At 71.2% G+C, this 55,941-nt stretch carries 53 protein-coding genes (1 of these 53 running past the window's edge); 29 read left to right on the top strand and 24 right to left on the bottom strand.

Annotation, left to right across the window (positions count from 1 at the left end):
* The 5 genes from ACH4SP_RS23305 to ACH4SP_RS23285 all read left to right on the top strand — a co-directional run.
* A protein-coding gene (locus ACH4SP_RS23305) for an aldehyde dehydrogenase family protein (protein ID WP_398417767.1) crosses the window boundary here: on the top strand, positions 1–1,049 show its 3' portion. The gene continues 403 nt to the left of window position 1, outside the view; 1,049 of the gene's 1,452 nt are visible here — the last part of the coding sequence; its start codon lies beyond the left edge, outside the window; the stop codon is at positions 1,047–1,049.
* A 242-nt stretch (positions 1,050–1,291) separates the two neighbouring features.
* The gene (locus ACH4SP_RS23300; RefSeq protein WP_398417464.1) at positions 1,292–2,839 is read left to right on the top strand and encodes a GMC family oxidoreductase; all 1,548 of its coding nucleotides are present in this window, start codon (positions 1,292–1,294) and stop codon (positions 2,837–2,839) included.
* Positions 2,839–3,927 (top strand): glycine betaine/L-proline ABC transporter ATP-binding protein, encoded by a 1,089-nt coding sequence (locus ACH4SP_RS23295; RefSeq protein WP_398417463.1) that lies wholly within the window; start codon positions 2,839–2,841, stop codon positions 3,925–3,927. The genes ACH4SP_RS23300 and ACH4SP_RS23295 overlap by 1 nt, the downstream gene beginning before the upstream one ends.
* 160 nt (positions 3,928–4,087) lie before the next feature.
* Positions 4,088–5,989, top strand: a complete 1,902-nt coding sequence (locus ACH4SP_RS23290) for an ABC transporter permease (protein WP_398417462.1) — start codon at positions 4,088–4,090, stop codon at positions 5,987–5,989.
* Positions 5,986–6,966, top strand: coding sequence for an ABC transporter substrate-binding protein (locus ACH4SP_RS23285; protein WP_398417461.1), 981 nt, complete (start codon positions 5,986–5,988; stop codon positions 6,964–6,966). The genes ACH4SP_RS23290 and ACH4SP_RS23285 overlap by 4 nt, the downstream gene beginning before the upstream one ends.
* A 267-nt stretch (positions 6,967–7,233) precedes the next feature.
* Here the strand turns inward: ACH4SP_RS23285 and ACH4SP_RS23280 are convergent, their stop codons facing one another.
* Both ACH4SP_RS23280 and ACH4SP_RS23275 read right to left on the bottom strand, forming a co-directional pair.
* On the bottom strand, positions 7,234–10,437 hold the full coding sequence (locus ACH4SP_RS23280; protein WP_398417460.1) for a hypothetical protein: 3,204 nt from the start codon (positions 10,435–10,437) through the stop codon (positions 7,234–7,236).
* A 124-nt stretch (positions 10,438–10,561) separates the two neighbouring features.
* The gene (locus ACH4SP_RS23275; RefSeq protein ID WP_398417459.1) at positions 10,562–10,957 is read right to left on the bottom strand and encodes a cupin domain-containing protein; all 396 of its coding nucleotides are present in this window, start codon (positions 10,955–10,957) and stop codon (positions 10,562–10,564) included.
* Between the two features lie 52 nt (positions 10,958–11,009).
* On the opposite strand from ACH4SP_RS23275, the gene ACH4SP_RS23270 reads away from it, so the two are divergent.
* Entirely contained in the window at positions 11,010–12,002 is a 993-nt protein-coding gene (locus tag ACH4SP_RS23270; protein WP_398417458.1) for a GlxA family transcriptional regulator, read from the top strand.
* A 135-nt stretch (positions 12,003–12,137) separates the two neighbouring features.
* Here ACH4SP_RS23270 and ACH4SP_RS23265 read toward each other — a convergent pair whose 3' ends face one another.
* Positions 12,138–13,475, bottom strand: coding sequence for a serine hydrolase domain-containing protein (locus tag ACH4SP_RS23265; RefSeq protein WP_398417457.1), 1,338 nt, complete (start codon positions 13,473–13,475; stop codon positions 12,138–12,140).
* 143 nt (positions 13,476–13,618) lie between these two features.
* Positions 13,619–14,122, bottom strand: coding sequence for a carboxymuconolactone decarboxylase family protein (locus tag ACH4SP_RS23260; RefSeq protein WP_398417456.1), 504 nt, complete (start codon positions 14,120–14,122; stop codon positions 13,619–13,621).
* A 47-nt stretch (positions 14,123–14,169) separates the two neighbouring features.
* Here ACH4SP_RS23260 and ACH4SP_RS23255 point away from each other — a divergent pair, with 47 nt between their 5' ends.
* Entirely contained in the window at positions 14,170–15,645 is a 1,476-nt protein-coding gene (locus ACH4SP_RS23255) for a PLP-dependent aminotransferase family protein (RefSeq protein WP_398417455.1), read from the top strand.
* Positions 15,646–15,765: 120 nt separating this feature from the next.
* Here the strand turns inward: ACH4SP_RS23255 and ACH4SP_RS23250 are convergent, their stop codons facing one another.
* On the bottom strand, positions 15,766–16,158 hold the full coding sequence (locus tag ACH4SP_RS23250; protein ID WP_398417454.1) for an STAS domain-containing protein: 393 nt from the start codon (positions 16,156–16,158) through the stop codon (positions 15,766–15,768).
* A 328-nt stretch (positions 16,159–16,486) separates the two neighbouring features.
* Between ACH4SP_RS23250 and ACH4SP_RS23245 the strand changes: the two genes are divergently transcribed.
* Both ACH4SP_RS23245 and ACH4SP_RS23240 read left to right on the top strand, forming a co-directional pair.
* On the top strand, positions 16,487–16,801 hold the full coding sequence (locus ACH4SP_RS23245; protein ID WP_398417453.1) for a hypothetical protein: 315 nt from the start codon (positions 16,487–16,489) through the stop codon (positions 16,799–16,801).
* 335 nt (positions 16,802–17,136) lie between these two features.
* Positions 17,137–18,339, top strand: coding sequence for a glutathionylspermidine synthase family protein (locus tag ACH4SP_RS23240; protein WP_398417452.1), 1,203 nt, complete (start codon positions 17,137–17,139; stop codon positions 18,337–18,339).
* A 28-nt stretch (positions 18,340–18,367) separates the two neighbouring features.
* On the opposite strand, the gene rocD is transcribed toward ACH4SP_RS23240, so the two are convergent.
* The gene (rocD, locus tag ACH4SP_RS23235) at positions 18,368–19,603 is read right to left on the bottom strand and encodes an ornithine--oxo-acid transaminase (protein WP_398417451.1); all 1,236 of its coding nucleotides are present in this window, start codon (positions 19,601–19,603) and stop codon (positions 18,368–18,370) included.
* 125 nt (positions 19,604–19,728) lie between these two features.
* On the bottom strand, positions 19,729–20,466 hold the full coding sequence (locus tag ACH4SP_RS23230; RefSeq protein WP_398417450.1) for a hypothetical protein: 738 nt from the start codon (positions 20,464–20,466) through the stop codon (positions 19,729–19,731).
* A gap of 96 nt (positions 20,467–20,562) precedes the next feature.
* On the opposite strand from ACH4SP_RS23230, the gene trpS reads away from it, so the two are divergent.
* On the top strand, positions 20,563–21,573 hold the full coding sequence (trpS, locus tag ACH4SP_RS23225) for a tryptophan--tRNA ligase (protein WP_398417449.1): 1,011 nt from the start codon (positions 20,563–20,565) through the stop codon (positions 21,571–21,573).
* A 133-nt stretch (positions 21,574–21,706) separates the two neighbouring features.
* On the top strand, positions 21,707–22,288 hold the full coding sequence (locus ACH4SP_RS23220; protein ID WP_398417448.1) for a 2'-5' RNA ligase family protein: 582 nt from the start codon (positions 21,707–21,709) through the stop codon (positions 22,286–22,288).
* Between the two features lie 56 nt (positions 22,289–22,344).
* Here ACH4SP_RS23220 and ACH4SP_RS23215 read toward each other — a convergent pair whose 3' ends face one another.
* Both ACH4SP_RS23215 and ACH4SP_RS23210 read right to left on the bottom strand, forming a co-directional pair.
* Entirely contained in the window at positions 22,345–23,100 is a 756-nt protein-coding gene (locus ACH4SP_RS23215) for a decaprenylphospho-beta-D-erythro-pentofuranosid-2-ulose 2-reductase (protein WP_398417447.1), read from the bottom strand.
* A gap of 29 nt (positions 23,101–23,129) precedes the next feature.
* Positions 23,130–24,419, bottom strand: coding sequence for an FAD-binding oxidoreductase (locus tag ACH4SP_RS23210; protein ID WP_398417766.1), 1,290 nt, complete (start codon positions 24,417–24,419; stop codon positions 23,130–23,132).
* A gap of 294 nt (positions 24,420–24,713) precedes the next feature.
* Between ACH4SP_RS23210 and ACH4SP_RS23205 the strand changes: the two genes are divergently transcribed.
* The 4 genes from ACH4SP_RS23205 to ACH4SP_RS23190 are packed head-to-tail and all read left to right on the top strand — an operon-like array spanning position 24,714 to position 27,652.
* The gene (locus ACH4SP_RS23205; RefSeq protein ID WP_398417446.1) at positions 24,714–25,268 is read left to right on the top strand and encodes a phosphatase PAP2 family protein; all 555 of its coding nucleotides are present in this window, start codon (positions 24,714–24,716) and stop codon (positions 25,266–25,268) included.
* On the top strand, positions 25,261–26,262 hold the full coding sequence (locus tag ACH4SP_RS23200; protein ID WP_398417445.1) for a decaprenyl-phosphate phosphoribosyltransferase: 1,002 nt from the start codon (positions 25,261–25,263) through the stop codon (positions 26,260–26,262). The genes ACH4SP_RS23205 and ACH4SP_RS23200 overlap by 8 nt, the downstream gene beginning before the upstream one ends.
* Complete coding sequence (locus ACH4SP_RS23195; protein WP_398417444.1) at positions 26,259–26,726, top strand: GtrA family protein; 468 nt, start codon at positions 26,259–26,261, stop codon at positions 26,724–26,726. The genes ACH4SP_RS23200 and ACH4SP_RS23195 overlap by 4 nt, the downstream gene beginning before the upstream one ends.
* Positions 26,714–27,652: a YihY/virulence factor BrkB family protein gene (locus tag ACH4SP_RS23190; RefSeq protein ID WP_398417443.1), complete on the top strand. Its 939-nt coding sequence runs from the start codon at positions 26,714–26,716 to the stop codon at positions 27,650–27,652. The genes ACH4SP_RS23195 and ACH4SP_RS23190 overlap by 13 nt, the downstream gene beginning before the upstream one ends.
* On the opposite strand, the gene ACH4SP_RS23185 is transcribed toward ACH4SP_RS23190, so the two are convergent.
* Positions 27,600–28,850, bottom strand: coding sequence for a D-alanyl-D-alanine carboxypeptidase family protein (locus ACH4SP_RS23185; RefSeq protein ID WP_398417442.1), 1,251 nt, complete (start codon positions 28,848–28,850; stop codon positions 27,600–27,602). The genes ACH4SP_RS23190 and ACH4SP_RS23185 overlap by 53 nt on opposite strands.
* Positions 28,851–29,004: 154 nt before the next feature.
* Here ACH4SP_RS23185 and ACH4SP_RS23180 point away from each other — a divergent pair, with 154 nt between their 5' ends.
* Complete coding sequence (locus ACH4SP_RS23180) at positions 29,005–29,250, top strand: SCO4848 family membrane protein (RefSeq protein ID WP_398417441.1); 246 nt, start codon at positions 29,005–29,007, stop codon at positions 29,248–29,250.
* Between the two features lie 15 nt (positions 29,251–29,265).
* Positions 29,266–30,609, top strand: a complete 1,344-nt coding sequence (locus ACH4SP_RS23175; RefSeq protein WP_398417765.1) for a metallophosphoesterase — start codon at positions 29,266–29,268, stop codon at positions 30,607–30,609.
* A 45-nt stretch (positions 30,610–30,654) separates the two neighbouring features.
* On the opposite strand, the gene ACH4SP_RS23170 is transcribed toward ACH4SP_RS23175, so the two are convergent.
* From ACH4SP_RS23170 to ACH4SP_RS23150, 5 genes are all read right to left on the bottom strand, one after another.
* The gene (locus ACH4SP_RS23170; RefSeq protein WP_398417440.1) at positions 30,655–32,190 is read right to left on the bottom strand and encodes a SulP family inorganic anion transporter; all 1,536 of its coding nucleotides are present in this window, start codon (positions 32,188–32,190) and stop codon (positions 30,655–30,657) included.
* Positions 32,191–32,268: 78 nt separating this feature from the next.
* Positions 32,269–32,871 (bottom strand): carbonic anhydrase, encoded by a 603-nt coding sequence (locus ACH4SP_RS23165; RefSeq protein WP_398417439.1) that lies wholly within the window; start codon positions 32,869–32,871, stop codon positions 32,269–32,271.
* Between the two features lie 459 nt (positions 32,872–33,330).
* On the bottom strand, positions 33,331–33,990 hold the full coding sequence (locus ACH4SP_RS23160) for a response regulator transcription factor (protein WP_398417764.1): 660 nt from the start codon (positions 33,988–33,990) through the stop codon (positions 33,331–33,333).
* A complete protein-coding gene (locus ACH4SP_RS23155; RefSeq protein WP_398417438.1) occupies positions 33,920–35,476 on the bottom strand; it encodes a sensor histidine kinase in 1,557 nt (518 codons plus the stop codon). Before ACH4SP_RS23155 ends, ACH4SP_RS23160 begins: the two co-directional genes overlap by 71 nt.
* Entirely contained in the window at positions 35,476–35,895 is a 420-nt protein-coding gene (locus ACH4SP_RS23150) for a hypothetical protein (protein WP_398417437.1), read from the bottom strand. The genes ACH4SP_RS23155 and ACH4SP_RS23150 overlap by 1 nt, the downstream gene beginning before the upstream one ends.
* A gap of 312 nt (positions 35,896–36,207) precedes the next feature.
* Here ACH4SP_RS23150 and ACH4SP_RS23145 point away from each other — a divergent pair, with 312 nt between their 5' ends.
* From ACH4SP_RS23145 to ACH4SP_RS23130, 4 genes are all read left to right on the top strand, one after another.
* Positions 36,208–36,363, top strand: coding sequence for a hypothetical protein (locus ACH4SP_RS23145; RefSeq protein ID WP_398417436.1), 156 nt, complete (start codon positions 36,208–36,210; stop codon positions 36,361–36,363).
* Positions 36,364–36,506: 143 nt separating this feature from the next.
* Entirely contained in the window at positions 36,507–37,748 is a 1,242-nt protein-coding gene (locus tag ACH4SP_RS23140; RefSeq protein WP_398417435.1) for a hypothetical protein, read from the top strand.
* 30 nt (positions 37,749–37,778) lie between these two features.
* On the top strand, positions 37,779–38,294 hold the full coding sequence (locus ACH4SP_RS23135) for a hypothetical protein (protein ID WP_398417434.1): 516 nt from the start codon (positions 37,779–37,781) through the stop codon (positions 38,292–38,294).
* Between the two features lie 123 nt (positions 38,295–38,417).
* Positions 38,418–38,843, top strand: coding sequence for a hypothetical protein (locus ACH4SP_RS23130; RefSeq protein WP_398417433.1), 426 nt, complete (start codon positions 38,418–38,420; stop codon positions 38,841–38,843).
* A 29-nt stretch (positions 38,844–38,872) separates the two neighbouring features.
* Here ACH4SP_RS23130 and ACH4SP_RS23125 read toward each other — a convergent pair whose 3' ends face one another.
* A complete protein-coding gene (locus tag ACH4SP_RS23125; RefSeq protein ID WP_398417432.1) occupies positions 38,873–40,057 on the bottom strand; it encodes a helix-turn-helix domain-containing protein in 1,185 nt (394 codons plus the stop codon).
* Positions 40,058–40,365: 308 nt separating this feature from the next.
* On the opposite strand from ACH4SP_RS23125, the gene ACH4SP_RS23120 reads away from it, so the two are divergent.
* From ACH4SP_RS23120 to ACH4SP_RS23110, 3 genes are read left to right on the top strand one after another with little or no spacing between them, the layout of a single operon-like run.
* Positions 40,366–40,590: a hypothetical protein gene (locus ACH4SP_RS23120; RefSeq protein WP_398417431.1), complete on the top strand. Its 225-nt coding sequence runs from the start codon at positions 40,366–40,368 to the stop codon at positions 40,588–40,590.
* Positions 40,587–41,066 (top strand): ATP-binding protein, encoded by a 480-nt coding sequence (locus ACH4SP_RS23115; RefSeq protein WP_398417430.1) that lies wholly within the window; start codon positions 40,587–40,589, stop codon positions 41,064–41,066. Before ACH4SP_RS23120 ends, ACH4SP_RS23115 begins: the two co-directional genes overlap by 4 nt.
* Complete coding sequence (locus tag ACH4SP_RS23110) at positions 41,066–41,389, top strand: hypothetical protein (protein ID WP_398417429.1); 324 nt, start codon at positions 41,066–41,068, stop codon at positions 41,387–41,389. Before ACH4SP_RS23115 ends, ACH4SP_RS23110 begins: the two co-directional genes overlap by 1 nt.
* Here the strand turns inward: ACH4SP_RS23110 and ACH4SP_RS23105 are convergent.
* From ACH4SP_RS23105 to ACH4SP_RS23095, 3 genes are all read right to left on the bottom strand, one after another.
* Positions 41,381–41,569, bottom strand: coding sequence for a hypothetical protein (locus ACH4SP_RS23105; protein ID WP_398417428.1), 189 nt, complete (start codon positions 41,567–41,569; stop codon positions 41,381–41,383). The genes ACH4SP_RS23110 and ACH4SP_RS23105 overlap by 9 nt on opposite strands.
* A 171-nt stretch (positions 41,570–41,740) precedes the next feature.
* Positions 41,741–43,555, bottom strand: coding sequence for a hypothetical protein (locus ACH4SP_RS23100; protein WP_398417427.1), 1,815 nt, complete (start codon positions 43,553–43,555; stop codon positions 41,741–41,743).
* 280 nt (positions 43,556–43,835) lie between these two features.
* Positions 43,836–44,684 (bottom strand): class I SAM-dependent methyltransferase, encoded by an 849-nt coding sequence (locus ACH4SP_RS23095; protein WP_398417426.1) that lies wholly within the window; start codon positions 44,682–44,684, stop codon positions 43,836–43,838.
* A gap of 28 nt (positions 44,685–44,712) precedes the next feature.
* On the opposite strand from ACH4SP_RS23095, the gene ACH4SP_RS23090 reads away from it, so the two are divergent.
* Together ACH4SP_RS23090 and ACH4SP_RS23085 are read left to right on the top strand one after the other, a co-directional pair.
* The gene (locus ACH4SP_RS23090; protein WP_398417425.1) at positions 44,713–46,221 is read left to right on the top strand and encodes a PLP-dependent aminotransferase family protein; all 1,509 of its coding nucleotides are present in this window, start codon (positions 44,713–44,715) and stop codon (positions 46,219–46,221) included.
* Positions 46,222–46,406: 185 nt separating this feature from the next.
* Positions 46,407–47,963, top strand: coding sequence for an ABC transporter substrate-binding protein (locus ACH4SP_RS23085; protein ID WP_398417424.1), 1,557 nt, complete (start codon positions 46,407–46,409; stop codon positions 47,961–47,963).
* Positions 47,964–48,104: 141 nt separating this feature from the next.
* On the opposite strand, the gene ACH4SP_RS23080 is transcribed toward ACH4SP_RS23085, so the two are convergent.
* The 5 genes from ACH4SP_RS23080 to ACH4SP_RS23060 form a co-directional block, all read right to left on the bottom strand.
* On the bottom strand, positions 48,105–48,887 hold the full coding sequence (locus ACH4SP_RS23080; protein WP_398417423.1) for a succinate dehydrogenase iron-sulfur subunit: 783 nt from the start codon (positions 48,885–48,887) through the stop codon (positions 48,105–48,107).
* Positions 48,887–50,641, bottom strand: a complete 1,755-nt coding sequence (gene sdhA / locus ACH4SP_RS23075; protein WP_398417422.1) for a succinate dehydrogenase flavoprotein subunit — start codon at positions 50,639–50,641, stop codon at positions 48,887–48,889. The genes ACH4SP_RS23080 and sdhA overlap by 1 nt, the downstream gene beginning before the upstream one ends.
* Before the next feature lie 22 nt (positions 50,642–50,663).
* Complete coding sequence (locus tag ACH4SP_RS23070; protein WP_398417421.1) at positions 50,664–51,140, bottom strand: succinate dehydrogenase hydrophobic membrane anchor subunit; 477 nt, start codon at positions 51,138–51,140, stop codon at positions 50,664–50,666.
* A gap of 8 nt (positions 51,141–51,148) precedes the next feature.
* Positions 51,149–51,529 (bottom strand): succinate dehydrogenase, cytochrome b556 subunit, encoded by a 381-nt coding sequence (gene sdhC / locus ACH4SP_RS23065; protein WP_389243531.1) that lies wholly within the window; start codon positions 51,527–51,529, stop codon positions 51,149–51,151.
* A 161-nt stretch (positions 51,530–51,690) separates the two neighbouring features.
* A complete protein-coding gene (locus tag ACH4SP_RS23060) occupies positions 51,691–52,215 on the bottom strand; it encodes a 2-oxo-4-hydroxy-4-carboxy-5-ureidoimidazoline decarboxylase (protein ID WP_398417763.1) in 525 nt (174 codons plus the stop codon).
* A 327-nt stretch (positions 52,216–52,542) separates the two neighbouring features.
* Here ACH4SP_RS23060 and ACH4SP_RS23055 point away from each other — a divergent pair, with 327 nt between their 5' ends.
* The 3 genes from ACH4SP_RS23055 to ACH4SP_RS23045 all read left to right on the top strand — a co-directional run bounded on the left by ACH4SP_RS23055 (position 52,543) and on the right by ACH4SP_RS23045 (position 55,748).
* Positions 52,543–54,246 carry a glycoside hydrolase family 20 protein gene (locus tag ACH4SP_RS23055; protein WP_398417420.1) on the top strand — a complete coding sequence of 568 codons (1,704 nt, stop codon included), beginning with the start codon at positions 52,543–52,545 and terminating at the stop codon, positions 54,244–54,246.
* 259 nt (positions 54,247–54,505) lie between these two features.
* Positions 54,506–55,018, top strand: coding sequence for a hypothetical protein (locus ACH4SP_RS23050; protein ID WP_398417419.1), 513 nt, complete (start codon positions 54,506–54,508; stop codon positions 55,016–55,018).
* Between the two features lie 166 nt (positions 55,019–55,184).
* Positions 55,185–55,748 carry a hypothetical protein gene (locus ACH4SP_RS23045; RefSeq protein ID WP_398417418.1) on the top strand — a complete coding sequence of 188 codons (564 nt, stop codon included), beginning with the start codon at positions 55,185–55,187 and terminating at the stop codon, positions 55,746–55,748.
* The last annotated feature ends 193 nt before the right edge of the window (positions 55,749–55,941 follow it).

The raw sequence follows: 55,941 nt of genomic DNA, 5'->3' as shown, positions 1-55,941 counted from the left end.
TGATCACACCGTGGAACTACCCGCTGCTGCAGGCCAGTTGGAAGATCGCCCCGGCGCTCGCCGCGGGCAACACCTTCGTGATCAAGCCCAGCGAGATCACCCCCATGACGACCGTCGCGCTGATCGCGCTGCTCGTCGAGGCGGGCCTGCCGGCCGGAGTGGCGAACATCGTCACGGGACCGGGGGCCTCCGTCGGCGCCCGGATGTCCGAGCACCCCGACGTCGACCTGGTCTCCTTCACCGGTGGTCTGCTCAGCGGTACGAAGGTGATGCAGGCGGCCGCCGAGAGCGTCAAGAAGGTCGCGCTGGAACTCGGCGGCAAGAACCCCAATGTGGTCTTCGCCGACGCCTGCGCCACCGAAGAGGGCTTCGACACCGCCGTCGACCAGGCGCTGAACGCCGCGTTCATCCACAGCGGCCAGGTCTGCTCCGCCGGATCGCGCCTCATCGTCGAGGAGTCCGTCAGCGAGCGCTTCGTCGCCGAACTCGCCCGCCGCGCCGAGAAGATCCGGATCGGCCGCGGTACGGAGAAGGGCGTGGAGTGCGGACCGCTGGTCTCCGCACAGCAGCTGGAGAAGACCGAGTACTACGTCGCGGCCGCCCTCGAAGAGGGTGCGGTCCTGCGCTCCGGCGGCAAGCGCCCCGAGGGCCCCGGCTACGAGGGCTACTTCTACCGCCCGACCGTCCTCGACGGCTGCCACCGCGAGATGCGCGTCGTCCGTGAGGAGACCTTCGGGCCGATCCTCACCGTCGAGACGTTCACGACGGAGGCCGAGGCGATCGCCCTCGCCAACGACACCGAGTACGGCCTCGCGGGCGGCGTCTGGTCCGCGGACACCGGGCGCGCGCGCCGGGTGGCGGCGAAGCTGCGGCACGGGACGGTCTGGATCAACGACTTCCACCCGTACCTGCCGCAGGCGGAGTGGGGCGGCTTCGGCAAGTCCGGCATCGGCCGGGAACTGGGGCCTGCGGGACTGGCCGAGTACCGGGAGTCGAAGCACGTCTACGAGAACCTGGCCCCCCAACCCGTCCGCTGGTTCGCCGGCTGACCGCTTGGGCGCGGGGCGGCGGGTGGTCATCCTGCAGGTGCGTCGTGGCGGGCCGCCGGGCCGGTGGTCGTCGTGCGGGTGCGTCGTGGCTGGTCGCGCAGTTCCCCGCGCCCCTAAATGCCTGCCCCCTTAGCCCCTAGCCCTCTTGGGCAGCGGGGCCGCCCCCCGACACCGCCCCACCCCGAGACCGCCACGCAAACCCATTACGCGCAGCACCTTCCGCAAGAAGAGGAGCAGCTTCCATGCCCGAGACCATCCACGAGTACGACTACGTCGTCATCGGCGGCGGCACCGCCGGCTCGGTGATCGCCTCCCGTCTCACCGAGGACCCCAGCGTCCGCGTCGCCGTCATCGAGGGCGGCCCCACCGACGTCGACCGCCCCGACGTCCTCACCCTCCGCCGCTGGATGGGCCTCCTCGGTGGCGACCTCGACTACGACTACCCCACGGTCGAGCAGCCGCGCGGCAACTCGCACATCCGGCACAGCAGGGCCCGCGTACTGGGCGGCTGCTCCTCGCACAACACCCTCATCGCGTTCAAGCCGCTGCCGTCCGACTGGGACGAGTGGGAGGCCAACGGGGCCGAAGGCTGGGGCGCCGCGGCCATGGACCCGTACTTCGGAAAGCTGCGCAACAACGTCGTCCCGGTCGGGGAGTTGGACCGGAACGCCATCGCCCGCGACTTCGTCGACGCCGCGCAGAGCGCACTCGGCGTCCCGCGCGTCGAAGGCTTCAACAAGAAGCCCTTCGAGGACGGCGTCGGCTTCTTCGACCTCGCCTACCACCCCGAGAACAACAAGCGGTCGTCCGCCTCCGTGGCGTACCTGCACCCGTTCCTGGACCGCCCCAACCTCCACATCATGCTGGAGACCTGGGCGCACAAGCTGGAGCTGGACGGCACCCGCGCCCGCGGCGTCCACGTCCGCACCAAGGACGGCACGGAGGTCCTCGTACGGGCCGCCCGCGAAGTCCTCGTCTGCGCGGGCGCGGTGGACACCCCCCGCCTGCTCATGCACTCCGGCATAGGCCCGGCCGCCGACCTCGAAGCGCTCGGCATACCCGTGGCCGTCGACCTCCCCGGCGTCGGCGAGAACCTCCTCGACCACCCCGAGTCGGTCATCGTCTGGGAGACCGAAGGGCCGATCCCCGAGAACTCGGCGATGGACTCCGACGCGGGGCTGTTCGTGAAGCGCGACCCCCAGCACGCGGGCCCGGACCTGATGTTCCACTTCTACCAGATCCCGTTCACCGACAACCCGGAGCGGCTGGGCTACGAACGCCCGGCCCACGGCGTGTCGATGACCCCGAACATCCCCAAGCCGCGCAGCCGCGGCCGGCTCTACCTCACCAGCGCCGACCCGGCCGTGAAGCCCGCCCTCGACTTCCGGTACTTCACCGACGAGGACGACTACGACGGCCGCACCCTGGTCGACGGCATCAAGATCGCCCGCGAGATCGCGAAGGCCGCTCCGCTTTCCGGCTGGCTGAAGCGCGAGGTGTGCCCCGGCCCCGAGGTCACGTCCGACGAGGACATCAGCGAGTACGCGCGCAAGGTCGCGCACACGGTGTACCACCCGGCGGGTACCTGCAAGATGGGTGCCGCCGACGACCGACTGGCCGTCGTCACACCGGACTTGAGGATCAAGGGGCTCGACGGCATCCGCATCGCCGACGCGTCCGTCTTCCCGACGATGCCCGCCGTCAACCCGATGATCGGGGTCCTGATGGTCGGCGAGAAGTGCGCAGAGCTGCTCCAGAAGCAACAGACCATCTCCGGAGGTGCCGCGTAATGAGTACGACGACCACTGAGACCGCTGTGAGCGCCGAGAGCACCGAGCCCGTCTTCTCCGTACGGAACCTCTGGAAGGTCTTCGGCCCCAAGGCCGACAGGATCCCGGGCGACAAGGACCTCGCCGGTCTCTCCGTCGCCGAACTGCGGGCCCGCACCGGCTGCACGGCCGCCGTCCGCGACGTGTCCTTCGACGTCCGCAAGGGCGAGGTCTTCGTCGTGATGGGCCTCTCGGGCTCCGGCAAGTCCACGCTCGTACGCTGCCTGACCCGGCTCATCGAGCCGACCTCGGGCAGCCTCGCCATCGACGGCGAGGACGTCCTCTCGATGGACAAGGCGCGCCTGCGCGAACTGCGCCGGCACCGCGCCGCCATGGTCTTCCAGCACTTCGGCCTGCTCCCGCACCGCACCGTCCTCGACAACGTCGCGTACGGCCTGGAGGTCCAGGGCATGGGCAAGGCCGAACGCCGCGCCAAGGCTGCCGAGGTCATCACCAAGGTCGGTCTCGACGGCCTTGAGGACCGCCGCCCCGGCCAGCTCTCCGGCGGCCAGCAGCAGCGCGTCGGCCTGGCCCGCGCGCTCGCGGTGGACCCCGAAGTCCTGCTCTTCGACGAGCCGTTCAGCGCACTGGACCCGCTCATCCGGCGCGACATGCAGGAAGAGGTCATCCGCCTCCACGAGGAGGAGGGCCGCACGATGGTCTTCATCACCCACGACCTCAACGAGGCGCTGCGCCTCGGCGACCGCATCGCGCTGATGCGCGACGGCGAGGTCGTCCAGCTCGGCACCCCGGAGGAGATCGTCGGCTCCCCGGCCAACGACTACGTACGGGACTTCGTCCGCGACGTGCCGCGCGAGCAGGTCCTCACGGTGGCCTCCGCGATGCGGGCCCCTGAGCCGGGGGACGCGGAGTCCGGTGGTCCGGCGATCGCGCCCGGAGCGCCTGTCTCCGAAGCGATCGAGGCCCTGGTCCGCACCGGGGAGCCCACCGCCCGCGTGATGACCGACGGTCGCCTGCTGGGCATGGTCGACCGGGCGTGCCTGCTGGGCGTGGTGGCGGGAGCTCCGGCCGTGGCGGTGACGGCCTGATGAGGTACGTGAGTACAGCCTTCCGACATCCTGCGGGTGCGTCGTGGCTGGTCGCGCAGTTCCCCGCGCCCCTGAAGGGGCGCCCGGACGGCGAGGTGACCGCGTGACCGCAGCGACCGCAACCCCCAACTCCCTTAGGCAGAGCGGTGGTTGGCGAGCCATGCTCACCCGCCGCCCCGCCCTCTTCAAGATCCTCGCGCTCCTCGTGGCCGCCGCGATCCTGATCCCCCTCGCGCACGCCCGCTGGGCCTCCGGCAGCTGGCCGGCCGCGCTGACCGTCGACGTGACCGAGCCCCTCGGCAAGGTCAGCGACTGGATCATCGACAACCGCGACGGCCACCCCCTCTTCCTGTACTTCTTCGGCCACATCTCCCATGCGGTCGTCCTCTCCGTACGCGCCGTCTACCTGGTCCTCCTCGCCCTCGGCTGGGCCGGCACCACCGCCCTCGCCGCGCTGATCGCCTGGCGCGCGGCAGGCGTGAAGCTCGCCGTCGGGACCCTCGCCGCGCTCGCCACCTGCGGGCTGCTCGGCATGTGGGTGCCGACCATGCAGACGCTCGCGCTGATGGCCGTCGCGGTCCTCGCGTCCGTCGTGCTCGGCGGGCTGCTCGGCCTCGCCGCTGGCCTCTCGGACCGTACGTTCCGGGCCCTGCGCCCCGTCCTGGACACCATGCAGGTGCTCCCGGCCTTCGCGTACCTGCTCCCCGTCGTGCTGATCTTCGGCATCGGCGTCCCGGCCGCCGTCCTGGCGACCGTCGTGTACGCCGCCCCGCCGATGGCCCGCCTCACCGCACTCGGTCTGCGCGGCGCCGACAAGGGCGTGCTCGAAGCGGTCGAGTCCCTGGGTGCCACCGCCCGCCAGCGGCTCCTGACGGCCCGGCTCCCGCTGGCCCGCAAGGAGATCCTGCTCGGCCTCAACCAGACGATCATGATGGCGCTCTCCATGGCCGTCATCGCGTCCGTCATCGGCGCCGCAGGACTCGGCGACCGCGTCTACCAGGCGCTCGCCTCGGTGGACGTCGGCCAGGCACTGGCCGCTGGACTCCCCATCGTCCTGATGGCGATCGTCCTCGACCGGGTGACCGCGGCGGCGGGCTCGGGCGACCGTGAACACGGCCGCTCCTGGACCCCCGCACTCATCGGCCTGGCCGTCGTCGCGGCGGTCGCCGTCGGGGCCCGCCTCGCCGGCGCCCTCCTCTGGCCCGCCTCGTGGTCGGTCGAGATCGCCCCGACCGTCAACAAGGCCGTCGGCTGGATGACCGACCACCTCTACTCCGGTGTGCCCGTCATCGGCGGCACCGCCGACTGGGCCGGCCACTTCACCTCGTGGATCCTCGACCCGGTACGCGCCGGACTCCAGGGCCTGCCCTGGTACGCCGTACTCCTCCTGGTCGCCGCCCTGGCCTGGCTGATCGGCACCTGGAAGTCGGCGCTCACCGCCGCACTCGCCATGGCCGCGATCGGCGTCCTGGGCATCTGGAAGCCGTCCATGGACACGCTCTCCCAGGTCCTCGCGGCCGTCGCCGTCACCCTCGTCATCGGCTTCGCGGTCGGCATCGCCGCCTCCCGCAGCAGCCGTCTGGAACGCGTACTGCGCCCGGTCCTCGACGTGATGCAGACGATGCCGCAGTTCGTCTACCTCATCCCCGTCGTCGCCCTCTTCGGCGTCGGCCGCGCCCCGGCGGCAGCGGCAGCGGTCGTGTACGCGCTCCCGGCCGTCGTACGCATCACCACCCAGGGCCTCCAGCAGGTCAGCCCGGCCGCCATGGAATCGGCGCGCTCGCTCGGCGCCACCAGCGGCCAGCAGCTCCGTCAGGTCCAACTCCCGCTCGCCAGGCCCTCGTTGCTCCTCGCCGTCAACCAGGGCGTCGTCCTGGTGCTCGCCGTCGTCATCATCGGCGGTCTGGTCGGCGGTGGCGCACTCGGTTACGACGTCGTCTTCGGCCTCGCCCAGGGCGACCTGGCCACCGGCCTCAAGGCGGGCGCCGCGATCGTCTGCCTGGGTCTGATGCTCGACCGGGTCACGCAGCCCTCGCGCGCGGCCCGCAAGGAGGACGCGTGAACATCTCCCGCCGTACGACATTCAGGGCGACCGCCCTGGGCGTGGCCGCCCTCACCCTCGCGGGACTCACCGGCTGCGGCGCGGCCGACATGACGCAGCAGGCGTCCCCGTACGCGAACGCGGCGGGTGCGAAGACGGTCACGCTCTCCGTGCAGTCCTGGGTCGGCGCCCAGGCCGACGTCGCCGTCGCCAAGCTCATCCTGGAACGCGAACTCGGCTACCGCGTCGACACCGTCCAGGTCGACGAGGTCCCCGCCTGGGACGCCCTCAGCCAGGGCCGCGTCGACATGATCATGGAGGACTGGGGCCACCCGGAGCAGGAGGCCCGCTACGTCAAGGACAAGAAGACCATCGTCCCGGCCGGCGAGGTCGGCGTCATCGGCCACATCGGCTGGTGGGTCCCGAAGTACTTCGCCGACAAGCACCCGGACGTCACGGACTGGCGCAACCTCAACAAGTACGCCGACCAGTTCAAGACGGCGGAGAGCGGCGGCAAGGGCCAGCTCCTCGACGGCTCGCCCTCCTACGTCACCAACGACAAGGCCCTCGTCGACAACCTCAAGCTCAACTACCAGGTCGTCTTCTCGGGCTCCGAGGCCGCGCAGATCACCCAGATCCAGCGCTTCGCCAAGGAGAAGAAGCCCTTCCTGACCTACTGGTACAAGCCGCAGTGGCTGTTCGAGCAGGTCCCGATGGTCGAGGTCAAGCTCCCCAAGTACAGCGAGGAGTGCGCGGCGAAGGCCCCCGAGGCCATCGACTGCGAGTACCCGACCACCCCGCTCATGAAGTTCATGAACGCCAAGTTCGCCAAGAAGGGCGGCGAGGCGGCGGAGTTCCTGAAGAACTTCAAGTGGGACGCGAAGCAGCAGAACGCGGTGTCGCTGATGATCGCGGACCAGAAGCTGTCGCCTGAGGCGGCGGCGGAGAAGTGGGTCGCGGACAACGAGTCGACGTGGAAGGCGTGGCTGCCGAAGTAGCGTCGGCCGCGATACCTCCCACCGCGCGCCGGGCGCGACGGACCATCCGTCGCGCCCGGCGCACGCGCATTCCCGGGCCTACGCGGCCGCCGCCAGCTCGCACCACACGTACTTGCCGCCGTCGCCGCTGCTGGTCAGCGGATGCCAGCCCCACCCGTCCGCGCAGCTCCGGACGAGTGCGAGCCCTCGCCTTCCGCCCGGCGCGTATCAGTCACCCGCTCTCTCCGGCCCGTTCTCCCACCGGCCCGCTCTCTCACCGACCCGCTGTCAGGGCGTACTCCAGACCCGTACTTCGCCGCCGTCCGCGTACGCGGCGATGCGTGAGCCGTCGGCGTTGAACGCCAGTGCGGTGATCTCCCGGCGGTGGCCGGTCAGCGAACCGATGGAGGCGAGGGTGGCGGTGTCGATGAGGTGGAGAGCACCGGAAACCTCACCCACCGCCAGACGGGCCCCGTCGGGGCTGAGCGCGGCGGAGGTGATACTGCCCTCGCCCCACGGGCCCTCCCGAAGGGTTCTCGCCCGGGGCTCTCCGACCCTCCGGACCTGTACGAAGGAACGGTCGAAGGAGCCGGCGCCGGCGACCGTGCGGAGGTCGTCGCTGAGGACCGAGATCTCGTGGCAGTCGGTGTCCACCGGTGACGACGGCTCCCGGTACACCCGTTTGCCGGGCAGGATCTCCCAGACCTCAAGAGGGCCGGAGCACGCCTTCAGAGCCAGCCGGGGCCTGCCCCCGATCCAGGTCACCGACACGGACGGCAGGCCACGGCCGCTGTCGGTGGTGAGGGGAATCTCCCGGAACCCCCCGACGGGGAGCACGTCGGTCCGCTCGTACGCACCCGGCCCGTCGACGCCCTTCGGCAGCAGGTCCTTCAGCAGCCGACCGCTCACCCCTGCACGGTGCGAGGCGAGGGAGGCCGTCACCGGGAGGGGCTTTCCACTGGTGCCGTCCCACGCCTCGGTGTGCAGGCCGTCCCCCGTGACCAAGGTCGAACCCATGAACTTCATGACGGTGACCGGGTGTTGAGGCGTGAGCCTCAGACGGGAGGTGTCCTCCGGGTACGCCCAGCGCACGGCGAGACCCACCGCGCAGACGAGTGCGAGGGCGCCCAGGAGGTGGTGTCGCTTGATCCTCCGCCCGATTCTCCGCCCGGCGCCCGGGACCCCGGCCGGCCCTGAGGCCGCCGGACCTTCGGGCGACAGGTCCTGGGCCAGTGCGTCCTGGAGCCGGATGTGCCGGAACTGGTAGTGGCCGCCCGCGTACCGCAGGATGCCCCCGCGATGGGCCTCCTCCAGGAAACCCATCAGCCGCCAGGGCAGCCTGCGGGTGGTGGCCGAGGCGATCCGGAAGACCAGGAACCGGGTCCACGCACGGGGCAGCAGCGCCAGCAGCCCGATGCATCCACACGTCAGTACGCCGAGACGGACGAACGGGGGCCAGTGCCACTGCCCGTCCGCGTAGCCCTCGAAGACAGCGGCCACACTCCGCATGTGAAGCAGGACCAGGTCGGTCAGCGGAGGTTCCCCGTGCGGGCCGGTGGCCACGACGGCGATCAGATCCAGGATCACCCGGTACGAGACCATGAGCGGGAAGACCGAGAGCCCGGCCCCGAGCCCGCACGCCGCGGCGCCGATGAGCGCGGAGTTCCGGTCGTCTCGCAGGGACGACGCCGGGTGGGCCGAAACGGCCGTGACCGGGGCCGCGTTCAGCCACTCGTGTGCGGCAAGCCCGATCGAAGTGGCCAGTACGACCGTCCACACCGGACCGGACACCAGCAGCAGCGTGTCGACTCCGTCCTTGCCCGCGCCACCTGCCGCCAGAACGGCGACGGTTCCCACCAGGACGCATCCCGCGGGCAGGGCGGTGAGGGACCACCCGGACCTGAAGCCCTTGCGCAGCCGCCCCGCCGTCCCCGGCGCGCGCAGCGAAAGCCGCCCGGGTGGACGGCCGGAGGAGATCCACCACACGACCATGGCCAGCAGGACGGCGACGGCCCCTACGGCCAGGCTCGCCTCAAGACTCTGCTGCCGCGCCGCCTGTGCACCGTCGGGCAGGTCCGGAGTCCAGCCGATCCGCAGCGCGACGGCCACGACCGTGAGCACCAGCCCGCACACCAACGCCACCGTGGGACCGGCCCACACCGACAGCAACCTCTCCGGCATCCGCCACCACACCAGATCGCGCTCCCGATGACGGTGCAGATACAGGGCGAGAGTGGACAACCACTCCCGCTCCCTGCCCCCGGCCACCCGCCGCGACTGCGGCGACTGCCACGAAGCGACAAAACCGGCGGTCACGTGGTCCTCCACCGCATACCGGCTGTCCAGCCGTGTCTCGTCCGCGAGGACACCGGGGTCCTCACCGTTGCGTTCGTACGCCAGCCGCGCCAGCGACACCATCAGGGGAGTGGACAGCGCCTGCGCCACCGCGCTGTCCGGCCGCTCGCGCAGCGCCCGGTAAACGGGTTCCCAGTCGGTCCTCTCGGGCCAGACGACATCCGACAGGTAGGCGATCGCGTCGCGCGGGGCGACCGGGGCGATCTCGACGACCGGGGTTCCGCGGAGCCTGGGCGCACCGTCCTTGACCACGTCCTCGTACTCCTGCGAGCGGCAGGTGACGATCACCGGACGGTCGCAGCCCAACGCCCGGTTGAGTCCCCGCACGGCCCTGCGCCTGGCGGCCTCCGGGATCTCGTCGAGACCGTCCAGCACGGGCACCAGCAGGCCCTGGTCGAGGAGCAGCCGAGGAGTCGCGGACCGTCCCGCGTAGTACATGTCGGCGAGTCGGCGCACCATCCAGTCGTCCAGCGGCTCCACCACCGAATCCCAGGAAGCGACCGCCAGCAGTACGGGCACCGGGCCGCCCGCCGCGCGGTGCTCCTCCTTGGCCAGGCCGACGGTCACCATGAGTGCCAGCGCGCTCTTCCCCGCCCCGGGCTCCCCGAGCAGCAGCAGCCGTCGACCCGGAGTATCGCGATATCCCCCGGCCAGCGCGGCACAAGCGGTACCGAAAGAACCGTGCAACCGTCCGTCCAGCCGCTGCCGCACCACCCGCGCCGGGCGGACGGTCGCGGGCACGGCCGGCGCGTGCGAAGAGCCGGTCGGAATCAGCATCGCCGCACGGTCGCCCACCCGCCGCCGACTGGTCGACCAGGCCAACGGCAGCACCCGCGGATCGTCGAGCCGACGCGAGCGGGCCTCGGCGGTCCACTGCGCCTCGACACTCCGGCACAACTCGTCGGCCAGCGCGGCAGGATCGGGCGGCGCGGATTCCCGGCCGCGGAAGTAGTCGGCCACCGACAGGGCAAGCCCCCCGCACCCCACGAAGAAGCTGAGCACACTCGACAGCGGGTCGCTGCGCTCCAGCTCCGCACCCACCATCAGCCCGAACACGACAAGGCTGAACACCCCCAGCCCGCCGAAGGCCGCGATCCGCATACGCCGTTCGGCCAACCGGGACCGATCCTCTGCCATACCCGGGAATCCTGACGGGCACTGCCCGCCGCCCACACCGCATACGGGCGCACGACACCCGATCCGGTGAAGTACCGCACGGACCACCGGGCCCGCCCCCGGCCGCCCGCTTCGCCGTCCGGGGTCAGGTGTTGAGGGCGTGCCCGGTCGTTGCGTCCACGTGGTCCGGGATCTCGTCGTGGCGATCGCCCACCGTCGGTGTCCCGGCGGGCTCGAACATGAGGATCGCGGCGCCGGACGGAGCGTGCGGCCTGTGCTCCGTGCCTCGGGGGACGGTGAAGACCGCCCCCTGGGGGAGCAGGACCGTGCGCTCCCCGTCGGGCTCGCGCAAGGAGATGTGCAGCTCGCCGTCGAGTACCAGGAAGAACTCGTCGGTGTCGTCGTGGACGTGCCAGATGTGTTCGCCCTCGACCTTGGCGATGCGGACGTCGTAGTCGTTGACGCGCGTGACGATGCGGGGGCTCCACAGGGCGTCGAAGGAGGCCAGGGCCTTGCCGAGGGGGATGGGTTCGCTGCTCATGGGCTCATCCTGAGCCGTTTCGCACGACCGGCGTGAGTGCTAGGAATTGCACATGGCGAAAGAATCCTCGCACGCGGTTCACCCGGCGGGCGTACACCGGGTCGTCGTGATCGTGGACGAGAACTCGAACCCCTTCGAGCTCGGCTGCGCGACCGAGGTCTTCGGTCTGCGCAGACCGGAGATCGGCCGTGATCTCTACGACTTCGGGCTCTGCTCCCCCGAGCCCCGCACCTTGATGCGCGACGGGTTCTTCACGCTCACGGGAGTCGCCGGTCTGGAAGCCGCCGACGCGGCGGACACCTTGATCGTCCCCAACCGCCCGGACACCGAGGTGCCCCGCCGCCCCGCCGTGCTCGATGCCGTCCGACGGGCGCACGCACGCGGTGCGCGTCTGGTCGGCTTCTGCAGCGGCGCCTTCACGCTGGCCGAGGCCGGAGTCCTCGACGGACGCCGGGCCACCGCGCACTGGCAGTGGGCGGATTCCTTCCGGGCCCGCTTCCCCTCCGTCCGGCTCGAATCGGACGTGCTGTTCGTGGACGACGGCGACATCCTCACCGCCGCGGGGAGTGCGGCCGCGCTCGACCTCGGGTTGCACATGGTCCGTCGCGACCACGGCGCGGAGGTCGCCAACTCGGTGAGCCGCCGACTGGTCTTCGCGGCGCATCGGGACGGTGGGCAGCGGCAGTTCGTGGAGCGCCCCATGCCCGACCTGCCGGACGAGTCCCTGGCGCCCGTCCTGGCCTGGGCCCAGGAACGGTTGGACTCACCGCTCACCGTGTCCGGCCTCGCGGTACGTGCGGCGGTCAGTCCGGCGACGCTGCACCGCCGCTTCCGGGCGCAACTGGGCACGACGCCGTTGGCGTGGCTCACGGGCGAACGACTTGCCCTGGCGTGCCGGTTGATCGAGCGCGGTGAGTCCCGTTTCGAGGTGGTCGCGCGGCGCAGCGGGCTCGGCACCGCTGCCAATCTGCGCACCCGGATGCGCCGCGAGACCGGCATCACTCCGTCGGCGTACCAGCGCCGGTTCGGGCCGGAGGCGAAGTGACGGCGGGCATCCCCTTCCTCGGCCACGAACACCCGTGTGACGCCCCCTTGTTACGCCATCGGCCGGGTCGCGGAAGTCCTCGACGCCCTCGACGCCCTCGCCGCACGGACCGCCGCCGGGGGCCTGGCGCGAGGCCTAGCGGCGCAGCTGCTCCGGGGTGACCAGGCGCGGAGGCACCGGCGAGGTGGCGGTGGGAGCGGGCTTGGCGGGGGTGCCGCTCACCGCCCCGTCCATGTATCCGAACAGCGCCGCCCCGATCGGGTCGGGCAACGGCTTGCCGTCCTCCCCGAACCGCTCGTACTTCATCAGGTTGTAGCCGATCGCCACCTGCCGGCGCCCGTCCTCCGTGGACAGCGCCCAGGTCCCCGCCCCGAACACGCCACCGTCGTGGCCCCAGTACCAACTGCCGCCTCCGCCGGGCAGCTTGAGGGAGTACAGCCCGAGGCCGTACCGCGCCACCACCTCCTCACCCGGCTCCGGCTCGTGCATGGGAACCGTCGTCTTCATCTCCCGCAGCTCCGCCGCCCCCAGCAGCTTCCCGCTCAGGAGCCGGCGGTAGAAGTCGTTGAGGTCGTCCGTCGTGGAGACCAACGCCCCGGCCGTACCGGCCCAGGACATGTCGTAGACGCTGTAGTCGCGGGCCGGTTCGATGTACCCGTAGAACGACTCGTACATCTTGGCGTGCGGCCCCGAGACGCGGGTGGAGCGCGGGAAGTACGTGTGCCGCAGCCCGGCCTTGCGGATGACGTTCTGCGTGATGTACGACTCCGGGTCCTGGCCCGTGACCTTCTTCAACAGCAGCCCGGCGATGATGTAGTTGGTGTTCGAGTACGCGTGCTTGCCGCGCGGTGCCTGCGGTGCGGCGGCCAGGCCGAGGCGCACCAGCTCCGCGGGTTCCAGCTTGCGGAACCGGCCCTCGTCCAGGGCCTGTCCCGGGTCCGTCGCCAGCTTGGGGAAGGCGGGCAGGATGTAGTCCGCGATGCCGCTCGTGTGGTTGAGCAGCATCCGCACCGTCACCTGCCGGCCCCGCTCGCCCGGCACCAGCTCCGGCAGGTAGTCGCCGATCGGGGCGTCCAGGCCGATCCGGCCCTTGGCCACCTGCTGGAGGACGGCCACCGAGGTGAAGGTCTTGGTGATGCTGCCGATCCGGTGCTCGAAGTCCGCGCGCACCGGCCGGCCGGTGTCGATGTCGGCGACGCCTGCCGCTCCGCGCCACCGCTCGGAGCCGTCCCTGACCGACGAGTACGCCCCGTACATCCCCGCCCGGTGGAACGCCTCAAGGGAAGCGCGCAGCGCCTCCCGGTCGAGGCGGGACGCGGTGGTGGTGGAGGACGCGGTGGCCGGTAACGGGGCGGCGGTGGCGGCTCCGGCCGGAAGCGTGCCGACCGCGAGCGACAGCAGGGCCGCCGATGCCACGGCGGCCAGGCGCGCTCTCCTGCGGTCGGTGCGAGGGCTCGGGCGGGTGTGGCGCATGGGCGGATCCCGTCTCATGAGGTGTGCGTGGTGGATGTACCCATCCTCCGCGCGGCACACCTTCCGTTCCTCCGCCCTCGGAACGACCTTGTGCACAAGAAGAGATGACGTTTGTCAGGTTTCAGCCCCGCCCCGGATCCGGCCTAGTGGGATCCCGCCACGTAGTGCCCCGGCACCATCCGCGTCGACACCGCGAACCGGTTCCACACATTGATCGTGTTGATCGACGCGATCAGATGCGCCAGCTCCACCTCGTCGAACTGCTTCGCCGCCTTCTCGTACACCTCGTCCGGTACGAATCCGTCCGTCAGGACAGTGATCGCCTCGGTCAGTTCGATCGCCGCGACCTCCTTCGCCGTGTAGAAGTGCTGCGACTCCTCCCACGCCGACAGCTGCACGATCCGCTCCACGCTCTCGCCCGCCGCGAGCGCGTCCTTGGTGTGCATGTCCAGGCAGAACGCGCAGTGGTTGAGCTGCGAGGCACGGATCTTCACCAGTTCCGCCACCACCGGGTCGAGGTGCTTCCTGGTGGCCTTCTCCAGCTGGAGCATGGCCTTGAAGACCTCGGGGGCGTGCTCGGACCAGTTCATCCGGGGGATGTGCTCGGGGACGCGGGGGGTGTGTGCGGTGTTCTCGTTCGTCGTCATGACCACAACGTTATGCGGGCAGCGGCCCGGCGGTATGGTCCATTCCCGTGACAGATTCCTGGGCCACTTATCGGGCCGAACTCGGGACGGACCTCCATCTCGATCTCTCCGGCAGCGGTAGCGGAACCGGCAGCGGTGCCGGAACCGGCGGCAGCACCGGCCCCGCCCCCGGCCTGCGCACCGGGCTCCGCGACGCCCTCCGCGAGGCCGCCCGCACCGGCCGCCTCGCCCCCGGCACCCGCCTGCCCTCCTCCCGTACGCTCGCCGCCGACCTCGGCATCGCCCGCAACACGGTCGCCGACGCGTACGCCGAGCTGGTGGCGGAAGGGTGGCTCACCGCCCGCCAGGGCTCCGGCACCCGGGTTGCCGAGCGGGCCGCCACCGCCGCTCCCCGACGGCCCCGCCCGCCCGCTGCACCCCGCCGCCCGGCCCGCAGCACCGCCCCCGTCCACAGCCTCCTGCCCGGCACCCCCGACCTCTCGACCTTCCCCCGCGCCGAGTGGCTCAAGGCGTACCGCAAGGCGCTCGCCGCCGCCCCGAACGACGCCTTCGGGTACGGAGATCCGCGCGGCAGGATCGAACTGCGCACCGTCCTCGCCGAGTACCTGGCCCGGGCCCGCGGCGTGCACGCCGACCCGGAGCGCCTCGTGATCCGCTCCGGGTACGTCAACGCGCTGACCTTCCTCGCCGGGGTGCTCCGCCGCCGCACCCCGGCCGCGAAGGCGGTGGCCGTCGAGGAGTACGGACTCGACCACCACCGGGAGTGCCTCCGCGCCGCCGGACTGCGCATCCCCCCGCTCGGGGTCGACGAAATGGGCGCGAGGACGGGCGAGTTGGCGGACCTGCCCGGTGTCGGGGCGGTGCTGCTGACCGCCGCGCACCAGTTCCCGACCGGCGTCGCCCTGCACCCGGACCGGCGGGCGGCGGCCGTCGACTGGGCGCGGCGGACCCGCGGGTTGATCCTGGAGGACGACTACGACGGCGAGTTCCGCTACGACCGCCAGCCGGTCGGCGCCCTCCAGGGCCTCGACCCGGACCGGGTCGTCTACCTCGGCACCACCAGCAAGGCCCTCGCCCCCGGGCTGCGGCTGTCCTGGATGGTGCTCCCGGAGGAGCTGACCGGTCTGCTCTCCCCGCACGACAACACCTCCAGCGCGCTGGAACAGCTCACCCTCGCCGGGTTCATGGCCTCAGGGGCGTACGACCGCCATGTGCGCTCCATGCGGCTGCGCTACCGGCGGCGCCGCGACGACCTGGTGGCCGCCCTCGCGGCACGCGCGCCCGACGTACGGATCAGCGGCATCGCGGCCGGTCTGAACGCCATCCTCGAACTGCCGCCAGGCAGCGAACAGTCCGTGGTGCGCGCGGCGCACTGGCAGGGGCTCGCGGTGGAGGGGCTGTCCCGTTACCGGCACCCGGAGGCGCCGGGGGAGGGGAAGGACGGGCTGATGGTCGGGTACGCGACACCGACCGACAGCGCGTGGGCGGGAGCGCTGGAGGCGCTGGTCAGGGCGCTGCCCTAGGGAGTCGTACGGGGTGGACCGGGAGCGCGGACGCGGGCCGGCCCCCGGTTCCGTACGGCGTTGTACGGAACCGGGGGCCGGTGGACGTGCGGGGCCAGCGCGGGGGTCAGTTCCGGCGGCTCACCCCAGGGCCTCCTCGGCCAGCAGGGACCCGCTCCGGGTCGCGGCGAGCAGTCGTTTCACGGCGGCGGACGCGGCGGCCAGGATCAGCCGTCGGCCGCCCCGCCGCCAGGCGAGCAGTGCGTTGAGGAAACCGGAGTCGCAGAAGGTGACCCGGGACGCGTCGACCACGAGGCGGGTGTGCCCGAAGGCGGCGGCCGAGGCGAGCAGCGCGCTCAGCGGGGCAGCCGTGAAGTGGTCGATCTCGCCCTGGACGGCGACGCTGAGGGTCGTGCCCTCGGCGCGGCAGGCGGCGATGACGGGCTGCGGCGGCCGGTGGACGACGCCACGGGTGGAGCGGATCGGGGGGAGCGAGGTCGGCAGTATGTGGGAGGGGCTTGCGGTGGTGTTCACGCCGTCTGCAACGAGCCCCGGTCCCCTCGGGTACTGCCGGGGCGCAGGGATCACCCGGCCGCGCGAACCCTCGCCGGGCCGCGGTGAAAGCAGAAGCCCCGGCCGGACGGGGGAGACCGGCCGGGGCAGTTTGGGGAGGCGGGGTGAGAATCCCGCGCATAGATGAAGGATAAACCATCAAAGGGGCGGTTACCTCCGCGGGGCAAATCACCTCACTTGGCGCCGGTCGACATTCCGAAGTTCCTCAGGGCCCGGCAGCCCTCTAGTGTGTCGACGGTCCAGAGTCGGTAAGGCAAGTCGGTGCAGCAACACGGGGGAGTGGCCGGGCATGGCAGCGCGACGGCGCAAACTGAGATCCAGCACGGTGGTGCTCGGCGGCATGGGGATGCTCGCCCTGACCCTCACCTCCTGCGGCGACGAACCGGACAGGCGATGCGTGGACCCGGTCACCCAGGAAGAGCTGCCCAGCTACGAGTGCGAGGACGATGACGACGGGGGCGGCAGCAGCGGAAGCAGCGCCGGCCACAGCGGCGTCTACTACTACGGCGGCAGCGTCAGCAACCGGCGCGTCTCCGGCGGCAGCTTCGACAAGCAGGCGGTGGAGCGCGGGGGCTTCGGCTGCTCGGGTTCCGGCGGCGGTTAACGGGCGCGGGCCGGTGGGTGGGTGCGCTCACTGCCGGGGCAAGCCCCGGACCCGTGCACGGGCTGCGCCCGCGCGTCCTCAATCGCCGGACGGGCTGAGCAGGTCTCCGGATACGTGCGGGCACGTCGTGGCTGGTCGCGCAGTTCCCCGCGCCCCTAAATGCCTGCCCCCTTAGCCCCCTAGCCCCCTTGGGCAGCGGGGCCGCCCCCCGGGGGCGGGACGGGTGGGCAAGGGGGCGGCCCCCACTGCGGCGCGCCCGCCCACGACTGCACGCCCCGACACCGGCCCGGTCCGCAGGACCCGCACTCGTACCGACCCCCCCGAAGGCCACCGCCATGAAGCGTCACACCCTCACCCCCCGCCCCGACTGGCAGCGCATCGTCGAGGAGCAGGGGGTCATCTACCCCCTGACCCGCTACCCCGACGACACCCTGCGCCCCTACTGGGACGAGAGCGCGTACTACTCCTTCACCCTCCCCGAGGTCGAAGCCCTCGAAGAGGTCGTCGAGGAGCTGCACGTCATGTGCCTCGCCGCAGCCGAGCACATCGTCGCCCACGACCGCTTCGCGGACCTCGGCATCACCGACCCCAGACTGGCGAAGCTGATCGCCGAGTCCTGGCGCCGCCGCGCCGAACTCCCCTCCCTCTACGGCCGGTTCGACCTGCGCTACGACGGCACGGGCCCCGCCAAGATGCTGGAGTACAACGCCGACACCCCGACCTCCCTCGTGGAGGCGGCCAGTCCGCAGTGGTTCTGGATGGAGGAGCTCTTCCCCGGCGCCGACCAGTGGAACTCCCTGCACGAGCGCCTCGTCGACGCCTGGAAGAAGCAGGCCCGGCTGCTCCCGCCGGGCCCGCTGCACTTCGCCCACTCCGAGGGCGACGAACTCGGCGAGGACCTGATGACGGTCGCCTACCTGCGCGAGACCGCCGAGCAGGCGGGCCTGCGCACCGAGGCGATCTCCGTCGAGCAGATCGGCTGGGACCGGCTCTCCCGCCGCTTCGTCGACGAGAAGCTCCGCTTCATCCGCAGCTGCTTCAAGCTCTATCCGTGGGAGTGGCTGGCCACCGACCGCTTCGGCCCGCACGTGCTGTCCACCCTCGACAACGGCGGCGGCACCGGCACCACCTGCTGGATCGAACCCGCCTGGAAGATGCTCCTCTCCAACAAGGCCCTCCTGGCGATCCTCTGGGAGCTCTACCCCGGCCACCCCAACCTGCTCGCCTCCTACCTCGACGGCCCCCGCGAGCTGGCCCACGAGGACGGGCCCGGCTACGTCGCCAAGCCCCTCCTCGGCCGCGAGGGCGCCGGAGTCACCGTCCACGAGCCGGGCTCCGAGCCGGGCTCCGAACCACCCGCCCGCACCGAAGATCCGGTCTGCTACCAGGAGTTGGCCCCGCTGCCCGACTTCGACGGCAACCGTACGGTGCTCGGCGCCTGGGTCGTCGAGGACGAGGCGGCGGGGCTCGGCATCCGGGAGTCGGCGGGCCTGGTCACGGACGAGTACGCCCGCTTCCTGCCCCACGTCATCCTCTAGCCGGTCGATCGGCGGTCAGCCGCCCCGGTCACTCCCCGAGCACGTCCCGGAGCTGGTCCAGACCCCAGTCCAGGTCCTCCTTGCTGATCACCAGCGGCGGGGCGATCCGGATGGTCGACCCGTGGGTGTCCTTCACCAGCACCCGCCGCTCCATCAGCTGCTCCGAGATCTGCCGGCCGGTGCCGCGCGCCGGGTCGATGTCGATCCCGGCCCACAGCCCGCGCCCGCGCACCTCCCGCACCGCACCGCCGACCAGCAGGTTCAGCTCGTGGTGCAGGTGGTCGCCCAGCTCGGTGGCCCGCTGCTGGTACTCGCCGGTGCGCAGCATCGCGATCACTTCGAGCGCGACCGCGCACGCGAGCGGGTTGCCGCCGAACGTCGACCCGTGCTCGCCCGGCCTGAACACGCCCAGCACCTCGGCCGACGAGACCACCGCCGACACCGGCACCACCCCGCCGCCGAGCGCCTTGCCCAGCACGTACACATCGGGCACCACGCCCTCGTGCTCACAGGCGAAGGTCGTCCCGGTCCTGCCGAGCCCCGACTGGATCTCGTCCGCGATGAACAGCACGTTCCGCGCGCGGGTCAGCTCCCGTACACCGGCGAGGTATCCGGCCGGCGGCATCAGCACCCCCGCCTCGCCCTGGATGGGTTCCAGGAGCACCGCCACCGTGTCGTCGGTCAGCGCCTGTTCGAGCGCCGCCAGGTCGCCGAACGGAACGATGTCGAAGCCCGGGGTGTACGGGCCGTAGTCCGCGCGCGCCTCCGGGTCGGTGGAGAAGCTGACGATCGTCGTCGTACGGCCGTGGAAGTTGTCCGAGGCGACGACGATCCTGGCGCGCCCGTCCGGCACGCCCTTGACCCGGTAGCCCCACTTACGGGCGGTCTTCACGGCCGTCTCGACGGCCTCCGCCCCGGTGTTCATCGGCAGCACCATCTCCATGCCGCACAGGGCGGCGAGCTCGGCGCAGAACGCGGCGAACCGGTCGTGGTGGAAGGCCCGCGACGTCAGCGTCACTCTCTCCAGCTGGGCCTTGGCCGCCTCGATCAGCCGGCGGTTGCCGTGACCGAAGTTGAGCGCCGAGTACCCGGCGAGCATGTCGAGGTAGCGGCGCCCCTCGACATCGGTCATCCACGCGCCCTCCGCCTCGGCGACGACGACGGGCAGTGGGTGGTAGTTGTGCGCGCTGTGCGCCTCTACGGAGGCGATGGCAGTCGCAGTGGCACCGGTGGTGGCGTTCGTTGTGGCATCCGTTGTCGACACGGGAACTCCGATCGTCAGATACGGCCGTCCGGCGAAAGGTGCGGACGGCGCCCCTTTCTATCGTCGGTCACGGGGACGGCGCGGAAACCTTGCCGCCGCTGGGACAAGTTCCGCCCGTACCGCGTTCAGAGGTCGATGAGTTGACGGTCCTGGCCCGGCGGGTCCTGGCCGTCGGGCCCCTGCGCCCGGCGTTCACGCAGGCGCAGGTACAGCACCGCCCCGGCGGCACCCGCCGCGGCCCCGGGCAGCGCCCACCACCATCCGGACACCGTGAGGACGGGGGCGGCGGTCGGCAGGGGCGAGTCCGGGGGCACGGCGGCGCCCGTCGCGGCCGGGCCGGTCGCCGAGGGGTCGGTCGCCGAGGGGTCGATGTCGGCGGTCGGGTCCTGGGCCCTGGCCGGCGGCCTGCTCCCGGGCGGCAGCGGCTCCCCGCCGCCCGCCCCCGCCCGGTGCGGCGGCGCCAGCAGGCCGAGCCTCGTCAGCAGACCGGTCAGCGGCCGGGGCTGCCGGGCCCGGTGCCAGCTGCCCTCGTACGAACGCGGCACGTCGGGCGCCGTGTGGACCCAGACGGGCCCGCCGTCCGCCGGTACGTACACCTGCTGGAGCCGCCACGGCTCGACGTCGTCCACCAGCCAGGTCACCGTGAGCTGCCGGGCCCGCATGGCCGTCTCCAGCCCCGGCCGCCGGGTGGTGTTCGCCGCCCCGCCGCTGTCGAGCAGGTCCTGCAACCGTCCGTAGTCGCCGTCGGTCGCGTACAGCGAAGCGGTCCTGCCGCTCGCAGGTGTGACCAGAAGCACGCTGGACGGTCCGGCGGCGGCCGCGTTCCCGGCGTACGCGGTGCAGGCCAGCAATGCCATGAGCATGATCAGAAGTGTCCTGGGACATCGCATCGAGTTCCCCCACCCACTCGCGTGCTCCCCCGGCGAAGTGCCGGGCCCGTACCTGAGAGAATGACGTACATGGCCTCTCGACCCCGTGTGCTCTCCGGCATCCAGCCCACCGCAGGCTCGTTCCACCTCGGCAACTATCTCGGCGCCGTGCGCCAGTGGGTGGCTCTGCAAGAGACGCACGACGCCTTCTACATGGTCGTGGACCTGCACGCCATCACGATTCCGCAGGACCCGGCCGAGCTGCGCGCCAACACCCGGCTCGCCGCCGCCCAGCTCCTCGCCGCGGGGCTCGACCCGGACCGCTGCACGCTCTTCGTGCAGAGCCACGTGCCCGAGCACGCCCAGCTCGGCTGGGTGATGAACTGCCTCACCGGCTTCGGCGAGGCCTCCCGGATGACCCAGTTCAAGGACAAGTCCGCGAAGCAGGGCTCCGACCGCACCACCGTCGGCCTCTTCACGTACCCGGTCCTCCAGGTCGCCGACATCCTGCTCTACCAGGCGAACCAGGTCCCCGTCGGCGAGGACCAGCGCCAGCACATCGAGCTGACCCGCGACCTCGCGGAGCGCTTCAACACCCGCCTCGGCGAGACCTTCACCGTCCCGGAGCCGTACATCCTCAAGGAGACGGCGAAGATCTACGACCTCCAGGACCCGAGCATCAAGATGAGCAAGTCGGCCTCCACGCCGAAGGGCCTCATCAACCTGCTCGACGACCCGAAGGTCACCGCGAAGAAGGTCAAGAGCGCGGTCACCGACACCGACACCGTCATCCGGTTCGACCCGGCCGGCAAGCCGGGCGTCTCCAACCTCCTCACCATCTCCTCCACGCTCACCGGCAAGCCGGTCGCCGCACTGGAGAAGGAGTACGAGGGGAAGATGTACGGCGCGCTGAAGACGGACCTCGCCGAGCAGATGGTCGACTTCGTCACGCCGTTCAGGACCCGTACGCAGGAGTACCTGGACGACCCGGAGACGCTGGACGCGATCCTCGCCAAGGGCGCCGAGAAGGCCCGCGCCGTCGCCGCCGAGACCCTCGCCCAGGCCTACGACAGGATCGGCTTCCTGCCGGCCAAGCACTGACGGCAGAGCACCGCCGACCGGGCCCCCGACCTTGGACTCTGGCCCCGAGGGCGGTGCGCCCGCCACACTGCACCCGTACACGCCCCGCGGCCGCGCCGCCGGGGCGCCCGCACCGACGACGGAGGAGAACGACGTGGGGACCGTAACGCTCGGCGTTTCGATCGCGGTCCCGGAGCCGTACGGCAGCCTGCTCCAGGAGCGGCGCGCGGCCTTCGGGGACCCTGCCGCTCACGGCATTCCTACGCACGTCACCCTGCTGCCGCCGACCGAGATCGACGCGGACGCGCTGCCGGCCGTCGAGGCGCACCTCGCGGCGATCGCCGAGTCGGTACGGCCCTTCCCGATGCGGCTCTCGGGCACGGGGACGTTCCGGCCGCTGTCGCCGGTCGTCTTCGTGAAGGTCGTCGAGGGGGCGTCCGCGTGCGGGTGGCTGCAGAAGCGGGTGCGGGACGCGTCGGGCCCGCTGGTGCGGGAGCTGCAGTTCCCGTACCACCCGCACGTCACCGTGGCCCACGGCATCACGGAGGAGGGCATGGACCGGGCGTACGACGAACTCTCGACGTACGCCGCGGAGTGGTCCTGCGTGTCCTTCGCCCTGTACGAACAGGGCCAGGACGGCGTCTGGCGCAAGCTCTGCGACTACGCCTTTGGCGGCACGGAGCGGGGCGAGATTCCCCCGCAGGGGCTTCCCCACGACACTCCGGCTCTGCACTAGAAACCAAGGGGCGCGGGGAACTGCGCGACCAGCCACGACGTACCCGCACGAAGGAATCAGACCGGCAGTCGCCGGAAAAGGGGCCTCGGCACGTGCCGGAGAGCCGACATCACCGCCCGGAGTGCGCCCGGGACCCACACCACCTCGGCCCGCCTGCGCAGGCCCGACTCGATGGCCTCCGCGACCGCCTCCGGAGTCGTCGCGAGCGGGGCCTCCTCCCGCCCCTCCGTCATCTTCGTCCGGACGAAGCCGGGGCGTACGACCATCACGTGCACACCCGTCCCGTGCAGTGCGTCGCCGAGGCCCTGGGTGAACGCGTCGAGTCCCGCCTTGCTGGAGCCGTAGATGAAGTTCGCCCGGCGGGCCCGCTCGCCCGCGACCGACGACAGCACGACCAGCGAGCCGTGCCCCTGGCCCTGGAGGGCGTTCGCGCAGACCAGGCCCGCCGAGACCGCGCCCGTGTAGTTGGTCTGGGCAACCCGTACGGCGGCCATCGGCTCGGCCTCGTCGTTGGTCTGGTCGCCGAGCAGCCCGAAGGCGATCAGCACCATGTCGATGTCGCCCTCGGTGAAGACCTTGCCCAGCACCTCCTCGTGCGAGGCACTGTCGAGCGCGTCGAAGGCGACCGTACGCACGTCGGCGCCGAGGTCGCGCAGCTGCCCCGCCGCGGCCTCCAGGGCGGGCGAAGGGCGGCCGGCCAGCCACACCGTACGGGTGCGGCGGGCGACGAGCCGGCGGGCGGTGGCGAGAGCGATCTCGGACGTGCCGCCGAGGACGAGCAGGGACTGCGGGGTGCCGAAGGCGTCCTTCATGACGTACGTACTCCTCAGTGAGCGGATGGTCAGAGTGCGAGGCGGCGGGACAGGTCCGAGGTGAAGACTCCGCGCGGGTCCAGTTCGGCCCGCAGGGCGCGGAAGTCGGCCAGCCTCGGGTACATCGCGGCGAGCGTCTCGGGCCGTACCCGTGAGTCCTTGGCGAGGTAGATCCGTCCGTCGGCCGCCGCGACCTCCTCGTCCAGCTCGTCGAGGAAGGCGCCGAGGCGCGGCAGGTTCGCCGGGATGTCCAGGGCGAGCGTCCAGCCAGGGACGGGGAACGACAGCCAGCCCGGGTCGCCGTCGCCGAACCGCTTGAGGACGGCGAGGAAGGACGGGCAGCCGCGCCGCGAGATCCGGCCCACGATCCGCCGCAGCGCCTCCTCCTGCCCGTACGGGACCACGAACTGGTACTGGACGAAGCCGCCGCGCCCGTAGATCCGGTTCCAGTGCGGGACGCCGTCCAGGGGGTGGAAGAACGTGGAGATCTTCTGCAGCTCGCCCACCCGCGCCTGCGGCGCCCGCCGGTACCAGAGCTCGTTGAAGAGCCCCACCGACTTCCGGCCGAGCAGCCCCTCCGGCACGAAGGAGGGTGCGCCGGGCAGCCGGCCGGGGCGGAACGTCAGCGGGTGGCGGCGGGCCCGCGGCGGCAGGACGTCCAGCGGTGCGTGGTCGCCGCGGGTGAGGACGGACCGCCCCATCGAGGCGCCCCGGGCCAGCAGGTCGATCCAGGCGACGGAGTACCGGTAGAGGCGGTCGGTCTCCGTCAGCCGGGACATCAGGTCGTCGAGGTCGGTGGCCCGCTCCGTGTCCACCGACATCAAGGAGGTCTCGACGGGCAGGAGCTGGACCGTCGCGGACAGGATCACCCCGGTCAGGCCCATCCCGCCCGCCGTCGCGTCGAACAGGTCCGTGCCCGGCAGTGCCGTACGCATCTCCCCGTCCGCGCCCAGGAGTTGGAGCGCGCGCACGTGCCGCGAGAAGCCGCCCGAGCCGTGGTGGTTCTTGCCGTGGATGTCGGCGCCGATCGCCCCGCCCACCGTGACGTACCGGGTCCCGGGCGTCACCGGTACGAACCAGCCCAGCGGCAGCAGCACCTCCATCAGCCGGTGCAGACTCACCCCCGCGTCGCACACCACGAGCCCGGCGTCCGCGTCGATGCTGCGGATGCGGTCCAGGCCCGTCATGTCGAGGACCGAACCGCCCGCGTTCTGCGCCGCGTCGCCGTACGCCCGGCCCAGGCCCCGGGCGATGGAGCCGCGCGCCCCGCAGCCGCGTACCGCCGCCGCTGCCTCCTCGTACGTACGGGGACGGACCATCAGCGCGGTCGTCGGGGCGGTCCTGCCCCAGCCGGTCACGGAGGCGAAGGCGTCGGCGGAGAGCGTGGGGTGCTCGGGCACGTGAGCAGCTGCGGTGTCAGGTGCGGTGTCAGGCATGGGCGCGACGGTACCGCTGAAAGTGCCCGCTTATGTCCAACTAAACAACGTTTCGGCGGAACGGGTGGTTGATTGAGTGTCATAGCGAAATGTCATGAATATTGGCTTTTTCCCGATAAGAGTCTTCCCCGAGGTGCGCCCTGCCGGGCCACGCACGCCGAAGCCAAGGGATGACAGATGCGAGAAGTGGACCACCGTCTGCTGTCCGCCATGCGCGACTGCGGAACGGATCCACGGGTGGCCGCCGCCACCCGCGCCCTCTCCTTCAGCGGCGAGCACGGCGCCCTCTGGCTCGCCGCCGGACTCGCCGGCGCGGCCGTCGACCACGACCGGCGCGGCGCCTGGCTGCGGGGTACGGCACTGATCGGCGCGGCCCAGGCGGCGAGCATGGGAATCAAGCGCGTGGTCCGCCGCCCGCGCCCCCAACTGCCCGTACGGCAGCCCCTGGTGAAGACCCTGGGACGGCACTCCTTCCCCAGCTCGCACGCCGCGTCGGCGGCCGCGGCCGCGGTCGCCCTCGGCGCGCTCGGCACCTTCGGCAGGCAGGTCGTCCCGCCACTGGCCGCCGCGATGTGCGTGTCCCGCCTCGTCGCGGGCGTCCACTACCCGAGCGACGTCGCCGCCGGTGCGCTGCTCGGCGGACTCACCGCGGGGCTCGGCGCCAAGTGGCTGAACGGACGGGACGCTTCCAGGGGCGGCGCGCAGTGCCTGCGGGAGGTCTCCCGTGGCTGATCGCACCGTCATCCCCCTCCTGGAGAAGCAGCAGGACCGGCGTGCCGCGGCCGCCACCACCCTGCCCCCGCAGCGCCGCGTCCTGCGCACGCTCGGCCTCCCGCTGGGGCTGCTGCGCACCGCACGCCCCCGCCAGTGGATCAAGAACAGCCTCGTGGTGGCCGCCCCGGCCGCCGCCGGACAGCTCTTCAGCACCCGCTCGGTGCTCCAACTGGCCGTCGTCTTCGCCCTGTTCACGGCCGCCGCGGCCGCCGTCTACCTGATCAACGACGCCCTCGACGCCGAGGCCGACCGCGCCCACCCCACCAAGTGCCGCCGCCCGATCGCCGCCGGACAGGTCCCCGTCCCCGTCGCGTACGCCACCGGCGCGGTGCTCGGCGTCCTCGCGCCGACCGCCGCCGCCCTCCTCTGCAACCCGATGACCGCGGCCCTCCTCACCGGCTACGTGGTCATGCAGATGGCCTACTGCCTGCGCCTCAAGCACGTACTCGTCCTGGATCTGCTCGTCGTCACCGCGGGCTTCCTGATGCGCGCGATGATCGGCGGAGTGGCCCTCGACATCACGCTCTCCCGCTGGTTCCTGATCACCACCGGCTTCGGCGCGCTGTTCATGGTCTCCGCCAAGCGCTACTCCGAGGCCGTCCAACTGGCCGACAGCCCCCTCAAGGGCAGCACCCGGGCACTGCTCGTCGCCTACACCACCGGCTACCTGCGGTTCGTCTGGCAACTCGCCGCCGGGGTCGCCGTACTCGGCTACTGCCTGTGGGCCATGGAACACGGCGGCGGCCCCGGTTCGGCTCCGGGCGACGGCGGCCTGCTGCCCTGGCGCGAACTGTCCATGGTCGCCTTCATCGCCGGAATCCTGCGCTACGCGGTCTTCGCCGACCGGGGCACCGCCGGAGCCCCCGAGGACGTCGTCCTGCGCGACCGCGGCCTGGCGCTCATCGGCCTGATCTGGATGGCGATGTACGGTCTCGCGGTCGCCGACCTGTGAGGACCCGCGCCCTCGACTGGTCGGAGATCGGCTCCTTCGCCGCCGTCGGCGGCTGCGCCTACCTCGCCGACCTGGCCCTCTTCGTCTGGCTGCGCGGCCCCCTCGGCTGGGACCCGCTCTCCGCGAAGGCCGTCTCCTTCCTCGCCGGCTGCACCGTCGCGTACGCGGGCAACGCCCTCGGCACGTACAAGAACCGGGCGGCACAGGTGTCACGGCTGCGCCAGTACGGCATCTTCTTCGCCGTCAACGTGGCGGGCGCACTGGTCCAGTTGCTCTGCCTGGTGCTCTCGCACTACGGGCTCGGCCTGACCTCCCCGCACTCCGACACCGTTTCCGGCTCGGTCATCGGCATGGCGCTCGCCACCTGCCTGCGTTTCTGGGGTACACGGACCTTGGTATTCAGTGCAAAAGGGTTGGCCGGCACAAAAGGGCAGGCAGGTACACACGGAACATGGACTGGCTGAAGAACCTCCCCGTCATCGGGCCGCTGGTGACGCGCCTGATGGGCACGCACGCCTGGCGCACGTACGAGACGCTCGACCGGGCGAAGTGGAGCAGACTCGCCGCGGCGATCACCTTCATCAGCTTCCTGGCGCTCTTCCCGCTGATCACCGTCGCCGCCGCGATCGGCGCGGCCGTGCTCAGCAAGGAGCAGGTCGCCGACATCAAGAGCCGCATCGCCGAGCAGGTCCCCGGCATCTCCGACCAGCTCGACATCGACGCCCTCATCAACAACGCGGGCACCGTCGGCATCGTCGCGGGCGCCCTGCTGCTCTTCACCGGCATCGGCTGGGTCGGATCGATGCGCGAATGCCTGCGCGCCGTATGGCAGTTGGACGACGCCGACGAGGGCAACCCGATCCTCCGCAAGGCCAAGGACGGACTCGTCCTGCTCGGCCTCGGCGGCGCGGGACTCGGCTCGCTCCTCGCGTCCGCCGTCGGCTCCACGGCGGTCGGCTGGACCGCCCGCACCCTGGACATCCCCGAGAGCGGCGCGGGCGGCGTCCTGCTGCGGACCGCCGCCCTGCTGGTCGCGGTCGGCGCGGACTTCCTGCTCCTGCTGTACGTGCTGACGCTGCTGCCCGGCGTCCACCCCGAGCGGCACCGCCTCATCACCGCGGCCCTCATCGGCGCGGTCGGCTTCGAGCTCCTCAAGATGCTGCTGGGCGGCTACATGAGCGGCGTCGCCTCAAAGAGCATGTACGGGGCCTTCGGCGTCCCCGTCGCCCTGCTCCTCTGGATCAACTTCACGGCGAAACTGATGCTGTGCTGCGCCGCCTGGACGGCGGCGCCCCACGCGGACGGGACGGGCCCCGCGGCCGACGGCGGTGCTACGGCTACGGCTGCGGACGGCGACGGGAAAGCGCCGGCACCGGCCACCTCCGGTTGACCAGGAACACCGCACCGGCCAGCACCACCAGCGCCCCGCCCGCGACGGCGAGGGCGATCCCGACCCCGCTGGACCCGCTCTCCACGGCGGCCAGCTGCGTCGGTGCGGCACTCTGCTTCGGCTTCTGCTTCGCGGCAGGCGGCGCACCCTTGGCGGCGCCGGTGTCCACGGACTTCGGCGCGACCAGCTCACCGACCGGCTTCACCCGACCTGCCGCCTGAAAGCCCCAGTCGAGCAGCCGCGCGGTCTCCCGGTAGACCGCCTGGCTCTCGTCGGACTGCGGGTTCATGACGGTCACCAGCAGGACCTTCTCGTTGCGCTGGGCGACCCCGGTGAAGGTGGCTCCCGCATGGGAGGTGTTGCCGTTCTTGACGCCCGCGATGCCCGGGTACCGCTCGACGCCGTCCTCACCCGTCATCAGCCGGTTGGTGGACTGGATCTCGAAGCTGTCGCGCGTTCCGTCCGGGAGCTTCTCGCCGGGGAACTTGGCGCGCGCGGTCGCCGCGTACTCCCGGAAGTCCTTCTTCTGCATCCCCGAGCGGGCGATCAGCGTGAGGTCGTAGGCACTGCTCACCTGCCCCGGAGAGTCGTAACCGTCGGGGGAGACCACATGCGTGTCGACGGCCTGGAGCTCGCGGGCGTGCGCGTTCATGTCGGCGACGGTCTTGGGCAGGCCGCCGTTCATCGCCGTCAGCACGTGCACGGCGTCGTTGCCCGACTTGAGGAACACTCCGCGCCACAGGTCGTGGACCTTGTAGTCGAGGTTCTCCTTCACACCCACCAGACTGCTGCCGTCCCCCATGCCCTCCAGATCGGCCGGCTTCACCTTGTAGACCTGGTCCTTGGGCAGCCGCGGCAGCACCGTGTCCGCGAACAGCATCTTGAGGGTGGACGCGGGAGCGAGCCGCCAGTGCGCGTTGTGCGCGGCCAGCACCTCGCCGCTCTCCGCGTCCGCGACGATCCACGACCGCCCGGACAGCCCCTTGGGCAGCACGGGCGCGCCGGGCAGCAGATTCACCTGCGTCCCCGCCTTGCCCAGCTTCTCGCCGCCGACCGACGACATCGAAGCCGGCGGCTTCGGCTTGTCGTCCGACTTCGGATCGGGACCGGCGGCATGCGCCGCCGGTACGACGAGGATCGGAGGCACCAACAGGGCGGCGGAGGCGACCGCGAGGGCGGTCCTTTTCACGGCAGACACGGACGTGAACGTACAGGGCCCGCCTGTGGTTGCGGTCATACCGGGGGTGACCCGCCGCAACTGCCGCCGGACCAGCCCAAGGGGGCGGGCCCCTGCACCCCCGGTCTCCGCACCCCGCCGACCGGGCAGGTCGGCCGACGGCGATACTGGGCCCATGAAGCTCAACCGCTCCGCGTCCTGGTTCCTGCTCGCCTTCGGGGTGTGGAGCTGGGTCATCTGGGCCACTTTCGTCAAAAACCTGATCAAGGACGGGAGCGGGCTCGCCTTCGACGACGCGGGCGACCCGACCGCCTACTTCTGGGTGCACCTGCTGCTCGCCGTGACGTCCTTCCTTCTGGGGACGGCTGTCGGCGTGATCGGGTTCCGTTCGGTGCGCGCGCTGCGACGCGAGAAGGCGTAGGCGGCGACTGTGACCGTGGTGGTCGTCCTGGTCGTCCTGTGCGTGATCGGGCTGCTCGCCACGGTCCACTGGTACGTGTGGAAGCGCCTGGTCCGCGACACGACCACGACGTCGGCACGGGGCCGGCGCGTGCGGCGCGCGGGGGCGGCGGCGGTCGTGGTGCTCCCGCTGATGTCGGTCGGCGCGGTGATGTCCGGCCGAATAGGCGCCCCCTTCTGGCTCCAACAGGCCCTCGCCTGGCCGGGCTTCCTCTGGCTGGCCCTGCTCCTGTACGTGACGCTGGCGCTGCTGGTGGGAGAGGCAGTACGGCCTCTGCTTCTGCGGTGGCTGCGGGCAAAGGACACGGGAGGGCCGGTACCGCCGCCCTCCGACCAGCCGCCCCCTAGCCTCCTTGGGCAGCGGGGCCGCCCCCCGGGGGCGAGTGGGGTCTCCCCTGTTCGAGCGAAGCCGAGAGCTCGGGGAAGGGTGGGCAAGGGGGCGGCCCCCACGCGGAGCGCCCCTCCTGCGACCGCCCCCGCTCGCCTCCGCCCCGCCCCCTCCCGGCGCCTCTTCGTCTCACGGGCCGTCGGCGCCGCCGCGGCCGTGGCTGGTGCAGGGACCGTCGGCTACGGCGCGTACGGCGTGCTGAGTGGCCCCCGCGTCAAGCGCGTCACCGTCCCCCTGGCCAGGCTTCCCCGCTCCGCCCACGGCTTCCGGATCGCCGTCGTCAGCGACATCCACCTCGGCCCGATCCTCGGCCGCGCCCACACCCAGCGCATCGTCGACACCATCAACGCCACCCAGCCCGACCTGATCGCGGTCGTCGGCGACCTGGTCGACGGCAGTGTCGAGGACCTCGGGCGGGCCGCCGAGCCCCTGGCTCAACTCCGGGCGAAGCACGGCAACTTCTTCGTCACCGGCAACCACGAGTACTACGCCGGCGCCGCCCCCTGGCTCGCCCACATCCGCGAACTGGGCCTGCACCCCCTGGAGAACGCCCGCGTCGAGATTCCCGGCTTCGACCTCGCCGGGGTCAACGACGTCGGCGGCGAGGCGCACGGCCAAGGCCCCGACTTCGCGCGGGCGTTGGGCGACCGTGACCGTACCCGCGCCTCCGTGCTCCTCGCCCACCAGCCGGTCCAGATAGACGAGGCGGTCCGGCACGGCGTGGACCTCCAGCTGTCAGGCCACACCCACGGCGGCCAGCTCTGGCCCGGCAACCTCATCGCCGAACTCGCCAACCCCACCGTCGCCGGCCTGGAGCGCTACGGCGACACCCAGCTCTACGTCTCCCGGGGTGCGGGCGCCTGGGGGCCGCCGGTGCGCGTCGGTGCGCCGTCCGACATCACGCTCGTACAACTGGCTTCCCGTCAGACCTGATCGGGCGTCAGGCCCGACCGGGGCCTGCGGCGCGGTGCCTCCGGTTCACCCCGGCCTCGTGGCGGTCTCCGCCGGGCGTACGGGGTCCTGGACCGCGGCCCCGTTGTGGACGGTCCAGGCCTCCAGGGCGGTACGACAGGCATGGTCCAGGTGGCGGAGCCGCGACAGGTCGAGTCGCACCGGCCGGTCCTTCGGCAGTGCCTCCAGGGTGTCGAGGATCAGGGGCAGTCGCAGGAAGGTGGCGCTGCCGCTGAGGGAGACCGTGGTGTGCCCGTCGCCCTCCTGGACGTCCAGGCGGACGGTGGAGGTCTCCCACGCGGTCTTGACCACGGCCATCCCGATCCCGAGCAGGACGCCCAGGAACATGTCGGTCACGATGATCGCCAGCGCGGTCACCGCCAGGACCACGGCCTCGCCCCGGTGTTCGCGCCAGAGCGGGCGGAAGGCCGTGACGGGGACGAGCTTGGCTCCGGCGTGGACGAGCACCCCGGCGAGGGCTGCCACCGGGATCAGACCGAGCACGGCGGGGAACAGGGCCGCGAACAGCAGCAGCCACACTCCGTGCAGGACCCTGGACGCCTTGGTGCGCGCACCGGCCTGCACATTGGCGGCGCTGCGCACGATGACGGCGGTCATGGGCAGCGCGCCGAGGAGGCCGCACAGGGTGTTCCCCGCGCCCTGGGCGACGAGTTCCTTGTTGTAGTGGGTGCGCGGGCCCTTGTGCATCCGGTCCACGGCGGCGGCGCTGAAGAGCGACTCGGCCGAGGCGATGAGGGTGAAGGCGAGTATGACGCCCAGCAGACCGGGATCCGCCAGGAGCCCGATCTCCTCGACGCCGGGCAGTCGGAGCGAGTCGGCCAGGCCCCGGACCTCGATGGTGGCGACGGGCAGGTGGAACACCGCCACCGCGGCGGTGGCGAGGCCCACGGCCACCAGCGGCCCGGGGAGCAGCCCCGGCAGCCGTCCGGGAATCCGCTTCCACAGGATCAGGACGGCGATGGTGGCGACGCCGATCGCGCAGGAGGAGAGAGCCGGGGCGCCCGTGAGCCGTGTGAACAGGCGCGGCAGCCCGGCCAGGTTGTCGAGGCCGCTGCCGGGCGCACGCGCCCCGGCCATGGCGTAGAGCTGGCTGCAGATCAGTACGAGGCCGATCCCGGCGAGCATGCCGTGTACGACGGAGGCCGAGATGGCGCGGAACCACCGGCCGAAGCCGACGAGGCCGAGTGCGATCTGGAGCAGGCCCGTGGTCAGGACGAGGATGCCGAGCACCGAGACGCCGTGGGTGGTCACGGCCTCGTACACCAGGACCGTGAGCCCTGCGGCCGGGCCGCTGACCTGGAACGAACTGCCCGGCATCGCGCCGACCAGCAGTCCGCCGACGATTCCCGTGACCAGCCCCAGCTCGGCGGGGACACCGGATGCGACCGCGATGCCGACGCACAGGGGCACGGCGACGAGGAACACCACGACCGAGGCGAGGATGTCGCGGGACAGCACGTCCGGCCGTAACCGGGACCGGATTCGGGAGGGGGATGGGGAGGAGGGGGATGGGGATGGGGACGGGGATGGGGGGAGAGACATGGGGACTTCAGCTCCTGGGGGTGGGGGAAGCAGGCGGTGGCTGCGGGCAGTGACCGCACGCGCACCGGCATGTCGCTGTCACAGGGAGGAGAAGGTTCCGGTGGAGACGTGGTGGGTCTGGACGGCTCCGGTGTGGACTTCGTAGTACCAGGCGTGCAGGCCGAGCCGGCCCTCACCGGCGGCCCGGCTCACGCACGGGTAGCCGCGCAGCTTCTCCAACTGCGCGACCACGTGGCGCTGCACGGGCCGGGCGACGTCGGGGCCGAAGTCGTCGAGGTCGTGGAAGTCGCCGCCGGTGGGGACGGACCGGTCGAGCCAGCCACGGACCGCGGGCAGGGCCCGCAGGTCCTCCCGCCGGGCCAGGGCTCCGACGGCGCCGCAGTGGGAGTGCCCGCAGAGGATGATGTCGGACACCTCCAGCACGCTGACGGCGTACTCGATCGTCGCCATCTCGCCCGTGGCGTCGGCCGGGTCGTAGGCCGGGACGATGTTCCCCGCCGTGCGCAGCTCGAAGAGCTCGCCCGGTTCCGCGCCGGTCAACAGGGTGGGAACCACCCGGGAGTCGGAGCAGGTGATGAACATGGCGGAGGGCCGCTGGCCGCCCGCCAGGTCCCGGAGGTCGCGGCCGACTCCGTCGCAGCGGGAGCGGAAGGAACGGGTGTGGTCGATGAGTTGTCGCACAGGGGTGTCCTCCATACGGGAGTCGGGAGTGTCGTGCGGCGGGCCGTGCGGGAGGTCGTGCGGAGCTCGTGCGGGCTCTCACCCCGCCCGGGACCGGCCTTCGTGGTGCACGGGGTGGCCGGGCACCACGGGGAACAGGTACGGGGGGCGTGCCGCAGGGCGGTCGGGGCCGGTCCTGCCTGCTGTCGGTGTTGGCGGTGACCGCCCCGGTCTCGGGCGGGCGCCGCGGCGACCGTGCGCGCCGTTCACGGGCGTCGTTCCACCGGCCGCCCGTCAGGTCACTGTGGGTCCGGACCATGAGTTGGCGGTGAGACGGCGGTGAGACAAGTCTCATGGGGTGCGGGGGTGTTCGGGGCGCGGCGGTGTTCGGGGCGCGGCGGTGCTCGGGGTGCGGGGGTGTTCGTGGTCCGGCGGTGTTCGGGGCGCGGCGGCGGTGTCCGCCTGCCGCCGCGCCGGGGTTCAGGCCCGGAGCCGGTAGCCGACGCCCCGTACGGTCTGGACCCGTTCGGCTCCTATCTTGCGCCGCAGGTAGCGGATGTAGACGTCGACGATGTTCGACCCCGGGTCGTAGTCGAACCCCCATACGTGGCTGAGCAGTTGCTCCCTGGAGAGGACCCGGTCGGGGTTGCGCATGAGGATCTCGGCGAGGGCGAACTCACGGGCGGACAGGTCGGTGACGCGCTCGCCCGCCTGGGCCCGGCGGGTGCGCAGGTCGAGGAGCAGATCACCCACGCGCAGCAGGAAGTTCTCCGGCGGCTCCTCGCGGCGCAGCCGCAGCCGTACGCGGGCCAGCAACTCGTCGAAGGCGAAGGGCTTGGGCATGTAGTCGTCGGCGCCGCCCTCCAGACCGGCCACGACGTCGCTGACGCTGTCCCGTGCGGTGAGGATGACGACGGGCAGGGTGACACGGGCCTCCCGCAGCTTGCGCAGTACGGTCAACCCGTCGTAGCCGGGCAGGCCGAGATCGAGTATCAGGAGGTCGAAGTCCCGGCCGCGCGCGTACTCGTAGGCGGAGACGCCGTCGGCGACGACCCTGGTGACGTAGCCGCTACGGCGCAGCCCCTTTTCGACGAAGGCGGCGATCCTCTCCTCGTCCTCGGCTATCAGAATCCTGCTCACCATGGGTTCCTTCCGTCGTGGGGTGAAGCGCGGGGAGGTCGAGGACGAACCGCGCACCACCCCCGGGGGCGTCCTCGACGTGGGCGGCGCCGGAGTGGGCCTGGGCTATCTCACGGACCAGGGCGAGTCCGATCCCGATGCCGGTGCGGGTGCCGGTGCGGGTGCCTGTGTCGGTGCCTGTGTCGGTTCGGCCGGGTTGCGCGGTGCCTGCCTGGTAGAAGCAGTGGAAGATCCGTTCGCGGTCCTCGGGGGCGACGCCGGGCCCGGTGTCCGCCACCCACAGCAGCACCCTGCCGTGCCACAGCCGTACCCCGATCTCGATGGTGTCCCCCTCACCGGTGTGGCTGACCGCGTTGGCGGCGAGCTGCATCAGGGCCTGGGTCACCCGCTGCTCGTCCAGGTGCACGCTGCCGTCGGCGACTTCGGCCACCTTCCAGCGTCTGGGTGCCAGCGCCTGCACCTTGGCGGCCACGTCGACCACCAGGTCGGTGAGGCCGGTCGGGCCGAGGGTCAGGAAGTCGGGGCGCTCGGCCCTGGCCAGGAGCAGCAGGTCCTCCACGATCCGGCTCATCCGGTCCAGTTCGTCGAAGAGCAGGGCGCGGGTCTTGCGGTGCTGGACGTCGGGGTCGCCGTCCATCAGCTCCAGGTGTCCGCGGACGACCGTGAGGGGGGTGCGCAGTTCGTGCGCCACCTCGTCCAGGAACCGGCGTTGCGTGGTGAAGGCCTGCGTCAGTCGGTCGAGCATATGGTTGAACGTTTCTGCAAGGAGTGCCACGTCATCGCTGCCCCGTACCGGCAGCCGCTGGGTCAGGTCCGTCTCACTGATCCGCTCGGCCGTCTGCCGGACCAGCCGGATCGGCGCCAGCACCCTGCCCGCGACCAGCCAGCTCGCCAGCCCGGCGACCACCAGGGCGCCGCATCCCGAGACCAGCAGCATCCGCGCCATGTGACGCTCCTGCCGCAACTGCCGGTCCCGGAAGGCCAGCAGGGCGAGCCGGGTGTCGGCACGGTCGCCCGCCACCTGCACCGGTACGACGCCGTAACGGACCTTGCCGGCCGGGGAGTCCAGCCACCGGACACGGGTGTCGGCCGCGCGCGCCAGCAGGGCTACGACCGCCGGGTCCCGGTCCAGACGGGCCGGGACCGGTCCCGGGCTGCGCCGGTCCACCCGTCCGTCGACGACGCTGAAGAAGGCCGCGTCGTGCTCGGGAGGGTGGACCGACATGAAAGCCGTCAGCAGCGAGGCGGCCGTGGTGAAGTGCTCACCGGTGTACGGGTCCCGCGAGGTACGGGCGAACGCGCGTAGCTTTTCGGCCTCGGACAGCAGTTGTACGTCGACCTGACGGTCCAGTTCCGTCTGCCAGACGAGCGTGAGCCCGAAGGTGGGTACGGCCAGGGCCCCGCCGAGCAGCAGAAACATCCAGCCCACGATCCGGGACCGCGCGCTGGTCGTCCGGGAGCGCGCGCCGGTCGAGGAGCTGAACATCAGTCGTCCCACTCCTCGTCCGTTTCCTCGTCCCACTCGTCGTCCGCGTCGCCCCCGGGGACCAGGAACGTCTCCTCGATGTCGGCTCCGGGCGGCGGCGGGGCCTGCACGGCCCGGCCGCCGGAGGAGGTGCGGGGCGGGAGGGGCGAAGGGGCGGGAGGCGCCGCGGCGGGCCGGCCGGGTCCGAGTGTCACGGTGACCGAGGGCCTCGGCCCGTACGAGGGGGTGACCGAAGGCTTCGGCCCGCGCGTGGCCGTGCCTTCGGTGACGGAGGGCGTCGGCCGGTGCGGGGCGGGCACGATCACCGCGGACCCCATGGAGGGCGCCGCGTCCTGACCGGGCCAGAGCCATACGGCCAGCAACACCAGTGAACCCGCTCCGCATCCCGTCAGTACCGACCCCGCCCTGCGCCACAGCATCGGACCAGTCTGCCTTCGGAAGGATGCGGGAGCCGCTACGAGGAGAGGATTCTCATGATCGGGGCCGTGCCGGTGCACGGACCGACGTCCCGCCCCTGCTGGGGGGCCGAATACGAGCCCCGGGACGGCTGCCGACACGACGCCGATTCACGTCGAATGCGGCCCTGCCGGGGCTACTTGTCGCCATCCGCCTTTTCCATTCGTTGACAGTTCCTTGGTCTTGCTCATAAATTCGCCGAGCGGGCCGCGGAGCAATCCATTCGGCGCCGGCCTGTGACAAGTGAACCTTCCGCACTATCACCGGAGGATCCCATGGAGCAGCTCATCAAGAAGATGTCCGACGACAGTGTCTGGGCGAATTGGCTCGCCGCCAACTCGGCCCAGCAGGCAGCGAAGAACGGCTGTGTCAGCGCCTCGCCCAAGAGCGGCTGCATCAGTGCGGCGCCGAAAGTCGGCTGTATCTCCTGACCGGCCTTGAACGGGCGCCCGGGAGCAGATCCGTGAGAGCTTTCTCATTCTCTCGGTACGTTCCCGGGCGTCCGGCACCGCTTCCGTAACCCGCCCTCCGTATCCCGTATTTCTTCAACTATGCGAATCGTGAGAAGGAATTAATGAAGGGCCAGCCGACCGCCGAGATCATCGACTGCATTCGCGACATCCCGATCTATCAGGAATCCCTGGCGCAGGGGCACTTCCCCCTGCTCGACAAGCCGGAGATCGCACGCGGCTTCCCCGGCAACTGGATGACCCCGCGGCTGGCGGCCGCGCTGGAGTCCGGCGAAGCGGAGTACGTTCTGTCCACCGGCACCAACCACGCCAGGATGCAGATCATCCGGCCTCCGTACTTCCTGCTCCGCTCCTACTACGAGTTGTGGCGGACCCACCCCGACATCGCGGGGACGTGGGAGTCGGGCTGCAGCCGCGTCTCGCTGACCACGGTGCTCGCTACGGAGCACGTGGCACGGGTCAACGCCGCCCGACGCGGCGTGGAGCCCGGGCCCGTACCCACCCTGGACGAGCGTTGGCTCGACGAGCGCACCTGCTATCTGAACCTCCGGCTGGACCCGGCCCAGTGGGAGCGCGAGGACGTGCTGCGCATGCTCGGCGAGATCGACCGGGTGCGCGGCGGGCACCCGCGGGGCCAGTACCACCTCGACTGCTCCGGCTACCACTTGGCGCACCTGGTGCGGAAGGCCGAGGCCTGGGACCTGTGGGACGCCTTTCCCGCGCCGGCCAGCATCGTCCACGCCTACGAGTACACGCCGGTGAACATACGGCGCCATCTGCGCGAGCACTTCACCTGCCCGGTCATCGACCTGTTCGGCAGCACCGAGCTGGGCTACCTCTACTTCAGCGACCGGGACGGCACGTACTGGCCGCACCTCGACCGGATGAGCGTCGAACTCCAGCCGGTGGCCCCGGGAAGCACCATTCACGAGCTCATCGTCACCAGCGTGCGCAACCCCTACATGCCGCTGATCCGCTACCGGTCGGGGGACTGCGTGCGCACCCTGGACGGCACGCCCGACCCCGGGGCGATCACCCAGTTCTGCGGCCGGGTGAAGGAGTTGCTGCACACGCCGTCCGGGCCCGTCGCCCAGGGCGACCTCGACCGGTGCATCGGCGAGGCCTCCGCCCGGGTCTTCCTCCACCAGCTCCGCCTGCACGGCGACGCGGAGGCCACCCTCCTGTACACGACGTTCACCGGCGGGCCCCTCGACGCCGCGGAGGCAGTGGCGCTGCGGCAGAGCACCGGCGAACTGACCGGGCGACGCTGCCGGATCGAGCACCGTACGCACATTCCCGTCGGGCGCTCCGGGAAGTACGCCTGGCTCGCCGACGACAGCGCCTGACACCAGCCCCTCCACAGAAACCGGAACGCCATGCCCCATGGACGCACGCTCTCCGCCGACGACCTCAAGGACCTTCTGGGGGACGCGTTGCACGCCGAGGTCGTACAGCACTTCCAGGACAGGACGCCGGACGTGTCCCGGGACTTCGTGGAGCGTCAGGTCACCGAATGCCTGCGCTACCTCTACCTCGTCTCCCGGCACCGGGAACAGCTCAGCGGGCTCTTCCTGCCGGTCGAGCAGGACATCGACGAAATCTGGCACTACCTCATTCTCCAGACCCGCGAATACCGCGCCCTGTGCGAAGAGCGGCTGCCCGGAGGGTTCTTCGTCGAGCACCGCAGCATCGCCTACGAGGACTACCAGGAGGAGCCGGGGCGGGAACGCGCCCTGGAAGAGGCGCTGCGCTGGATACCCTTGTACTGCCGGGAATTCGGGCCGTTCGACGAGGGCGCGCTGCCGCACTGGACCATCGTGCGGTTCCTCCACGAGCGGATGGGCCTTTCCCTCTCGGACATCGCGGACCTGAAGCCCGTGGCCGCGGTGTGAGCAGACCGCTTCGGCCGGAGAGCGGCTTCGGCCGGAGAGCGGCCGAAATCCCCCTCGTCCCCGCAGGAGAAATCCCCGGTCACGGAAGAGGTTCCGGAGCAACGGCGAATTCTGGCAGTGCTGGTGCTCGCCCAGATACCGAGCGGCGCCGGTCTCACAGCGGGCATCACCGTCGGGGCCCTGCTCGCCGAGGAGATGCTCGGCTCGACGGACCTCGCGGGTGTACCGAGCGCGCTCTTCACCGCAGGGGCGGCGCTCGGCGCGGTCGGCATCGCCCTCGTGCTCCTGTGCCTGGGCTGGAACTTCGGGCTGATCAGCGGCACGGCCATCGTCACCGACGCCCTGCCTCCGGACCGGCGCGCCACGACACAGGGCCTGGTGGACGTGGGCATCGCGGTCGCCGGAGCCGTCGGAAGCCTGGCATCGGGCCTGCTCGTCGCGCGAACCGGCTACCCGACGCCGGCCCTCGCGGTCATCCCGATCACGGGCTGCTCCCTGCGCCGCCGCACCCGCCCCACGCCGAACCCCTCGGGACCGGACAGGCGGTAGCCCTGCGGCAGCGGGCGATTCGGCCCGGCTCAGAGCGCGATCCCGGACAGTTTCGACAACCTCAGCAACTCCGGATTGCTCCTGCGGTGCAGCGAGGTCAGTACCCGGAGCACTTCCCGTGCCATCGGGTGGATGCGTGCCAGTTGCGGGGCTGCCGCCCAGGCCGCGCTCAAGCTCTCCAGGGCTCCGTCGCGGTCTCCCACATCGAGCTGTGCCCGTGCGAGGTTCATGCGGCTGGGTGCGACCCGGGTGGGAGGCAGCCCTTCCAACGCGGCGTCCAGATTCTCCGCCACGGCCAGTGCTTCGCGGGGGCGTCCCAGGTCGAGGCGGGTGGCGAGGATGTGCGTGGTCGTGTTCTGCGGACCGAAGATCATGCTGTGGCGGTTCCAGTCCTCCCGGAACCACTCGGCGGCGGAAACGGCGGACGAGATGTGCCGTTCTGCCTCCCGCTTCCCTTCCTGCTTGTCGGTGAGCCTGCCCGCGAGGGTCATTCCACGGAGGTTCAACATGCCTACTGCAAAGGCGAGTTGCTGCCCGGCGAGGCTGGCCTCGGCAGCGGCGATGGCGCGGTCGACGATGGTGAGGCCGCCCTCGAAGTCGCCGCCGTTCAGGTATGCCCCGGCGCGGTCCCGGGCGGCGACGGCCTGCCCGAGCGGATCGCTCTTCTGCTCGACGGCCCACCGCTGACGTGTCACGGCCAGCTCGGCCAAGTCCATCCACCTGTGCCGCGCGGCCAGCCAGTAGACGGTGCTGTACACCTCTGCCAGGGCCATCCAGCTCTGCGCCGTGTTCTTGTCGTGCGCATGGGTCGTGGCGTCCCGCAGCAGCCTCGGCAGTATGACCAGCAGCCGGTCGACTTCTGCGGCGTCCCGATGCCCCGCAACCGCCTTGAGGGTCGCCGCGATGCGGCCCTCCTCGACGGGCTGTCCGCCGGGCAGGTCGTAGTCGCGGATGGCGGAGCGGAGAGCGGACAGCCGCTGTTCGTCATCGGGCCGGACGGCGGCCGCGCCCAGTACTTCAGCCATGGAAAGCCCCAGTGGCTCGCCGAGAGCGGCGGCCACGGCCGGGGTGAGGGTCCGGTTCCCGACTTCGATCTTGGAGAGGAGTGAGAGGGAGATGTTCGCCTGCCTGGCCAGCGACGCTTGAGACAGCCCGTGCGCCTTGCGCAGTGCGGCCAGATTCGCGCCCGGGGCAAGTTCGGTGGTCGTGCTCATGGGTCCTGTCTTCCTTGCGGATCGGTACCTGGCTCCATGGTCACAGGCTCGACGGGTGCCCGCACATCCGTTGTGCAATCGGTGTGCAAGTTCCTTCGCACATGCGCAAGTTGACTGGACATGCAAGAAAGAGACCCCCGCGACGCGGTGAACGTCCGGGGGCATGGCCAACGCTTCTGAGGAGCGTCAACGTGCGAAACCCTATCGCCCAACTTGCCGAGCTGCTCCGGCGTCTCACAGCTCCGACGACGGGGCGGCACCAACCGGTACAACGGCCCCCGCGCCGACCGGTGATCCGCCGCAGAGTCGTGATCTCCCGTCTGGCACCGTCCTTCGCGTCCGGCTACTTCCCCCGCCTCCGCAGCGCCTCCGGCGCACTCGTGCGGTCCCGTGAGCAGATTGAGTACGAGCGCTGGGAGCGCGTGAACCATCGACTCCAGCGGCAGCGGCGGCGGGAGCTGTGGCTCGCGTCGTACGGCGTCGATGCCGGGCCCCGCGTGATGCAGATCCACGGAATGGCGGTGGCCCGGTGAATGCGGATACGGAGGACAACAGTGGTGTGGTGGTGCTGCGTTGGGGCTACGGTCCACGCGCGGTCGGTGAAGCGCGCGCCGAACTCCGCAAGGCGCTGGCCAGCTGGGGTGCCACGGCGGTGGAGGACGCGGCAATCCTGGTGCTCTCCGAGTTGCTGACGAACGCGCAGCGGTACGGGCGGGTGCCGGGCCGGGACGTGGAGACCCGGTTCCTGCGGCTGGCCGGTGACGGCGGCGAAGGGGTGCGCCTGGAGGTCCACGATGCCTCGTCGCTTCGGCCCCGGCTGCGACGGGCGGCTCCGTTCGAGTGTGAGGGGCGTGGCCTGGTGCTCGTCGACGGGGTGGCCGACCGGTGGGGCGTGGTCGACCGAAACGGCCCCGGCAAGGCGGTCTGGGCCGAATGCACCGCACGGGCGGCGGACGTGCTGGAGGGTGCGGCGGTGAGCGCCAACGACCAAGCAGAGAAGGGGAGTTAGTGCGTGCGTCGATGCGGTTCGTGCGGTGGGAGATCCTTGGTCACCCGAGCAGTGAGGTCACGCTGACGGCGCGGTGTCTGGATCCGGACTGCCGGTGGGAGCTGGCGCCGACCGGGGACCACCGGATGGGCAACGACACGATCATGCGTCACACGGCCTGCACCGGGCATGCGACGTTCGCGCGCTCCATGCAGGACCTGGCGGTAGTGGTCCTGGCGGACCGGGCGGAGCAAGAACGGCGGGTGGCTGCGAACAAGCGGGAGTACGTGGCGCGTTACGCGGCGGAGGACGCGGCGGACGACCACGCGCATCACTCATCCTGAATCCCGGACCGGGCGCGGGCCCCGTTCGCCGGCCTCCTGCGGGTGGCCGACGAGCGGGGCTTCGCGCTGCAGGTCCAATCCGGTCGGCCTGATCAACGTGACGTTGGAGCGGCCGGTCAAGGAGCGGTTGGAGTTGCCCGGCTGCGTCGCGCTGGACGCGATGGCCTCGGGGATTCGCACCGTTGCTGTCTTCGACGTCGCGAGCGAGTCGGGGACTCGACCGGCGCAGCCCCGGCAAGGCAGTTGCCTTGCCGGGGCTGCGGTAGAGCTTTCCTGCGAGGACGTGTCGGAATGCGAGGCCTGCCGTCCCGGCCCTTCGAGGATGAGGTGCCGGGGCAGCAGGGAGCGGGGCTATCCCTTCTGAACGCCGGTGGCGCAGATGGCGGTGACCCGCGCAAGCGGGATGTTGCCCGAGGAGGACTTCTTGAGGTTGAGGCGGGCGGTCCACGCCTGGCTGCCGTCGGCAGCGGGGCCCTCCCAGTCGACCACGATGCCATCGGCGGTGGCGTTGTACACGCTGGTGACACCGCCGCCCATGAGGACCTCGCCCTCCTGGCAGGAGGCTGTCAACGTAAAGACACCTACGTCCTCAGTCTTCCCGGACGAGTGGGCGGTGCGCCGGGTCACGGTAGCGTTCGCGCCGTCGCGGCCAGCTGCTCCGGTGTCGCCTTTCGCGCCCGCAGGACCAGTCGCGCCAGTGGTACCCCTGGCACCGGCTGGGCCCACAGCACCAGTCTCGCCCTTGGCGCCCGCAGGACCTGCTGCGCCGGTGTCGCCCTTGGCGCCCGCAGGGCCAGCCGCGCCGGTGTCGCCCTTCGCACCGGCCGGGCCTGCAGGACCTGCCGTTCCGGTGTCACCCTTGGGACCCGCTGGGCCTGCGGTACCTGCAGCACCGGTGTCACCCTTGGGTCCGGCTACGCCGGTGTCGCCTTTCGCGCCCGCAGGGCCAGCCGCGCCGGTGTCGCCCTTCGCGCCGGCCGGGCCCGCAGGACCTGCTGCTCCGGTGTCGCCCTTGGCGCCGGTCGGACCCGCAGGTCCGGTGGTGCCGGTGTCGCCCTTCGCGCCGGTCGGGCCTGCAGGGCCTGCTGCTCCGGTGTCGCCCTTGGCGCCGGTCGGACCCGCAGGTCCGGTGGTGCCGGTGTCGCCCTTCGCGCCGGTCGGGCCTGCAGGACCTGCTGCTCCCGTGTCGCCCTTGGCGCCGGTCGGACCCGCAGGTCCGGTGGCTCCGGTGTCGCCCTTCGCGCCTGCCGGGCCCGTAGCGCCGGTGTCGCCCTTCTCGCCCTTCTCTCCCTGGGGTCCGCCGGGGGTGCCGGGGTCGCCCTTCTCGCCCTTCATCTCGGCCTTCTCCGCGTCCGTCCAGTCCGTCGGGCTGGTCTTGGGACCCGCAGGGCCGACCGGGCCGACTGGGCCTGCCGCTCCGGTGTCTCCCTTGTCGCCCTTGAGTTTGTCGAGTTGGTCGGGGGTGGCCTTGTTGGGGTCCCATTCCGGACCCGTGTCGCCCGTGTCGCCCTTCGCGCCCGCCGGGCCCGCAGGGCCTGCCGCGCCGGTGTCGCCCTTAGGGCCTGCCGGGCCTGTGTCGCCGGTGTCGCCCTTTTCTCCCTGGGGTCCGCCGGGGGTGCCGGGGTCGCCCTTCTCGCCCTTCATCTCGGCCTTCTCCGCGTCCGTCCAGTCCGTCGGACTCGTCCGCGGACCCGCAGGCCCCTGCGGCCCCTCCGGACCGGCCGGGCCGGGGTCGCCCTTATCGCCCTTCGGACCGGGGCTTGGGAGGGGGACGGGGCTGTTGCCGCGGCCGTCGTAGTCGCCCTGGCTGTCGGCGCCGTCGCCGCGCGTGCACCAGGACACGGAGGCGAAGCTGCTGACGTACCGGGCGCTCATCCAGCCGGTGCGGTCGTAGAGCTTGAACCAGATGCTGTTGCCCGCGACGTTCTGCGCGCGGACCTTGCACTTGAGCGAGACACGGGCGCCGGAGCGGTACATGCCGAGCCTGGGCGCGTTCGTCGTCGGCGTCGCCCGGACGAACTGACCGATGCGCGACACCACCTTCCCCGCCACCGGACGCGCCAGCGACGTCTCCGGGGCCACCGCCGCGGCGGCCTGCGCCACCCCCGGGGCAGCGAGCGCGACCGTCACACCAAGCGAGAGCGCACCCAGTCCGGTGCGGCTCATCCCGCCCGGACGGGGCCATGAAGAAGAAGACACAGAGCTTCCCTTGTCCTATTTCATATCACCACGAATGCGATGAATCACATGATTCTCAGCACACTGCAACAGGACACACGCGCCGACACCACCGCACGGTCACTCAAACGCCTCACTGTCGCGGGCCCGGGGCGCTACGGCGACACCCAGCTACGTCTCCCACGGTGCGGGTGCCTGGGCCCAACGGTCCGGTTCGGCGCCCCTTTCGGTATCACGCTCGTACAACTGGCCGTCAGGCGGCGGGAGTTCAGAACGGGTTGACCGCGACGCCCTTGAAGAAGGTGTAGTGGAACGTCCCGCCGTGTGCGGCCGTCCGGTGCAGGTCCGCGATGCCGCGGTCCCAGTCGGCCTCCGTGGTGAGGGCGGCGGCCAGCGCGTCGTCCCGGACGGAATCGACCATCGCGATGAACGTGTTGCGGGTGAAGCCGTCGACCAGGCCGGGGCGGGTCCCGTCGGCGTAGACCGTACGGGGCCTGACCTCGACGTTCTCGTATCCGGCACCGGCCAGCAGCGGCTGCACCTGTCGGCCCAGCAGCGCGTTGCCGCCGGCCGCCTCCTGGAGGCGGACCTGGCAGTCGATCGCGGCGCGGGCGTAAGCGCTGTCGGGGTGGAAGAACGCCGATCCGTGGTCTCCCTCGATCACCGTGAGGGTTCCCCCGGGCCGCAGCACGCGCCGCAGTCCGGCCAGTGCCGTCAGCGGGTCCGCCAGGTGTTCCAGGACGAAGCACACGAAGACGTGGTCGAACTCCGCGTCGGCGAAGGGGAGTTGGAGCAGGTCAGCGCGCTGCCACTCCACCGGGGCGGCGGGGAACAGGTCCGTGACGTGGGCGCGGGCTCGGGCGAGCGATTCCTCGGACTGGTCGACCGCGACGATGTGCGCCCCGGGGCTGGACCGGAGCAGGTGGACCGTCTGGGCCCCGACCCCGCAGCCGGCCTCCAGCACCCGGCTGCCGGGCGGGTAGGACGTACCGCCGTGGAGCAACTGCGCGAGGGTGTCGGCCTGGTCGCCCAGCCGCTGTCCCTCGCGCGGCGAGTAGCCGTGCACGTAGTCGACGGCGGGGACAGCGGCGGCGGAAGGTGTTGTCGCTGTGTTCATGGCTTCACTCTGGGCCCAGTATGGCCTCATGGACAGATCCAAACCCGGCGCTTCCGACCGGTCCGTACCGGCACCGGCAGGCTCCGACTTCCTCCATCTCGTCCTCGAAGAAGCCCCGTTGGGCGGGAAGTCCGACTGGCTGGCCCGGCAGATCAGGGCCGCGCTCGCGGACGGCCGGCTTCCGGTGGGGAGCCGGCTGCCCGCCACCCGGGTCCTGGCGGGCGAACTCGGAGTGTCGCGCGGCGTGGTCACCGAGGCGTACCAGCGCCTGATCGAGGACGGGCACCTCGCCGGGCGGGGACGTAACGGAACGGTCGTCGTCGGCGCACCCGCCGCGGCAACGAGAGCGACGGCGGTGCCCCGGCCCGCCGGGCGCGGCAATCCGTCCCCGCCGCAGGCGCTGTTCGCCGCCGAGCCCGGCGTGGACGCCTTCGACGCGGTGCGCGCGGCCCGTGCCCGTATCGACCTCTCCCCGGGGGTTCCCGACCTCGCCGCCTTCCCCCGAGCGGCGTGGCTGCACGCCGAACGCCGGGCCGTCGGCAGCCTCGCCGCGTCCGACCTCGGGTACGGGGACCCGCGCGGGGCCCCGGCGCTGCGGCTGGCCGTGGCGCACTGGATCGCCCGCAACCGCGGCATCAGGGCGGACCCCGACGAGGTGCTCATCGTCGCGGGCACCGCCCAGACACTCACCCTGCTCGGACAGGTGCTGTACGAGGACGGCATCGGCGCGGTGGCCGTGGAGGACCCCGGTCCGCTCGGTGCCCGCCAGCACCTGCGCCACTGCCGCCTGGACACCCCGCCCGTCGCGGTCGACTCCGAAGGAGTGCGCGTCGACGAGCTCCGTGCGTCGGGGGCGGCGGCCGTTCTCCTCACGCCCGCGCACCAGTTCCCCACCGGCGTGGTCCTCCGCGGCCCCCGGCGCACCGAACTGCTGCACTGGGCCCGTGACACCGGCGGCCTGATCGTCGAGGACGACTACGACGCCGAGCACCGCTACGACAGGACCCCGGTACCGGCGCTGCGTTCCGTGCTCGCCGACCGCGTCTGCTACGCCGGGAGCGTGTCCAAGCTCCTCGCCCCCGCCCTGCGCATCGGCTGGGTGCTCGCCCCGCCGAAGTACCGCGACGCCCTCGTGGACGCCAAGCGGTTCGCCGACCTCGGCAACGCGGTCCTGCCGCAGCTGGCGCTGGCCCAGTTCATGGAATCGGGCGAGATGGAACGGCAGTTGAGGCTGCTGCGCAGGCACCACCGCCGTCGTCGCGATGCCATGATCACCGCGATCCGCAGCCACCTCCCGCACGCGACCGTGCACGGCACCGCGGCGGGCCTGCACCTCACGATCACCTTCGGTGCCCCCTTCGCCGACACCGACCTCGCGGCCGCGGCGTTCGCCCGCGGCGTCAAGGTCCAGCCGCTGTCCTGGCACGCCCAGCGCCCCCACCGGCCGGGGCTGGTCCTCGGCTACGCCGCGAGCACCCCCACCGAGATCGCCGAAGGGGTGGCCACCCTCGGAGAGGTCCTGCGACAGCTGCTCTGACCTGCGCCCCGGTCTGTGGATCAGTTGTGGATCACCTGTGTCCCATGTGTCACTTCGGAAAGAATTGCCCCTTCCGTGGCCCTAATTCGTGTGATTAGGTGAACGAATCGTGGGGCTGGGCGTGTGGAACCTCCGTCTGCCCTCTGGGTGGGGTATCGCGAGGAGAGCAAGTCACTATGCGGTCGATGGGATCCATCCGCCTGCGTGTCATCGTCACAGCGGCGGTCGTGGCCGCGGCCGCGGTCGGAGCGTGGCAGTTCCTCCCTTCGGACGGAGACAACGTTGCCGCCATCAAGGTCGGCACGACGGACAAGGCGTCCTCGCTGGACCCGGCCTACGCGTACGACGTGGGCTCCTGGGCGCTCTACAGCAACCTCTACCAGTCGCTGCTGACGCTCAAGACCGGTGCGGCGACGCCGACTCCGGACGCGGCCAAGGAGTGCCACTTCGTCGGGCAGAAGCTGATGACGTACCAGTGCGTGCTCAAGGACAACCTGGTCTTCTCCAACGGGAAGAAGATCACCGCCGAGGACGTCAAGTTCAGTTACGACCGCATCCTGCGCAACGGCATGGACGTGGGCCCCCGTTCCCTCTTCGCCTCGCTGAAGTCGGTCTCCGTCGACGGGCACACCGTCACCTTCAACCTGCACTCGGGCGACGCCACCTTCCCGTTCAAGGTGGCCTCCGGCGCGGGCGCGATCGTCGACAGCGCGAAGTACCCGGCGACCGCACAGCGCAAGGACGCCGGGGTCGACGGTTCGGGGCCGTACGTCCTGTCCTCGTACACGAAGGGCAAGATCGCCCAGCTCGTCCCGAACCCGCAGTACCGGGGGGCCGTGCAGATGGCAGGCAAGCCGGTCGACGTGAACTACTTCGAGGCGTCCGAGGACCTGCAGAAGGCGTGGGAGAGCAAGGAGCTCGACGTCGCGCACCGGCAGCTGCCGCCCGAGATGCTCTCCAAGCTGACCCCGGGCGATCCGAACGTCCAGGTCAGCGAGGCCGACGCGACCGAGACCCGCAACATGGTGCTGAACGTCCGCAAGTCCTCGCCCTTCGCCGACCGGGACGTCCGCCGGGCCGTCTCGTACCTCGTGGACCGCCCGAAGCTGGTCGGCGAGGTGTACTTCAACACCGTCGAGCCGCTCTACGACGCCATCCCCAAGGGCGTCATCGGCCACGGCACCCCCTTCTTCGACGCCACCTCCAGACCCAGCGTCAAGAAGGCGAAGGCGGCGCTGGACGCGGCGGGCGTGGAGACCCCGGTGAGTTTCACCCTGGGGTACGCCAAGGGCGGTGCGACCCAGGCCGAGGCCAGGGAGCTGAAGAAGCAGCTGGACGGGTCGGGCCTGTTCTCCGTCACGCTGAAGGAGAAGAAGGTCTGGGACGAGTTCCAGGTGGACTACAAGGCGGGCAGGTTCGACGCGTACAACGTCGGCTGGGTCGCCGACTTCCCGGACCCCGACAACTACAGCCAGCCGCTCGTCGGCAAGGGCAACAGCAATGCGAACGAGTACGTCAACCCGCAGATCGAGAAGCTGATCGCCAGCACGCAGCGCACCTCCCAGCGGAGCGACACCGTCGAGGACTTCAAGGCGATGCACAAGATCGTCGCGCAGGACGTGCCGCTGGTGCCGCTCTGGCAGACCAAGGACTACGTGCTGAGCAACGGCCAGGTCGGCGGCGTGCAGTACTTGTCGGACGGCACGGGCATCTGGCGGCTGTGGGAGCTGAGCCGGCTGTAGCCGCAGTCCGGCAGCCAGGCGTACGAGAAGGGCCCCGCCCCCGGGTGACCGGGGGCGGGGCCCTTCTCTCGTACGTACTGATCAGGCGTACTGATCAGCCGTGCCGATCAGGCGTGCCGATCAGGCGTGCCGATCAGAAGATCAGAAGCGACGCGTGATCAGCGCGCGCTTCACTTCCTGGATCGCCTTGGTGACCTCGATGCCGCGCGGGCAGGCGTCCGTGCAGTTGAACGTGGTGCGGCAGCGCCACACGCCGTCCTTGTCGTTGAGGATTTCGAGCCGCTGCTCGCCACCCTCGTCACGGCTGTCGAAGATGAAGCGGTGCGCGTTGACGATGGCCGCCGGGCCGAAGTACTGGCCGTCGTTCCAGAACACCGGGCACGAGGACGTGCACGCGGCGCACAGGATGCACTTGGTGGTGTCGTCGAAGCGCTCGCGGTCCTCGGCGGTCTGCAGCCGCTCGCGGGTCGGCTCGTTGCCCTTGGTGATGAGGAAGGGCATCACGTCGCGGTAGGCCTGGAAGAACGGGTCCATGTCCACGACCAGGTCCTTGAGGACCGTCAAGCCCTTGATGGCCTCGACCGTGATCGGCTTCTGCGGGTTGATGTCCTTGATCAGCGTCTTGCAGGCGAGCCTGTTCTTGCCGTTGATCCGCATCGCGTCCGAGCCGCAGATGCCGTGCGCGCAGGAGCGGCGGAACGTCAGCGTGCCGTCCTGGTCCCACTTGATCTTGTGAAGGGCGTCGAGCACGCGCTCCTTCGGGTCCATGTCGACCTCGAAGTCCTGCCACTCGGCGTCCTCGGAGACCTCCGGGTTGAACCGGCGGATCCGGAAGGTGACCTTGATGTACGGAGAGTCGGCGAAGCCGGGCTCGGGCGCGCCCTTGCCGTCCTTCTCCACCTTGTCCATGGTCGGGGTAGCCATCAGTACTTACGCTCCATCGGCTGGTAGCGGGTCTGGACGACCGGCTTGTAGTCGAGCCGGATCGACTCGGTGCCGTCGGCCGCGACCTCGCGGTACGCCATGGTGTGGCGCATGAAGTTGACGTCGTCGCGGGTGGGGAAGTCCTCGCGGTAGTGACCGCCGCGGGACTCCTTGCGCGCCAGGGCCGAAACCGCCATGACCTCGGCGAGGTCGAGCAGGTTGCCCAGCTCGATGGCCTCCAGGAGGTCGGTGTTGAAGCGCTTGCCCTTGTCCTGGATGGACACGTTCAGGTAGCGCTCGCGCAGCTCGGCGATCTTCTCGACGGCCGTCTTGATCGTCTGCTCGGTGCGGAAGACCATGACGTTGGCGTCCATGGTCTCCTGCAGCTCCAGGCGGAGCGCGGCCACGCGCTCGGTGCCGGTGGAGTTGCGCAGCCGCTCGACCTGGTCGACGACCAGCGAGGCCGGGTCCTCCGGCAGCTCGACGAAGTCGTTCGAGTGGCTGTACTCGGCGGCGGCGATGCCGGCCCGCTTGCCGAAGACGTTGATGTCGAGCAGCGAGTTCGTGCCGAGGCGGTTGGCGCCGTGCACCGAGACGCAGGCGACCTCACCGGCGGCGTACAGGCCCGGGACGACGGTGGTGTTGTCCCGCAGGACCTCACCCTCGACGTTCGTCGGGATGCCGCCCATGGCGTAGTGCGCGGTCGGCTGGATCGGGATCGGGTCCGTGTACGGCTCGATGCCCAGGTAGGTACGCGCGAACTCCGTGATGTCCGGGAGCTTGGCGTCGAGCTGCTCCGGCGGGAGGTGCGTGAGGTCGAGGTAGACGTGGTCGCCCTCGGGACCGCAGCCACGGCCCTCACGGATCTCCGTGTAGATGGAGCGGGACACGACGTCACGGGACGCGAGGTCCTTCATGACCGGCGCGTACTTCTCCATGAAGCGCTCGCCGTCCTTGTTGCGGAGGATGCCGCCCTCACCGCGGGCGCCCTCCGTCAGCAGGATGCCCATGCGCCAGATGCCCGTCGGGTGGAACTGGAAGAACTCCATGTCCTCCAGCGGCAGCCCGCGGCGGTAGCACGCGGCCTGGCCGTCACCGGTCAGCGTGTGCGCGTTGGAGGTCACCTTGAAGAACTTGCCGGTGCCGCCCGAGGCGTAGATGACCGACTTGGACTGGAAGACGTGGATCTCACCGGTGGCCAGCTCGTACGCGACGACGCCCGCGGACTTCCTTACGCCGTCCTCCTCCACGATGAGCTGATCGAGGACGTAGAACTCGTTGAAGAACTCCACACCCTCCTTGATGCAGTTCTGGTAGAGGGTCTGGAGGATCATGTGGCCGGTGCGGTCGCCCGAGTAGCAGGACCGGCGGACGGGGGCCTCGCCGTGGTTGCGGGAGTGACCGCCGAAACGGCGCTGGTCGATGGTGCCGTCCGGCGTACGGCCGAACGGCAGGCCCATCTTCTCCAGGTCGAGGACCGCGTCGATGGCCTCCTTCGCGAGGATCTCGGCGGCGTCCTGGTCGACCAGGTAGTCGCCGCCCTTGATCGTGTCGAAGGTGTGCCACTCCCAGTTGTCCTCCTCCACGTTCGCCAGCGCGGCGGCCATGCCGCCCTGCGCGGCGCCCGTGTGGGACCTGGTCGGGTAGAGCTTCGTCAGCACTGCGGTGCGGCTGCGCTTGGTCGACTCGATGGCCGCGCGCATGCCCGCGCCACCGGCGCCGACGATGACGGTGTCGTACTTGTGAATCTTCATCTTGGTTGCCTCAGCCCCGGGCCTAGCGGATGTTCGGGTCGAAGGTGAAGATCACCAGCGTGCCCAGAAGGACGGTGAACACCGTGGCGGTGTACAGCAGGTTCTTCAGCCAGAAGCGCGTCTTCGGCTTCTCCGCGTAGTCGTTGATGACGGTACGCAGGCCGTTGGCACCGTGCAGCATGGCCAGCCACAGCATGATCAGGTCCCAGGCCTGCCAGAACGGCGAGGCCCAGCGGCCCGCCACGAAGGCGAAGCCGATCTTCGATACGCCGCCGTCCAGCACCAGCTGGATCAGGAGGTGGCCGAGGACGAGGACGACGAGCACGACGCCGGACAGGCGCATGAACAGCCAGCCGTACAGCTCGAAGTTGGTGCGCGTGGAGCGGGGCGTCTTCGAGGTGCGCTTGCGCGGGGGCTCGATGACGGGCGCCGGGTTGTCGGCGTCGTACAGGCTTACGCCCTCGACGGGACCGACTGCGGAAGAGGTCTCAGCGGACATTTCTTGACTCAGCTCCCGAAGACTTCGCGTACGGCGTGACCGAGCACGGGGTACAGGGCGCCGACCATCAGGACGATCCAGATGCCCAGCACGGTCCAGAGCATCTGCTTCTGGTAGCGGGGGCCCTTGGACCAGAAGTCCACGGCGATGACCCGAAGGCCGTTCAGCGCGTGGAACAGGATGGCGGCGACAAGGCCGTACTCAAGGCAAGCCACGAGCGGGGTCTTGTAGGTGGCCACGACATCGTCGTACGCCTCGGGAGAGACGCGGACGAGAGCGGTGTCGAGGACGTGTACGAACAGGAAGAAGAAGATGAGGACGCCGGTGACTCGATGAGCCACCCAGGACCACATGCCTTCCCGGCCGCGATACAGCGTTCCAGCCGGCACGGAAATACCCTCCGGGAGCGGGGATTGGGGTCGGCCGGCTTGGTTTGTCGGTCAGACCCGGCCGGGTACGGTCCACCGGCCCCGGTCATCGTAGCGACGAGTTGTCGGTTCCCTCGCCCGGGGGCCTCCGGTGTGATCAAACAGGCAATCAAACAGCCCAATCAAACGGCCACGGACGGGCTAGCGGCAGGGGCGGCGGTGCGGGGCGCCGCCTGCGTCCAGGGTTCCCGGACGAGCCGGGCGAGCCGTCCGCGGGCCAGTCTGCGCAGCTCGTCGGCGGCCACGGCGCGTTCCTCGTCCCGCTCGTTGCCCAGCCGGAAGCGGATTCCGGCGAGGGTCTGGTCGAGGTGCTCCTCGGGGGCGTGCGCGTCGAGGCAGATCACGAACGGATGTCCGAAGCGGTTCTCGTACGTGTCGTGGGCGGCCAGCAGTGCGGTCTGCGCGGCGGGCGGGGTGTCCGCGCCGGGTCCCGGCGGGTCCTCACGGGCCAGCGCGTCCGCGATCTCCTGGACGGACAGGTCGTACGACGCCTCGTCGGCGGCGGCGAGCAGGGCGTCCGGATCGGGGTAGGGGCGGTGTGCGGCGATCCGCTCGGCCCAGCGGCGGCTGCGGCAGCACCCGAGGAGCAGGGCTTCGGCGGTGCGCGCGGGGGCCTCGTTGAACCGGTCGAGCGAGGCCTGGTGGATCTCGGGCCGGAGGGGCGCGTACGCGTGAGGTGCGCTCTGGTGAGGTGCGCTCTGGTGAGGCGGGCCGCCACGGCCGCTCGTTGTAAGGGAGGCGGAGGGATACAGCGTGGCTCCTACGTCGAGTGGCGGTGTGCCGGATGGGACGGTGGCGGGGTCGTAAACGCTAGCGACGGCCGGGAAGAACTGTCCGACGAATGCACGAATTTCATCCGAACGGGAGGGTTTACGCGCGCGGGGTAGACGGTACCGCCGCCGAAAAGCTCGTACTTTCGGGCTTTGAGGTGGATTCAGTCTTTTTGTGCCAAAAGCGAGAGTTGGGGTCGACGGATGAGCAGTTCCCGAAGGTCACACCGGGTCGTGAGAGGCCGGGTGCCGCGCGGGGCACTGGTGGCCGGGGCCGTCGTGGCCGTCGCGGCGGCCGGTACGGTCACGTTCGCCGCCTGGCCGGACGGGAAGGGCGGGCCGCGGTCGGCGGCGTCGGAGTCGTCATCGGCCTCGGAGTCGGCCGGGGCCGGCCAGGACGACGCCAAGAGCGCGGACGCCGGGCGGCCCGCTTCGCCGTCCCCCGCCGCGCGGCCCACGCGCCCCGTCTCCGGGCCGCCGCGCACCATTCCGTTCGTACGGGAGGTACAGCGCGGCCGCGGGACGGGCTGGCGGCCCGCCCCGGCCACCCGGGTCGTCGTGGCGGCGGGCAGCGAGGGCGCGCTCGCCGACGAGGGGCGGCTGCTCGCGGGCGAGCTCGGGAAGGGGTACGCGCAGGGCGTCGCAGCCCGGCCGGGCGACGTCGAGCTGGCGATGGGCGCGCCGGGCACGGCGGATGCGGCGGGCGGCCCCGAGTCGTACACCGTGACGACGCGCGGCGGCCGGGTGCGGATCACCGGCGCCGACCAGGCGGGCGTCTTCTACGGCACCCGCACCCTCAAGCAGGCGGTCCGCTCCGGCGGCGGCCTCGCGGACGGCGTGCTGCGGGACGCCCCCGCGAAGCCCAGGCGCGGATTCGCGCTCGACACCGCCCGCAAGCACTTCGACGCGTCCTGGATCGAGGACCGGATCCGCGAGATGGGCGACCTCAAGCTCAATGAGCTGGGCCTGCACTTCTCCGACGACCAGGGCTTCCGCATCGCCTCCTCCTCGCACCCGGAGATCGTCTCCAAGGACCACCTCACACAGGCCGAGGTCCGCCGCATCGTGACCCTCGCGGCCTCCCGGCACGTCCGCGTGATCCCCGAGATCGACTCGCCGGGCCACCTGGGCGCGGTCATCGCCGCCCACCCGGACCTCCAGCTCCGCAGCGCCTCCGGCAAGCCCTCGCGGGGCGCGGTCGACATCGCGAACCCGAAGGCGGCCCGGATCGTCGACGAGCTGCTCACCGAGTACGCGGAGCTCTTCCCCGGTGCGTACTGGCACCTGGGCGGCGACGAGTACCGCGCGCTCACCGTCTCCGACCCCGAGTCGACCTACCCGCAGCTCACCCGAGAGGCCCACCGCAGGTACGGCGCGCGGGCCCGCGTCCAGGACCTGGCGACGGGCTGGCTGAACGACCGCGCGGCGACGGTCGCCCGGCACGGCAAGTCCGACGTCCGCGCCTGGAACGACGGCTACTTCGCGGGCGGCGTGGTCGACGCGCCCAAGTCCCGCGAGGTCGCGTACTGGACGGGCAAGGAGATCGGCGCCCGCAAGCCGCTCGAATACCTCCGGGAGGGCCGCAAGGTCCTCAACGTGAACGACGAATACCTCTACTACGTCCTGGGCGAGCCCAACACCTTCCAGTACCCGACCGGCCGCCGCATCTACGACGAGTGGACCCCGCGCGTCCTGCGCGGCAGCGAAGCCGTCCCGGCCCGCTACGACGCCCTGATCACCGGCGGCCAGCTCGCCGTCTGGTGCGACTACCACAACGCGCAGACGCAGGCGCAGGTCGCGAAGGGCATCCGTCTGCCGCTGCGCGCCACCGCCCAGAAGCTCTGGGACCCGCGCAAGCCGGCGCTGGGCTGGGAGGGGTTCAAGGGGCTGGCGGGGGAGGTGGGGTAGGGGGCGGCGGACTCCGGGACCGGCCGTGGCCCTCTCCGTGCGGAAATCGACCCGCATGCGGGAGGGCGGGACGGAAGGGGGATTTCGGTCGGGATGGGTGTGTGATTCAGGCCGCAGTCCGCTCCCGATGGCCATGACCTCCCGTCATGTGGGCACAATGTGCCAGGGCTGTGGTGGATACGTGCGCAACTGGCCGTTCCGGCCCAGTCCGGGTGAGGCTTGAGCCTCTTGAGGTCAACGCGTGGGGGGAGTGGGAAACATGGGTTTCTGGGGTTACTTCGTCGTAGGGAAGAACACCGGGCCGCTCTCGGAGCTCGAAGCATTGGCCGAGGTCAGAGACGACTTGGCGTTGTACGACGAGCGTGCGGGCGGCTGGCAGGTCTGGGAGCGCCCGAGCGAGCCGGAGGTCGGCGACATGGGTGCGCTGGCGCGCGGCGTGTGCCGGGACACCGGGGCACCGGCGCTGTTCGCGTTCGTGATGGGCAGTGACTGCGTGGTCGTGGAGGCCGCGGCGCCCGAGGGCGGTTCGTGGTTCGCGTGCCTGGGGCGCGAGGCGATGGCCGGGTACCTGCAGGCGGACGGGCTGCTCCTGGAGGACCTGTTCCTGTCGGCCGAGGACGCGGCGGAGAAGGCCGTGTCCTGGGCGGCGGAGGCCGGCCGGACCGTGGAACTGGAACCGCTCGTCACCGTGCTGAAGGCGGAGGCGGACCCGGTGGCCGAGGAGCTGTTCGCGTACTTCCTGGACGTGCTGGGACTCGAACGACAGCGATAGCGAAGGCAACATCAACAGCAGTGACGTTCCGGCAGGGAACCCACCGGTGTGCGACGGCGTTGCCACTGTGACGTATTCCGGTGCCGGTACGCAGAGGAAGCAGAGGGTCCGCCACTCCGGGCGGTCCCGTGCCCCTGACGTTCCGTCATGGTGTCGAGGAGGACGCGTGAGCCTGCCATTGGTGGAACCGACCGGACTGGCCGACCGGATCGGCCGCGCCGACGAGCGCGCCCTCGCCGTGAGCGCGCTCGCCTGCCTGGACCGCTGTCTGCCGCTCCTTGAGTACGTCGACGGGGTCACGGTCGGCGCGGCCGCCGCGGACGCCGCGCTGCGTCCGCTCTGGGAGGCGGCCGAGGGCGGCGAGGCCTGGCTGGGCAGGCTGCGGCTGGCCGCCGCGGGTGTCGTACGGGCGGCGGACCTCGCCGACGCGGACGCGGGCACCGGACCGGTGGAACTGCTGCGGCGGGCGGCGGCCGTGCCCCGCCGGTACGAGGCCGGGGAGCTGCGGGGCTGGGCCGAGGAGTGTTCGGCCGCGGCCCTCTCCGTGCACCGGCAGCTGGACGGCGACCGCGACGGCGGCCCGCTCGCCACGGGTGAACTGCGCCGCCAGGAGCGCCTGCTCGACCTCCTCGCCGAGGACGGCGACGGGCTGCGGGCCGCGTTCGTGCAGTCGACGGAGGGCAAGCGGGTGCTGCGGGCGGCGGCGGCACGGCGGGCCAGGCGGGCTTAGGGACATGGGCCGGGCGGGCTCAGGGGCGCGGGCCGGACGGGCGCCGGGAGACGTGGGCCGGGCGGGTACAAGGAGGCCGGAAGGGCAGCCGGGGCCGCCACCCCCCACAGGAGTGACCCCGGCCGCCAATCCGTACGGGCTGTGCGACGAGCCCGTACTCCACTCAGCGCCGCGAGTGCGTTTTCTGTCACAC

It is taken from the genome of Streptomyces sp. NPDC021093 (assembly GCF_044333135.1).
Classification (GTDB): domain Bacteria; phylum Actinomycetota; class Actinomycetes; order Streptomycetales; family Streptomycetaceae; genus Streptomyces.
This window is presented reverse-complemented; position numbering and strand designations above follow the sequence as displayed.

Excerpts from the sequence above, each read along its gene's own strand:
- ACH4SP_RS23300 (WP_398417464.1), top strand. The coding sequence starts at position 1,292 with ATGCCCGAGACCATCCACGAGTACGACTACGTCGTCATCGGCGGCGGC.
- ACH4SP_RS23295 (WP_398417463.1), top strand. The coding sequence starts at position 2,839 with ATGAGTACGACGACCACTGAGACCGCTGTGAGCGCCGAGAGCACCGAG.
- ACH4SP_RS23290 (WP_398417462.1), top strand. The coding sequence starts at position 4,088 with ATGCTCACCCGCCGCCCCGCCCTCTTCAAGATCCTCGCGCTCCTCGTG.
- ACH4SP_RS23280 (WP_398417460.1), bottom strand. The coding sequence starts at position 10,437 with ATGGCAGAGGATCGGTCCCGGTTGGCCGAACGGCGTATGCGGATCGCG.
- ACH4SP_RS23275 (WP_398417459.1), bottom strand. The coding sequence starts at position 10,957 with ATGAGCAGCGAACCCATCCCCCTCGGCAAGGCCCTGGCCTCCTTCGAC.
- ACH4SP_RS23270 (WP_398417458.1), top strand. The coding sequence starts at position 11,010 with ATGGCGAAAGAATCCTCGCACGCGGTTCACCCGGCGGGCGTACACCGG.
- ACH4SP_RS23265 (WP_398417457.1), bottom strand. The coding sequence starts at position 13,475 with ATGCGCCACACCCGCCCGAGCCCTCGCACCGACCGCAGGAGAGCGCGC.
- ACH4SP_RS23260 (WP_398417456.1), bottom strand. The coding sequence starts at position 14,122 with ATGACGACGAACGAGAACACCGCACACACCCCCCGCGTCCCCGAGCAC.
- ACH4SP_RS23245 (WP_398417453.1), top strand. The coding sequence starts at position 16,487 with ATGGCAGCGCGACGGCGCAAACTGAGATCCAGCACGGTGGTGCTCGGC.
- ACH4SP_RS23240 (WP_398417452.1), top strand. The coding sequence starts at position 17,137 with ATGAAGCGTCACACCCTCACCCCCCGCCCCGACTGGCAGCGCATCGTC.
- ACH4SP_RS23230 (WP_398417450.1), bottom strand. The coding sequence starts at position 20,466 with ATGCTCATGGCATTGCTGGCCTGCACCGCGTACGCCGGGAACGCGGCC.
- trpS (WP_398417449.1), top strand. The coding sequence starts at position 20,563 with ATGGCCTCTCGACCCCGTGTGCTCTCCGGCATCCAGCCCACCGCAGGC.
- ACH4SP_RS23215 (WP_398417447.1), bottom strand. The coding sequence starts at position 23,100 with ATGAAGGACGCCTTCGGCACCCCGCAGTCCCTGCTCGTCCTCGGCGGC.
- ACH4SP_RS23210 (WP_398417766.1), bottom strand. The coding sequence starts at position 24,419 with ATGGTCCGTCCCCGTACGTACGAGGAGGCAGCGGCGGCGGTACGCGGC.
- ACH4SP_RS23205 (WP_398417446.1), top strand. The coding sequence starts at position 24,714 with ATGCGAGAAGTGGACCACCGTCTGCTGTCCGCCATGCGCGACTGCGGA.
- ACH4SP_RS23190 (WP_398417443.1), top strand. The coding sequence starts at position 26,714 with ATGGACTGGCTGAAGAACCTCCCCGTCATCGGGCCGCTGGTGACGCGC.
- ACH4SP_RS23180 (WP_398417441.1), top strand. The coding sequence starts at position 29,005 with ATGAAGCTCAACCGCTCCGCGTCCTGGTTCCTGCTCGCCTTCGGGGTG.
- ACH4SP_RS23170 (WP_398417440.1), bottom strand. The coding sequence starts at position 32,190 with ATGTCTCTCCCCCCATCCCCGTCCCCATCCCCATCCCCCTCCTCCCCA.
- ACH4SP_RS23155 (WP_398417438.1), bottom strand. The coding sequence starts at position 35,476 with ATGTTCAGCTCCTCGACCGGCGCGCGCTCCCGGACGACCAGCGCGCGG.
- ACH4SP_RS23150 (WP_398417437.1), bottom strand. The coding sequence starts at position 35,895 with ATGCTGTGGCGCAGGGCGGGGTCGGTACTGACGGGATGCGGAGCGGGT.
- ACH4SP_RS23145 (WP_398417436.1), top strand. The coding sequence starts at position 36,208 with ATGGAGCAGCTCATCAAGAAGATGTCCGACGACAGTGTCTGGGCGAAT.
- ACH4SP_RS23140 (WP_398417435.1), top strand. The coding sequence starts at position 36,507 with ATGAAGGGCCAGCCGACCGCCGAGATCATCGACTGCATTCGCGACATC.
- ACH4SP_RS23135 (WP_398417434.1), top strand. The coding sequence starts at position 37,779 with ATGCCCCATGGACGCACGCTCTCCGCCGACGACCTCAAGGACCTTCTG.
- ACH4SP_RS23125 (WP_398417432.1), bottom strand. The coding sequence starts at position 40,057 with ATGAGCACGACCACCGAACTTGCCCCGGGCGCGAATCTGGCCGCACTG.
- ACH4SP_RS23100 (WP_398417427.1), bottom strand. The coding sequence starts at position 43,555 with ATGAGCCGCACCGGACTGGGTGCGCTCTCGCTTGGTGTGACGGTCGCG.
- ACH4SP_RS23095 (WP_398417426.1), bottom strand. The coding sequence starts at position 44,684 with ATGAACACAGCGACAACACCTTCCGCCGCCGCTGTCCCCGCCGTCGAC.
- ACH4SP_RS23090 (WP_398417425.1), top strand. The coding sequence starts at position 44,713 with ATGGACAGATCCAAACCCGGCGCTTCCGACCGGTCCGTACCGGCACCG.
- ACH4SP_RS23085 (WP_398417424.1), top strand. The coding sequence starts at position 46,407 with ATGGGATCCATCCGCCTGCGTGTCATCGTCACAGCGGCGGTCGTGGCC.
- ACH4SP_RS23080 (WP_398417423.1), bottom strand. The coding sequence starts at position 48,887 with ATGGCTACCCCGACCATGGACAAGGTGGAGAAGGACGGCAAGGGCGCG.
- sdhA (WP_398417422.1), bottom strand. The coding sequence starts at position 50,641 with ATGAAGATTCACAAGTACGACACCGTCATCGTCGGCGCCGGTGGCGCG.
- ACH4SP_RS23070 (WP_398417421.1), bottom strand. The coding sequence starts at position 51,140 with ATGTCCGCTGAGACCTCTTCCGCAGTCGGTCCCGTCGAGGGCGTAAGC.
- ACH4SP_RS23055 (WP_398417420.1), top strand. The coding sequence starts at position 52,543 with ATGAGCAGTTCCCGAAGGTCACACCGGGTCGTGAGAGGCCGGGTGCCG.
- ACH4SP_RS23050 (WP_398417419.1), top strand. The coding sequence starts at position 54,506 with ATGGGTTTCTGGGGTTACTTCGTCGTAGGGAAGAACACCGGGCCGCTC.